Genomic DNA, 57671 nt, shown 5'->3' with positions numbered 1-57671 from the left:
GGCGCGGGTGAAGGCTATGTGATCAATGTCGCGGTAGATTTCCGGCCCGTGCTGCCAATGCCAACAATTGAAGGTTATCTGGCGGTGTTTGGGGATGTGACCAACCAGCTTGGTATCATTGTGCCTTTTGCGCTGCTTATTGCCGCCAGTGCGGTGAATGTGGTGGCCGGTGCCCGTATTGCGGGGGATGAGTTTGATGCGGGGAAAGTTGTGCGGCTTGATGCTGCAGCAACGGCCGTCAGCGCGCTTTTTGGTGGTGTTGTGCAAACTACCCCATACTTTGGCCACGCTACATATAAGCGCATGGGTGCGCGCACTGGCTATGCGCTGGGTGCGACCGCAGTTGTCACGGTTATTGGTTTCCTGGGTATTATCGAGCTTGCGTCACAGCTGATCCCTGAAGCGGTGTTGAAGCCAATCCTTGTGGTTGTCGCGAGCGATATCCTGCGCCTAGCGTTTGCGGGCGGAGACGCGCGGCACGCGCCAGCACTACTGTTTGCAACGGTGCCCGCGATCCTCAACTATGCGCACACAAAAGTGTCAGACTTGTACGGTAGGGTTGTGAACGTGGCGGATGGGCTGCTCACACAAGAGTGGCTCGCGGGTTATATGCTGCTTGGTGCCATGGCACGGGGCTATATTCTCACCAGCCTTATTTGGGGTGCCATGATTGTCTGGATCATTGACCGCAAGATGACCCGCGCGGCATGCGCCGCTTTTGCGGCGGCCTTGTGCACGGAATTTGGTATCATCCATTCGGTCATGCCAACATCAGAGATGTATCTGCCGTGGGCTATTCCAAGCCTTGGCGGTGCGGAGGTGCTGGCGCACCGTCTCGCTGCGGGTTACCTGATTGCGGGTTTGATGCTCTATGCGGCCGGTTTTATCAAAAACGACGAACCGGCGAAAACAAGTTCTTGACCTTATGGTCAGGAACTGGCTTTTAGTCACGAGTTTAACCAATACCGGGACAGATGATGACTTCTGCGACGAGACCTGAGACCTGTGTTAATCAGGGCACCAGCTTCCATGCCGACTGGCTGGACAGTATCCGCGTCAACAAAAGTGCGGTCGAGCGCCGCACGGGCACCATAGGCACCCGCCGGTCTGTCAAAAAAGACGCACAGATCGCATTCATGCTGAAGGCAATCAGTTGCATTGATTTGACAACCCTTGCGGGAGACGACACGGCAGGCCGCGTGAAACGCCTGTGCCAGAAGGCGATGAGCCCGGTAAGGCGCGATATCCTTGATGTGTTCGGAATGGCTGACATGGGGCTTACCACAGGCGCCGTGTGTGTCTATCACGCTATGGTGGCGGAGGCCGCGAAAGTGCTGGAGGGGTCAACGGTGCCAATCGCTGCGGTGTCCACTGGCTTCCCGGCAGGTCTTGCGCCGCTTGAGACCAAGCTTGAGGAAATCCGCCGGTCGGTCGACGCGGGCGCCAAAGAGATCGATATCGTGGTAACACGCTCGAACGTGCTGACCGGCAACTGGGAAGCGCTTTATGAGGAAGTGAAAGCCTTCAAGGCAGCGTGCGGTTCTGCTCACATGAAAACCATCCTGGCGACAGGGGAGCACGGCAGCCTTAACCAGGTCGCGAAAGCCTCCATGGTTGCGATGATGGCAGGCTCAGACTTCATCAAGACATCCACCGGGATGGAAGGCGTGAATGCGACCCTTCCTGTGAGCCTTGTGATGATGCGGCAGATCCGCGACTTTTACGACCGCACCGGTATCAGGGTTGGGTACAAACCTGCCGGCGGCATCAAAACCGCAAAGGATGCTGTGGCGTACCTCACGCTTGTGAAGGAAGAACTTGGCCGGGCATGGCTCGAGCCGGAGCTGTTCCGCTTTGGGGCATCCAGCCTTCTTGGCGATCTTGAGCGGCAGTTAGAATATCATGCCTTTGGCGGCTACTCGGCGGCATATCGCCATCCAATGGGCTAAGGGAGGGCCAGATGACAATCAAAGAAAGTTTTGAGAGCATGGACTATAGCCCTGCACCGGAAAGCCGCAAAAATGTTGATGCCTGGCTTGAAGCTAACGGCCATAGCTTTGGCCTGTTTATTGACGGTGAATGGGTAAAGCCAAAGGGCGCAAAAACATTCGCCACCTACAGTCCTGCAACAGGCGAAAAGCTGGCTGATATTACCGCCGCCGGCCAAGACGAAGTTGACGCGGCGGTTGCTGCTGCGCGCAAAGCGCAGGGGCGTTGGGCGCTTTTGGGCGGGCATGGCCGCGCGCGTTACCTGTACGCGCTGGCACGGTTGGTGCAAAAACACAGTCGTGTGCTTTCGGTGCTCGAGAGCCTTGATAACGGTAAGCCGATCCGCGAAAGCCGGGATATTGATATCCCCTTGGTGGCGCGCCACTTCTATCACCACGCCGGGTGGGCGCAGTTGATGGATGAAGAGTTCCCATCTCATGAGGCGATTGGTGTTGCGGGGCAGGTTATCCCATGGAACTTCCCGCTTCTGATGCTAGCTTGGAAGATTGCGCCGGCTTTGGCCGCGGGTAATACCGTGGTGATGAAACCGGCTGAGTTTACCTCGCTCACTGCGCTTAAGTTTGCAGAGCTTTGCGTGGAAGCGGGCCTCCCTAAAGGTGTGGTGAATATTATTACCGGCGAAGGGGACACCGGCGCCATGCTTGTGAACTCGGACGTCGATAAGGTTGCTTTCACAGGCTCCACAGAGGTTGGGAAAATCATCCGCCGTGCCATTGCGGGCTCAGGCAAAAAGCTGACGCTCGAGCTTGGTGGTAAGTCGCCCTACATCGTGTTTGAGGATGCAGACATTGACGGCGCGATTGAAGGCCTTGTGGACGCTATCTGGTTCAACCAGGGGCAGGTGTGCTGCGCTGGCTCACGTCTTCTTGTACAGGAAGGCATCGCCGATCGTTTCTTTGAAAAGCTGAAGCACCGCATGGCCGCACTCCGGGTTGGCCATAGCCTTGATAAATGCATCGACATTGGCGCCGTGGTTGATCAGGAGCAGAAAGACCGCATTGAGAGCCTTGTTCGCCAAGGCGAAAGTGAAGGGGCAACGATTTGGCAAGCACCCTGCACCATGCCGGGCGAGGGTGTATTTTATCCACCAACGCTAGCAATGGATGTGGGCACTGATAACACCCTCTTTAAGGAAGAAGTGTTTGGCCCGGTGCTGACAGCCATTACCTTCCGCACGCAAGCAGAAGCTGTGGCGCTTGGCAACAACACACGCTATGGCCTCGCGGCAACGGTATGGTCAGAAAACCTGAACCGCGCGCTTGAAGTGGCACCAGCCTTGAAAGCCGGCGTAGTGTGGATCAATGGCACCAATATGTTTGATGCGGCCGTGGGCTTTGGCGGCTACCGGGAAAGCGGGTTCGGCCGGGAAGGCGGCCGCGAAGGCATGCTCGCCTATCTCAAGCCAAAATTTGAAGCGGGTCTTAAAGATTGGGCGCCGATTGATGCACCCAAGGCGGCCAGCATGCCCAAAGCTGGCACCGGCATGCCGGGGTTGGACCGAACCGCAAAGATGTATATCGGCGGTAAACAAGCACGGCCTGACGGCGGTGACAGCAAAGCCGTGGTCGACAAAAAGGGAAACCTCGTCAGCCTTGTGGGCGAGGGGAACTACAAGGATATCCGTAACGCCGTTGAGGCTGCGACCAAGGCCGCCGGTTGGGCTGGCACCACGGCACACCTCAAGGCACAAATCCTTTATTACATTGCTGAGAACCTGAGCTATCGCGCGGACGAGTTTACCGAGCGGCTCATGACCCTCACGGGGGCGACGGAAAAGGCTGCCATGCGTGAGGTTGAGCTTTCGGTTGAACGGCTGTTCTCTGCCGCCGCGATTGCTGACAAGCATGACGGCGCCGTGCACAGCCCGCCAATGCGGGGTGTTGCACTTGCGATGAACGAAGCAATCGGCACGCTTGGCATTATCTGCCCGGACGAAAGCCCACTTCTTGGTTTTGTGACGCTGATGGCCTATGCGGTTGCGGGCGGTAACACGGCGGTGATCGTGCCGTCAGAGCGTTACCCGCTCCTGGCAACTGACTTCTACCAAATCCTTGAAACCTCAGACCTGCCGGGCGGCGTGGTGAATATCGTCACCGGGAAGCGCGACGAGATGGCGATGCCACTCGCGAAGCATTATGGCGTGGATGGTATCTGGTACTTCGGTAGCCGCGAGGGCTCCAAAGCTGTTGAGGAAGCAGCAGCAGATAACATGAAGCGGGCGTGGCTCAACTACGGCAAAGCTTATGATTTCACAAGCTCTGAGCAGATGTCAGCACGTGCCATGATGGGCCGGGCAACGGATGTGAAAAACATCTGGGTGCCATATGGTGACGCGAACGAGGGCGGCAAGTCGTATTAGAGCCTGCATACAGGTAGTAAAAAGCCCCGGGGTTATTCCTGGGGCTTTTTCTTGTCTTATCTGCAAAAATTAGAGCACTTCATCCACAAAAGCGCGGAGAAGTTTCTCGAGGTTTACGGCGGCAATTGCACCATATTCCATGGTTTCATGGTGGGTGAGTTCCGCCTGCATGCCTGCCGCCAGATTGGTGATGGAGCTGATGCCCACAACCTTCATGCCGCCATGTTTGGCCACAAGGCACTCCGGCACGGTAGACATGCCAACCGCGTCCGCGCCCAACACCTTGAACGCGCGGATCTCTGCCGGTGTTTCAAAGTTCGGGCCTTTGGCCATCAGGTACACACCGTCGTGCAGGTCGATGTTCAGGCTGGTGGCGCATTTGTGAAGCTTTTTGGTGAGCTTTTTGTTCCATGCCTCGGTCACATCCGGGAAACGCGGGCCGAAGCGGTCATCGTTCACGCCCACAAGCGGGTTGAAGCCTGAGAAATTGATGTGGTCCGTAATCGCCATCAGGCTGCCCGGCCCAACTTCCACGCGTAGGCTGCCCGCTGCGTTGGTGAGCACCAGGATTTCAACACCCAGCGCCCATAGAACACGTGTTGCAAAACCAACTTTCTCTTCAGAATGCCCTTCATAAGCATGGGCGCGGCCCTGCATGCAAATAACCGCTTTGCCACCAAGCCTGCCAATCAGCATGCGGCCCGCATGGCCTTCCACCGTTGGTTTTGGGAAACCGGGCAGGTCAGCATATGAAAAAACCGTGGCATCTTCGATGGCATCGGCGAGGCTGTTCAGGCCGCTTCCGAGCACCATCGCGAGTGTTGGCATCTCACCGCTGAAACGTTCACGAATAAAACCTGCACAGGTTTGCACGTCCTCAAAGCTCATTACTTTTCCCCTTGGCTTGCCCCGTTCAGCAGGCTTGATCAGACTTCAATCTCGGGCAGAACAAGGCCCTTGTGGTTTTTGATTTCTTCTTTGGTCATGTCCGAAAGTTCATGAGGGAACACAAGCCAGTCGTCAGTTTCATGACAATAGAAATCAGGCACCAGATTGGTGACGTTCCGCTCAGGCTTATAAAATACGGTCGCGATCTTGATCACTTCGGGCGTATTGCGGCGGCATTTGGCCTTGAGGTGGTTGACGATTGCATCAATCGAGCGGCCACTATCGAACACATCGTCAACGATCAGAAGGCTGTCTTCTGCGTTGATGTTGTTGATGATGTATTCAAGGCCGTGAACCTTCACTTCTTTTTGCTGCTGCATACCAATGTAGCTAGAGGTGCGGATGGCGATATGGTCGGTGTGCACACCGTAATAATCCATGATCTCCTGCACAGCGATGCCGGTTGGGGTACCGCCACGCCAAACGCCAACAATAAATTTTGGCCGGAAATCGCTTTTCAGGATTTGAATGCCAAGCTGGAACGAATCGTCCAGGAGTTCCTGTGCGGTTACATATTTTTTGGTAACGCTCATACTTCTTAAGCCCCTTTGGTTCCAAACAGTCGGTCGCCAGCATCGCCAAGGCCGGGCACGATATAGGCTTTTTCATTCAGCCTTTCATCAATCGCGCCGGTAACAACAGGCACGTCCGGGTGCGCTTCAGTGAAGGTTTTGATGCCTTCTGGTGCCGCCAGCAGGCAGACAAATTTGATGTCGACAGCGCCAGCGTCCTTGATTTCCTGAACAGCCCGAACTGCTGAATGACCGGTTGCCAGCATGGGGTCCAGGACCACATTCAACCGGTCTGTCAGATCGTTTGGTACTTTAAAGAAATATTTCGTGGGTTGAAGCGTTTCTTCATCACGCGCGAGGCCAATCTGGCCAACACGCGCGCTAGGCACCAAGTCCAGCATGGGGCCAAGGAGGCCATCGCCCGCCCTCAGTACCGAGATGAAGGTCAGCTTCTTGCCCGCAAGCACAGGCGCTTCTGTGGTGCAGATCGGCGTATCAATCTGGATTTTGCCTAGGGGCAAATCCCTGAGCGCCTCATAGCCTAAAAAGAGGCCAATCTCACGCAGAAGCTTTCTAAACTCCGCTGTACTCGCTTCCTTGCGCCGCATCAGCGTAAGCTTGTGCTGAACCAGAGGATGGTCCACCACCGTAACATTTTGGGTCATTCTTCAGACTCCGTCACCAACCGGAAATGTCCATTTCATAGGGGCATGGGCCGCAAATGTCGACCTAATCTTGACCAAAACGTCAAAAATGGTTGACCCACCGGTCCTGCTCTGGTTCCCTTGCGCCGATCCACAATATAAGGGCATAAATGTAGACGCAATTTTCCGCTCAACTTTATGCTGTCTGGGAGTGACAAATACATGACTAATTCGGTGAAGGCATTTTGCTTGAAAGCGCTGGCCTTGGGGGCGATGGCTGCGTGGGCCACAGTGGGTGCTGTTCAGGCGGCTGAGGTTCAGCCTGTGCTTCTCTATGATATTGGCGGTAAGTTCGATAAATCCTTCAACGAGGCGGCCTATGTGGGGGCTGCACGCTTCAAGGAAGAAACAGGCGCGGATTTCCGCGACTTCGAGCCTTCCAGCGAAACTCAGTATGAGCAAGCGCTCAAGCGTTTTGCCCGCCGTAAAGCAGACCTTATTGTGGCCGTAGGGGTTGGATACTCCGTGGCTGTGCGTAACGTAGCGAGCCAGTATCCGGACGTGAAATTCACGGTGATCGATGCGATCATTGATCTCCCCAACGTGCAGTCCATCACCTTTAAAGAAAACGAAGGTTCCTTCCTTGTGGGCATGATCGCGGCGATGAAAAGCGAATCAGGCACCGTAGGTTTTATCGGTGGTATGGATATTCCGCTCATCCGTCGGTTTGAACAGGGCTACCGCGAAGGCATCGCCTATGTGCGCGATGACATGACGATTATTGAGAACTATGTCGGCACTACCCCGAGCGCATGGAATGACCCTATTAAGGCGTCTGAGATGGCGCGCAGCCAATATGCCAGAGGTGCTGATATTATCTTCTCCGCTGCTGGTCCGTCTGGTCTTGGTGTTATTCAGGCCGCGAAAGACAGCGGCAAGCTCGCGATCGGTGTAGACAGCAACCAGAACCATGTGGCGCCTGGCTCGGTTCTTACCAGCATGCTCAAGCGGGTTGACCTTGCGGTTTATACTGCAATGAAAGAAGTGAGCGAAGGCGCATGGCAGCCCGGTCACCGCGTGATGGGGCTTGAGGCTGGCGGTGTGGATTATGCTGTTGATGAGCATAACCAGAGTTTGATCACTGAAGAGATGAAAACCGCGCTTGAGGCTGCCCGCGCAGCTATTATCAGCGGTGAAATCTCTGTTGGTGATGTCGCTGGCAGCAACTCCGGTCACTAGAGTTTAAGGCAGGCACCTACTCCCATGACCCAGATGTTGGCTATAGAAACCAGAGAGCTTTCTAAACATTTTGGGGATGTGCGCGCGAATGATGGCCTGTCGCTACATGTGGCGAAGGGCACAGTTCACGGCATTGTTGGCGAAAATGGCGCCGGTAAATCGACCCTTCTCAAGATGCTGTTCGGCTTCTATCAGCCAGACAGCGGCGACATTCTGGTAGACGGCAAGCATAGCCATTTCCCGAACCCCATGGCGGCCATGGCCGCGGGTATTGGCATGGTCCACCAGCACTTCATGCTGGTGGAACCTTTTACGGTTTTAGAGAATATCATCCTTGGTGCTGAAGGCGCATCAAACCTGCACATTGCCAAAGCAGCCGCGCGCGAAAAGTTGAAAACGCTTGAAAGTAAGTTCGGCTTTGACCTGCCGTTTGATGAGCCTGTTGAAAATCTCTCCGTTGGTGTGCGCCAGCGGGCTGAGATACTGAAAGCCCTCTACAAAGGTGCGGAAACACTCATCCTTGATGAACCCACTGCGGTGCTGACCCCACAGGAAACCGAACAGCTTTTTGAGCTTATCCGCCAACTTAAAGCACAAGGGAAAACGGTTCTTTTCGTAACCCATAAGCTTCATGAGATCATGGCGATTACAGACGATGTGACCGTGATGCGGGCAGGTAAGATTGTGGCGCTCAAAAAAACAGCGGAGACCTCGGCATCCGAGCTTGCGGAGTTGATGGTTGGGGCAAAAATCGCCCGCGCTGCGAGCCGGACGGAGGTCTCCGGCCACCCGGTTCGTCTGTCGCTTGAGGGTGTTTCGGCGTCGGATGACAGAGGCCACCATGCCTTGAAGGCTGTATCGCTTGAAGTACGCGACGGTGAGGTTCTGGGTATCGCCGGTGTGGCGGGCAATGGGCAGACCGAACTTCTGGAAGTGATCACTGGGCTGCGCGCGGTGAACGAAGGGACAGTGACTTATGGCGATAAAATAATCGCTGACAGCACCACAACCACTGACCCGATAACTCTTCGGCGTATGGGTATGGCACATGTGGCGGAAGATAGGCTGAAAACCGGTGTGGTGGAAAGCATGTCTGCGCGGGAAAACGCAATTCTAGGGTACCAGCGGGAGAGTGATTTTTCTCATCGCGGTCTCTTGAAGCTGAAGGATATCGCGGCCATAGCCGCCAGCTATTTTGAAAGCCAGGACGTGCGGCCGCGCAATCCAAACCTTGCTATCGGGTCATTCTCTGGCGGAAACCAGCAAAAGCTTGTGATCGCACGCGAGATTGCGCGAGACCCGCAGCTTATGGTTATCGGCCAGCCTACGCGGGGTGTCGATATCGGCGCTGTAACCAGGATTCATGACCAGATCACTACACTCAGGAACTCAGGCAAAGCCATTCTGGTGGTTTCGGCCGACCTTGATGAGTTGCTCGCGATTTCTGATCGTATCGCTGTCATGTGCGAGGGTGAGATTGTTGGTACGCTAAAGGTCGAGGATGCGGACGAGCAAACCTTGGGCCTGATGATGGCGGGCGAAAAAAGGATGACCGGCTAATGGCGCGCGCATCCAAATTGCCATTGTGGGCAGAAGCGGGCCTGTTGCCCGCGCTGAACCTGCTCGCGGCGTTCATCGTCTCTGGTCTTGTGATCTGGGGGTTGGGTGAGGATCCCTTCTATGCTCTTTCCTTGATGTGGGAAGGAGCCTTTGGTTTTGAAGAGGCCACGGGTTACACCTTCTATTATGCCACCAATTTTGTCTTCACGGGGCTCGCGGTTTCCGTCGCTTATCACGCGGGGCTTTTCAATATCGGTGGTGAAGGGCAGGCGATGCTCGGTGGCCTCGGCCTGACGCTCGCGGTCTTTATGGTGGGTGGCGACGCACCGATGCTTGCGGCCTTCGCAGGTATCATCGGGGCCGCGCTATTCGGGGCGGCTTGGGCTTTTATCCCGGCATGGTTACAGGCCAAACGGGGCAGCCATATTGTTATCACCACCATCATGTTCAATTTTATCGCGTCGGCGCTTCTCGCCTACCTGCTCGTCGGCCCACTACAGCGCCCGGGCGGCCAGATGCCTGAGAGCGCGGACTTCCCCGAAGGCGCAAGCCTTACCCCCATGCATGAGCTTTTTGGTGCGTTTGGGATAAGCTTTGAAGAAAGCCCGCTGAATGTTTCAGCTCTTATTGCGCTTCTTTGTGTGTTGGCGGTCTGGTTTGCGCTCAACCGCACACGGTTTGGATATGAGTTGCGGGTTGTTGGCAAAAACCACAGTGCCGCGCGTTTTGCAGGTGTGCCGGTGGCGCGCATGACCATTGTTGCGATGATGGTCTCGGGCGCGCTTGCGGGCATGATGGGGCTGAATGAGATATTGGGTGAGCAGCACCGCCTGATCGGTAACTTCACGCTTGGTTACGGTTTTGTGGGGATTGCCGTGGCGTTTATGGGGCGCAACCATCCTGTCGGTATTGTGCTTGCTGCTATCCTTTTTGGGGCCTTGTATCAGGGCGGCGCGGAGTTGGCATTTGAAATGCCGAATATTACCCGTGACTTGATCGTGATGATCCAGGGGTTGGTGATCCTGTTCGCCGGGGCGATGGAACATTTGTTCAGAGACCCGATTGAACGCCTGTTCCTGCGGTTCGAGAGGAAGGCGGCATGATCGAGTTTTTGACCGACCTGACGCTCCTTGTCGATAGCACGCTGCGTACAGCAACCCCGCTGGTGCTGGCCGGTCTCGCTGGTCTTGTAGCTGAGCGCGCGGGCATCGTCGATATTGGCCTTGAGGGTAAAATGCTTGGGGCTGCGTTTGCCGCCGCCGCTGCGGCCGCTGTCACAGGTTCGCCGTGGGCGGGGCTTGTGGCTGGTGTGCTGGCATCCGTTATGCTGGCGCTTATCCATGGATATGTTTCGATCGCGCAGCGCGGTAATCAGATCGTCTCTGGCATGGCGATTAACATCGCGGTTGCGGGCCTCGCGCCCACGCTCGCGAACTTCTGGTTCCATCAGGGTGGTCAGACCCCGCTTCTGGGTGATGAAGCACGCTTCAGTGCGATCAAGTGGCCGTTTGCGGAAAGCCTGCATGACGTGCCGGTCGTTGGCCAGCTATATAGCGAGATCATATCGGGCCACAATCTCATTACCTATATGACGGTCTTCATCATTCCGTTGATTGCATGGATGCTTTACCGCACGCGCTTTGGTTTGCGGCTTCGTGCGGTGGGAGAAAACCCCGAAGCGGTTGACACGGCGGGCATATCTGTCACCAAACTGCGCTATCAGGCGATGCTAATTGCAGGCGTGCTGTGTGGCCTTTCCGGTGTTGTACTATCGACCGGCATGGGCGCAGCGTTCATTCGTGATATGTCTGCAGGCAAAGGCTATCTGGCGCTAGCCGCGATGATTTTCGGCCGTTGGAAGCCAGTGCCAACCTTGCTAGCTTGTTTGCTTTTTGGCTTCGTTGATGCCCTTCAGGGACGCCTGCAGGGGGAAAGCCTGCCCCTGATTGGTGAGGTGCCGGTACAGTTTACCATCATGCTGCCCTATGTGCTCACGGTCATCATCCTTGCCGGTTTTGCGGGCAAGATGGACGCGCCAAAAGCAAGTGGCATACCCTATGAGAAGGATCATTAGGCATGGCGGATGTGAGTAAGCTGATAGATGCAGCGCTTGAAGCGCAGGCGAAAGCCTATGCGCCATATTCCCGCCACCCGGTTGGCGCGGCGCTCCTCACAACCGGTGGTGTGGTAGTTTCGGGCTGCAATGTCGAGAACGCAGCCTATCCGCTCAGCTTTTGTGCGGAAGCCAATGCCATCGGTAACATGGTCATGCAGGGTGCAAACCAGATCAAGCATATCGTGATCGCCGGGCCAGGCACGCATGTATGCACCCCGTGTGGCGGTTGCAGGCAGCAGATACGCGAGTTTGCGGGCCAGGCTGGTGCACCTGTCACAATTGTTGACCACAAAGGCACCGTATTGTTGGAAACCACGAGCGCAGAGCTGTTGCCGCACTCGTTCGGGCCTGAAAACCTTTCTGAATAACCAGAACGCTGAGAAGCAGAGGAAGTGTGATGAGTGAAGCTGGCACCTTTTTGCCGCAAGAAGTGATCCGGACCAAGCGGGACGGTGGCGTCATTGCTGATGCTGATATCAAACGCTTTGTGGCGGGCATCACCGACGGCAGCGTGACTGACGGGCAGGTAGCGGCCCTTGGTATGGCCGTTTTCTTCAATGGCATGACACCGGAAGAGGGGGCCGCGCTCACGCTTGCCATGCGTGACAGTGGTGACGTGATGAAATGGACCGAGCTTGGCTTTGAAGCTGGCGCTCCCATTGTTGATAAACACTCAACAGGCGGCGTGGGCGATAAGGTCAGCTTGATGCTGGCGCCGATTGTTGCTGCGTGCGGCGGCTATGTGCCGATGATCTCGGGTCGGGGCTTGGGCCATACAGGTGGTACGCTCGATAAACTTGAGGCGATACCGGGCTATGATCCATACCCCAGCATCAAAAAGTTTGCGGAAATCGTCAAGACGGTTGGCTGTTCGATTATCGGCCAAACTGGTGATCTGGCCCCTGCTGACAAACGCTTCTACAGCATCCGTGACGTTACCGCGACCGTGGAAAGTATCCCGCTGATCACGGCTTCCATCCTGTCCAAAAAGCTATCTGCCGGGCTCAATGCGCTGGTTATGGATGTGAAGTTTGGCAATGGTGCTTTCATGGATAGTTATGAAAAGGCGGAAGAGCTGGCCCGGAACATTGTGCGGGTTGCCGGTGCGGCGGGGGTGCCAACCACGGCGCTTTTGACCGATATGAACCAGGTCCTTGGCCGCACAGCGGGCAATGCCGTTGAAATTTTTGAGACGATTGAGTTTTTGGTGAACCCGAAAGCGGCTGACCGGCGGCTCGTTGATATCACGCTTGATCTGGCCGCGCATATGCTCAGCCTATCTGGCGCGCAACCGAACTTCGATGTTGCGCGTGACAAGGCCGCCGTCGCCTTGATGCGCGGCGATGCAGCAGCCCTGTTTGAGAAGATGGTGGCCGCACAAGGTGGCCCCGCTGATCTTTTTGAAAAACGGGATAATCACCTGAAGCTCTCGTCAGTTGTGAAACCGGTTCTTGCTGGCAAAGCCGGGCATGTTGCTGCGATGGATACGCGCGCGATTGGCATGGCCGTTGTGGCGCTTGGTGGCGGGCGCACCAACCCGTCGCAGGCGGTTGATCACAGCGTTGGTTTCACGGAAATTTGTCAGATTGGCGATAGCGTGCAGGCGGACCAACCGCTCGCGATGGTGTATGCTCGGTCTGAAGCCGAGGCTGAAGACGCAGTCAACCGGTTCCGGACCGCCGTGACGATATCCGAGGCCGCAGTGAACGCAGGCCCTATCGTCGCGCAAACAATCGGAGAATAGTGATGGCACGGGCCTTTATTTTGGTTCTGGACAGTTTTGGTATTGGCGCCGCTCCTGACGCAGAGAAGTTTGGCGATGTGGGTGCTGATACGCTTGGCCATATCGCAGACTGGTGCGCGGCCGGAAAAACTGCTCCTGAGCGCCCCGTGGCTGGTCCGTTATCACTTCCCAATATGGCGCGCCTCGGCCTTGGTAAAGCGGCAGAGCTCGCGACAGGCGAAGAGCCCAAGGGGCTGGAGCTGACGGGTGATATAACCGGCATGTATGCCGCGTGTGCGGAACGGTCTTTTGGAAAGGACACACCTTCTGGGCACTGGGAGATGGCAGGTGTGCCGGTTGAGTTTGACTGGGGATATTTTGAGCAAAAATACCCTAGCTTCCCGGAAAAACTTCTGGCTGAGCTGGTTGAGCGCTGTGGTTTGCCTGGCGTGATTGGTAACAAGGCTGCGTCTGGCACCGTGATTTTGGAAGAACTGGGGGACGAGCATATCCGCACCGGCAAGCCGATCGTCTATACCTCGGCCGACAGCGTGTTTCAGATCGCGGCGCATGAAGAGCATTTTGGCCTTGACCGGCTTTATGAGGTTTGTGCGGTCGCGCGTGAGCTGGTTGACGAGTATAATATTGGCCGTGTGATTGCGCGTCCTTTTGTTGGAGAGGATGGGCAGTTTGAGCGTACAGGTAACCGTCGTGACCTCGCCACGCCCCCTCACAAACCTACGCTCCTGGAGAAGCTGGAAGACGCGGGCCGGGAGGTTATCTCCGTTGGCAAGATCGCGGATATCTTTGCGCATCGCGGCCTTACGCAGAAGGTGAAAGCAAATGGGCTTGACGGGCTTTTTGACGTGTCGCTCGAGAAGCTTGAAAACGCGCCCGACGGCTCGCTGACATTCGTAAACTTTGTCGACTTCGATCAGTCTTTTGGCCATCGCCGCAATGTGGCGGGATATGCGGCGGCGCTTGAGTATTTCGACGGGCGCCTGCCTGAATTTCTGCGCGGTATGAAAGATGATGATGTTGTTATCCTGACTGCTGACCACGGCTGCGACCCTACCTGGCCGGGCAGCGACCATACGCGCGAGCACGTGCCCTTCGTGGCTTATGGGCCAAAGTTGCGGCCCGGTAGCCGAGGTGTTCGCAAAAGCTTTGCTGACATCGGGCAGAGTGTGGCGCAGCACCTGGGCATTGCCGCGCTCGAAGACGGCGAAAACGCATTCTAGAAACTCATACTGAATAGATGAATAAGGGGAGCAAGGGGTATGTTGCGCAAACTGTTTTGTGGGCTGATGCTGGTGGCGGGCCTTTCCGTCTCCGTCAGTGCTTATGGACCAACGGGGCACCGGGTCATTGCTGAACTGGCCTCGCGTCATCTGACGCCCGAGGCTGAGGCTGCCGTGAAGTCCTTGCTCGGCAACGAGTTTATGGCGGAAGCGGCAAACTGGCCTGACGAAATGCGTTCAAACCCAGATGCTTTCTGGCGGCGGGAATCCCAGACCTATCACTATATCAACCTGCCGGACGGCGTGACCTATGAAGAGAGCGTGAAAAACCCGGCGGGTGATGCGCTCACGGCGCTTGCGATGTATAGTGAAAAGGTGAAGGACGAGAGTCTATCCCTTGAAGAACGCCAGCTCGCACTTCGTTTCATCATTCACATTGTGGGCGATTTGCACCAGCCCCTTCATGCTGGCCGTGCGGAAGACTGGGGCGGAAACCGCATTGACGTTGTGTGGTTCGAGGAGATGAGCAACCTTCACAAAGTGTGGGATGAAGACCTGATCGACTACAAGCTGCTCTCCTTCAGTGAGTGGGTGCGGTTCCTTGAGCCAAAAATTACGCCTGAGCAGATTACAGAGTGGCAGGGCGCAGAGCCCATCGATTGGGTGCGGGAGCTGATTGCCATGCGCGCGGATATCTATAATGTGGGCAATGCTATCTTCAGCTACGACTATGTTTACAAATACACGCCGGTGATCAAATCACAGCTCTCCAAGGGCGGCATTCGTCTGGCGGGGTATCTGAACCAGTTGTTCGCTAAAGCAGAATAATTGAGGAATAAATTCCCGCACGAATACTAAACGATTCGCATATCGGTGTGAATGGAGGGTGCAATGAGCGCCCTCTTTGTTGTTTTTGGGCCACAGTTTTGGATGAAAGCGAAAGCGCTGAAATCCTTGAAAAGTGGCGGCGCTGTGCCATTTCCGTCACTTATTCAATGTTTGCGACTGCCATAAATCGCAGCCTTCCAATGAATCTTGACACTTTCGTCAAAAAACTGAAAAAAACGCGGCATAAAAGTCATGCGACGCAGCGTTTGTGCCGAGCTGCAGCCCGACTTGACCTTTCAGTCAGGATTTGGTTGTTTCTATCGGCATGTTCTGTGTGTGAGACTTTTTTTAAAACAGCGAATTAGTCGTTCAGTGCCGGGATCGAAGGGGGCCCTTCCAGTAGATACATCGGCACGTTAATGGAGCTTAGGGAATGAAACGCCAAATGAGAGCTGCTCTTTGCAGTAGCGTTGCACTGGCCGCAATGGCGGTAAGTGTGCCTGTAATCGCGCAGGAAATTACATCCTCGATCCGTGGTACGGTCGTTGATGCCTCCGGGAACCCACTTTCCGGGATCGAAGTAACTGTTGTACACGTTCCATCCGGGTCGCGCGGTACATACACTACCAACAACTCAGGTGCGTTTCTTGCGCGCGGCCTGCGCCCAGGTGGCCCATACAACGTAACTGTGGCCGCATCCGGCAACTACCAAGGCCAGTCGTTTGAAGGTTTGAACCTCAATGTAAGCGAGCCACTTCCGCTGACTATTCCTCTGGTGGCATCGGGTGCCAGCGTTGAAGAGATTGAAGTTGTTGCGAACCGTATCGCAGCGATCCGCTCCGGTGGTTCTTCTTCATATGGCGCTGAGATGATTGACAAGATGCCGTCGATCGGTCGCGACCTTAAAGACACCATGCGTGCAAACCCATTCGTTTCCATCGACAGCGGCAGCAATGATGCGCTCTCAATCGGTGGTGCAAACAACCGTTTCAACAGCTTGACTGTTGACGGTATCCGCCAGGATGATGATTTCGGTCTGAACGGTAACGGTTACCCAACTCAGCGTTCCCCAATCTCTGTGGATGCGGTTGAACAGGTTAGCGTTTCTCCAGCGCCGTTTAACGTAGAGTTCAACAAATTCACAGGCGGTCAGATCAACGTTGTAACCAAATCCGGTACCAACGAATTCCACGGCACTGCCTTCTATCAGTACCGTGACGACAGCCTTGCAGGCGACAAGTCTGTAACAGCTGACGGTGAAGACCGTGATGTTGACCTCGGCGTGTTCGAAAACAAATTCTGGGGCGCGACCCTCGGCGGGCCAATCATTAAAGACAAGCTCTTCTTCTTTGGTTCTTACGAGAAGTATAAAGGTTCCACTCCCGATACAACCACTTACAGCATTCTCGAAGCTGACATTGACCGGGTTGATCAGATTGCTTCGTCACAATACGGCATTGACAACATGCACGGCGGCGATAACGCAATCACCGAAGCAGACGAGAAGATTTTCTTCAAGCTCGACTGGAACATCAACGATAACCACCGTGCGTTTGCTTCTTACCAGTATACTGACGGTAACCAGCTTTCTCAGACCGACCATGGCGGCAACCGTTTTGGCTACTTGTCACACCACTATAACCGTTCTGAAAAGCTGCAAGCTTATAACTTCCAGGTCTTCTCTGACTGGTCAGACAATTTCTCAACCGAACTTAAACTTGGTTACAAGAAAAACGAAACCGGCCAGATTGGTTTGGCGCTTGACCAAGGCATTGGTGAAGTTCAGGTGCGCACAAGCGGTGGCACCATCTACATGGGTATCGATGACAGCCGCCACTCAAACGCGCTGAACAACAAAACATGGCAGGCTAAACTGAAAGCTGACTATGTAAGCGGCGATCACACGATCACAGCCGGTTATGAGTATGATGCGGTTGACGTGTTTAACCTGTTTATTCAGCGTACACGTGGTATCTGGCAGTTTAACAGCATCGACGAGTTCGAAGCTGGCACACCTGCAACCTTCTCCTACCAGAACGCTGCGACAAACAACGCAGATGACGGTGCAGCTTCCTTTAAGCTTGCGACACACACGCTCTACCTACAAGATCGTTGGGACATGAGCGACAAGCTGACCCTTACGGGTGGTGTGCGTTTTGACTTCTGGAAAACCAATGACGCACCAGCGCTCAACCAGAACTTCGTTGACCGCAACGGTTTTGCCAACACAGCGACGCTTGACGGCAAGAGCATCATCCAGCCACGTTTTGCGTTCACTTATGATCTCGACGACAAAACAACACTCCGTGGTGGCTTCGGTCGTTTCGCCGGTGGTGACCCGCTTGTGTGGGTTTCAAACGCTTACTCGCTTGATGGTGTGACGACGCTGACGTACTTCACCAATGACGGTGACCTGATCGCTAACCCTGATTTCACTCAAGTTCCGCAGTTTGCACGTGACGGTCTCGGCGGTAACCCAGACGGTGGTGATGTTGCGGCAATCGACCCTGACTTCAAGATTCCGTCAACCTGGAAGTTCAACCTCGCGGTTGATCGCTACCTTGACCTTGGCGTACTTGGTGATGACTGGCACGTAACTCTTGAAGCGCTGTGGGCACGTTCACAAAACGCGGCTGACTGGAAAGAGCTGCGTCGTACCGTGGTTAACACTGCCGTGGATGGCTCGCCAATTTACAGCTCTACTCAGGGTTACGACATTCTGCTTACCAACGGCATCGAAGCGAAGTCTGAAACTTATGCTTTCTCCTTCGATAAGTCATGGGACAACGGTGTGTCGATCTTCGGTTCATACGCGTTCAACGACTCTGAAGTGGCGAACGAAGGTACAAGCTCGACAGCATCGTCGAACTATAACTATGCGGCTCACCTCGACCGTAACAACCGTCTGCGCGGTACATCCGTGTTTGAAACACGCCATCAGGTTAAACTTGGCCTGACCTACCAGAAAGCATTCTGGGGCGATAACTTCACCACTGTTGGTCTCTACTACCAAGGTCGTAGCGGCAAGCCATACTCCCTCGCGATGGACGAATATCTCCAGTTCGGTGGTTCAGGTTCTATCGATAGCGGCGACGGTCACCTGCTCTATGTACCAGCAGCAGGTGAAGCTGCACTGGCGGGTTCTGCGGCTGCGGCGACAGCGAAAGTTGTGTTCGCAAACGCAGGCGTACGTGATGCCTTCAACCAACTGGTTGACGACTTTGACCTGGAGCGTGGTAAGTCTGTAGCGCTGCAAAGCGAGCGTGGCCCATGGATCAACGATCTTGACCTGCGTATCGCACAGGAAGTTGGTGTTGGCTTTGGTAAAGTTGAGCTGTTCATGAACATGGAAAACGTTCTGAACTTCCTCAACAGCGCTTGGGGCGAAGCTTACGACTCTCAGTTCGGTCAGCAAGCTCTGGTGGATACCGTCGTTAACCCGACGACTGGTCAGATTGGTTACACCAACGTTGACAGTGCACCGTTCTACCGCTTCCAGAGTGCAAGCTCTGTTTGGGTTCTGCAAATTGGTGCGAAATACAAGTTCTAATCCTGAACTTGTAACCCCATACATGACGCCCGGGGGATTCTCCCGGGCGTTTTCTTTAGAGCCACATGTGCATAGACCTTTGTGTAGAAGTGTGGTTAAAGGTGGCCTCAGGGGGACCTATGACGGACAAAACAAAACAAGAAACCGGCCATAAAGCCGGCATCCGCCGAGAAAATGTAGCGAAGATACTGGTGGCGGCGGAAACAGTGTTTGCAGAGAAGGGCTTTAAGGGAGCAAGCGTTGGCTTGATCGCCGAACGGGCTGGTGTGCCTAAACCCAATGTCTACTATTACTTCGGCGCAAAAGAAGACCTTTACCGCCGGGTGATCGAGGGTGTGTGTTCTATCTGGTTGCATGCCGCAGATACATTCGACGAAACCGAAGACCCGGCGCAAGCGCTGCGCACCTATGTTGCTTCCAAGATGGATCTTGCCCGTTCGCGGCCGCATGGTTCCCGTTTGTGGGCCATCGAGATGGCATCCGGCGCACCGTTTTTGCAGGATTATCTTGTCGGCACGGTAAAGCCGTGGCTTGAAAGCCGTGAGCGCGTGCTGGAGCGTTGGATCGCCGAAGGCAAACTTGCGCCGGTGAAATCACGCTACTTGTTTTACATGATCTGGGCCACAACACAGCATTATGCAGATTTTGCGGCGCAGATTGATGTGATGAACGAGGGCGAGCCCTTGAATGATGCTCAGTTTGAGGAAGCCAAAGCCACAGTGATTGACCTTGTCCTTAAAAGTGTCGGGCTCAATTTAGCTGAAGCTGCTGCTTAAGAGATGCTAGTTTGACGCTTCACTGTTGATCGCTTTAACGAGTTGCTGTGCCGCTTCAAGCTGAAACGCTTTGGGCGGCATTGTGCCGTTTGGGGACGGTACTGGGCTCAAAAAACCATCCTCGAAAAGAAAATCAGCCCGCCGATCGTCCTCAATAACTGCGAAGCCGTTCGGGAAGGCATAACTACAGTTGCTGAGCAGTGTGGGGGTGTCGGTCGCCCGCTCTTGCTCTGCTCCCAATTCAGCGAGAATGAAGTCAGCAATGCCGAGCTGGCTTCCGGGGAGCGGCAGGTTTGATCCACCCATCACACCAAAAGGCACAATCATCTGCTCATCAGTAAGCGCGCTGGCGTGTCCCACCGTGCCGTGTTCAAAAACAGATTCGCCGTGGTCAGAGGTCACAACAACGAGCATATCCCGACCAGTTTCCCTCACAGCTTCCAGAAGCTTGCCAATCTCGGCGTCTGTGGCACGTACGGCGTTGCGGTAACTTTCCGGCGTACCGCCAACAAGGCCCGGCAGGGGGTCATTGTCACCATAAGGAAAATGGGCACCATTATAGTAAGCCAGGTGAAAGAAGGGCCGCTCCCCGGCTTTGCTAAGCATATCTATAGTTGTTTCGGTTACGAAACTATCTCGCTCTGCTGCCGTGCCGCTGCTGGCGATAGTTCTTTTCGCGGGGCTGAACAGAAGCGACGAAAGGTCGTACCAGTCAAGCGACAGGGCTTCAGCGCTTGAAAGTTTATAGCCCGCGCCCTCAAGCCAACTCATCAGGCCTGTGGGCGCCGCTGCGCGCCGCGCGGCCTCGTAGGCCGTGGGCAGTTTGCCCGTGAACATGCTGTACATGCTGAAGTGGGTGCAATTCGATGCGGCATAGTGATCAAGCGATAGCATGCCATAGCCCGCGAGCGCGGCGATATTTGGTGCGACGCCTGGGTCGGCTTTGATATCGGCCGCTCTTATGCTGTCCGCAATCACCATTAGAATGTTGCGCGGGCGGGTGACATTAAGATCGCGCGTTATCCGTTCGGGGGAGGCAACATCCGCGCGTGATAGGGCAAAAGGATTTAAGGGGCGGTCACCAAGAAAGGGGTGGAGCAACTTCTCTGCCCTGTAGGGATGCATGGCGGTGAAAAAGGGCAGCTTGCGCCGTGTTTCCATCACGTGAGTGTCGGCCTCGAAGTATAGGAGCGCGTAGGCCAGTTGGGATACGGTTGCGCCGATAATGGCCAAGGCTAGCGTTGGCCTGAGCGGTAGCCTCAGCGCTTTGCGTGGGCGTGCTCTCGCGAGTAGGAAACTGAACGCAATCAACGCGATCGGAGCAAGTACGGCGGTGAACGACAGGCCAATGTTCTGCCGCCACCCACTCTCGAACATCAGGCTAAGGGTGAAGCCGTTCAGGTGCAGGCCGGTTAGCTGCTGCACCAGTATCTCGGTTGCGAGAATGGCGGTGATTATGCTGAACAGGAATGATCCCGCCACAGGGTGTAACCTGCGGGCCGCCTCAAGCGCAAACAAAGTTGCGCTGGTAAGAAAAAGCCAATGCCCAAGCGCAAGTATGAGGTTGAGTGTCATGGAAAATGCTGGCGCGAGCGCAAACGAGATCAGCATTGTGGTAATGCCGATCTCAAACAGGCTTTGTCTGTCTTTTATTGGTGCCATAGGCCTCAAGTCGCTCAAAAGAAACGACTTTATGCTGGCAGAGAACGCGCCGGATTACCAGCGCGCATTGTGTTTATATGCCGTGAATTATTCCCTGGTGAGGTCCTCTGGTAGCTTTCTCCCACCCATATAGAAGAGATACCCTTTCACGAGGGCGATCATGGTGCCGATGGTGAGCGCGGTACGCAGCCCATCGACCCCTGTGCGCGCGAGTTCAAAATCGCTGATCGCACCCACAAGTACAGGGCCAAGGCCCATACCAATCAGGTTCAGAACAAAAAAGAGGATCGCAGACGACATGGCACGCATACGTGGGCTAACGAGCCGGTGCGTGACCGCGATGGCTGGCGCCAGATAGAAGGTGGATAGTATCACCACCACAAAATATGTGCCAAGCATGACGGCCCTGCTATCGGTATGATAGGTGACGAGCGCAAGCGGGATGGCACACACAGCGGATAGGCCAGGCAACCATAGGTACCACCGGGGGTCTTTTGCGCCAAACTTGTCGGTCAGGTATCCGCCAAGGAAGGTGCCAATCATGCCGCCGCCGCCAGCGAGTAACCCTAGAATGATACCTATATTCGAGAGCGAGATACCATGGTAGCGGATCATGAAACCGGGCATGAAGTTGCTGGTGCCGTAGCTGACGAATGCAGACATGGCACAGCCGAAAGCAATATAGGGAAATGACTTCAGCCCGAGCATGCTCTTGAAGGTATCTTTCATCGTGGGCTGAGCGGCGTCAGAGCCGGTGTCATATAGGCCGCGAGGCGGTTCTTTTACGGTGAAGCGCAGCAATAGAGCCAGCAGGATACCGGGAATGCCGACGATGAAAAAAGTCGTACGCCAGCCGTACATTTCGCCAAGAATACCACCTGAGGAATAGCCAATCATCACCCCCAGATATAACCCGGCAGAATAGATCGCGAGCGCTGTGGCGCGGCGTTTGGGTTCATACATATCCGAGATCATGGAATGTGCGGGCGGGCTGCCACCAGCTTCACCGACACCGACCCCCATACGAGCAAGCAAGAGCTGGAAGAAGTTCTGTGCCATACCGGAAAGCGCCGTCATGCCGCTCCAGACAGTCAGCGCGATGGCGATGATATTGCGCCGGTTGTGGCGGTCGGCCAGTCGGGCGATAGGGATACCCAGCGCAGTATAGAAGATCGCGAACGAGAAGCCAGATAGCAGCCCGAGTTGTGTATCGCTTAAATTAAGCTCTGCTTTCAGAAGTGGTTGCAGGATGACCAGGATTTGCCGGTCAATAAAGTTGAATGCGTATACAATTGTCAGGACCAGAAGCGTATATATCTTGGCATTTCTGGACATCTCGCTGACAAGCGGTACCCCTTTGGTGTCTTTCATCTATCTCCCCTCGGGTTTGGATACCACTTGCATACGATGCATCTGGACCTTGGTATCCGCTCGCGCTTCCCCTCGCGCGCTATATGAGCTTAGGGCAGATATCCGTAGCGGCAAGGTAATACACGACGAGTTGAGGCAAATAAAAAAAGCGCCCGCAACATGTGCGGGCGCCCGTTCTCTGGTGCAGGTTATCAGCAGTTACTGGCTTTGTACCTGCTCAAGCATTACCTCAACAGCTTTCTTGAGCTGCGGGTCACGGCCCGCCGCACTGTCTTCCGGCAGCTTTTTCACGCGGTAATCCGGCTCCAACTGCTGGTTTTCCAGATAGTTGCCGTCAGCATCGATCTGGCCAACCTGCGGGATACCAAACACGATATCGCCTGAATGCAGCCATTCCCACCACACTGCAGTCATGGTGCCAGGCACAGGCATGCCAACCAATTCTCCAATGCCAAGTACCTTGTAGGTGTAAGGGAAGGCGTGGGCATCTGAATAGTTGCCTTCACCCATCACAACGATGGAAGGTTTGGTCCATTGATCAAGTGGGTCGCCCGCAAACACACGGTCACCGCGCACTTTCATTTGCAGATATTGTTTGCCAGCCAGAAGTTTCGCGAGGTCGTTATGTAGCCAGCCGCCACCGTTCCAGCGTGTATCAACCACCACGGCTTCTTTTTCAAAGTTGCGCCCAAGGAGGTCTGAGTAGACATCGCGGTAGCTTGCGTCATTCATGGCACGAACATGTACATACCCGACACGGCCACCTGAGATTTCCTCCACATAGGCACGGCGGGCCTTCACCCAGCGCTCATATAGGAGATTGCCTTCATCGCGGCGGCTGATGGGTTTTGTCACCTCATCAAAACGGGTACCATCGTCCATCTCAACGGTTAGGCGAACCCGCTTGCCAGCCTTGTGGTTCAGGAGGGCCGCATAGTTCACGTCCCGGCCAAGCTCGACACCGTCAATCGCCACCAGCGACATGCCGGCTTTGATCTTGCTATCGGCTTTCACGAGCGGGCTGCGGTCGATCACTTCAACGATTTTGAGGCCACCTGACGTGTCGCTCATATCGAAAATCAAGCCAAGTGCGGCGGTGTCATCACCACCCTTCACATTGCCCCGATAGTAAGCGCCGGTGTGGGAAGCATTCAGCTCACCCAGCATCTCTTCCATCAAGCGTGCGAAATCGCGGTTGTTGCCGATGCTCTCAAGCTTCGGTGCGTATTCAGCCTTGATACGGTCCCAATCCACACCGTGCATATTGGGATTATAGAACTTATGCCGTACCTGGCGCCAGATATGCTCAAAGAAATAGGCGCGCTCTGCATCCGCATCAAGAACCATGGAAGCCGTTAGCTTCACCGGCTTGCGGCTCGCGCTATCGTCCTTGAGTTCAAGTTTCGAGATGCTGCCATCCGCGAGCACAAAGGCAGTTTTTTCGTCATCTGAAAGCACGAAGGAAGCGTTTCTGGCGTCCATCTTCAGGAGAAGCTTGGTGCTATGCTCTTTCAACTCCTGAACCCAGAGGTTATAGCCGCCCTCAAAGCGCGCGAGATAATAAAGTTTGTCGGCTTCTTTGGTGAGGGCCATGTCGGCGAGGTCACTTGAATGCTCGGTTAGGCGAACCGTGCGGTCCTGCATACCGTCCCATTCAATTTCGGTTTTCTTGCCCTCTTCTTTTTTGTCGCCCTTGTCGGCGGCGTTATCCTTTTCACCTTCGGCTTTCTCAGCCTCTTCCTCTTTCTTCTTTTTCTCCTTCTCCTTCTCCTTCTCCTTCTCCTTCTCCTTCTCCTTCTCAAGCTCTTTCATGAGCTCATAGTCCTCTTTGGACATGGAGAATTTGTCGTAAGCATCCTGTGTGAGGAAGGCGGCCATCACGTCAAACTCTCGACCCCAGCTGCCGTGGTCACGCTGGCCATATCTGGAGCTGCCCCATATCACAGCACCGCCATTTGCATGCCATTTGGGGAAGCTGTCCTGATAGCCGGAGAGGCTGATGTCGCGCGGCGGGGCAGATCCATCCGCAGGCACAACCGCTATGTTGGTGATGAAAATTCGCTTGCGGGCAATGAAGTCGACAGTCAACCAGTTGCTGTCAGGTGACCACGCGAAGGTGATGTCGCCGTCTGAATAGGAATAGTTATACTCAGCCCCAAGCACCTCAACCACTTCACCTGTTTCCAGCGTCAGTACCTTCAGCACGTCACGGCTTGAAAGGAAGGCGACCTTCTTGCCGTCAGGTGAGTATTTGGGCTGGAAGGCTTCATCGTCTGTGTCGAAAATTACTTTCTCGTCGATCAGCGTGCTGGCGAAGAAATATTTCTCTTTCTCGTCATGGATGCTGGCTTCCACCAGTTTCCATTTGCCGTCACGCTCTGCCGCAAAAACAATTTTCTTGCCGTCAGGCGCAAAATCGACGCTGCGTTCCTGCGCCGGTGTGTTTGTTACCCGCTTTGTTGTCTTGAACTCAGTAGAGGTCACAAAAACCTCACCGCGTGCCACGAAGGCAACCTCTTTGCCGTTTGGTGATACCGCAAACTCGCTCACATCATCGGTGACCGAGATCACCTCACCATCACGGCCGTGACCGTCGGTATTGATCTTGATATCAAGCTTGGTGAGGCGGCTTCTGCTTTTGGCGGTGTAGATCGAGCCATGGTGAACAAAAGCGAGTGTTCCGTTTTCTGACCGCGTGAGGCTGCGAACAGGGTGTTCCTTGAAGCTGGTTTGCTGCTCGCGCTCCCCATTCTCGAGGTTCAGCTGCCATACGTTGAACGTGCTATCGCCTTCATCTGAGGTATAGAAAACCGTATTACCACGACCCCACACAGGATTGTGGTCGCCGCCTAAATAGGTGGTGAGCTGTGTGTGTTTGCCGCTCTTTGCGTCATACATCCAGATATCGCGCGCGAAGGCCGAGGTGTCATGTTTCCGCAGGTCGCTCTCAAGCGCTTTCTCTTCGCGGTACAGAAGCTTGTCGCCCTTGTCGTTCCAACGCGCTTCAGATGCCGGGGTGGTCAGAACCATTTCCGGCGTGCCACCAGTGAGGCGCACATTATAAAGCTCGGACAGTGAACCGCGCGGGAACTGGCTGCTTTCAGCACTGTCCATGCGGGTGGAGCTGAAGGTCACGGCGCTATCGTCCGCAGTAAAGTCATGCGGCACATCGTGCGCGCTATGGAAGGTGAGGCGGGTGGCCTCGCCGCCAGATGCAGACATTACATAAACGTCCGTTCCGCCGCTGCGGTCGCTTGCGAAGGCGATTTTCTTGCCGTCATGGGACCAGACCGGATGGCCTTCCCAGGCCGCATTTACGGTGAGCGGTACCGCATCGCCGCCTTGGGCTGAAACCTTGTACAGGTCACCCTTGTAGGTGAAAACGATGGTATTGGCATCTGGTGATATGGCGGCCTCACCGAACCAGTCGCTATTGGCTTCCGCCATGGCGGCGGTGCTTGCGCAGCCCATCAGGGCAGCAAGGGTTGCTGTCGTCAGTATTTTTTTCATGGATTATCCCCCTCAAGTTTCAGGCGAAACTTTAACAAGTTTTGCCCTGTGGTCTAGTACTTATGATGTAATATTACCCTTGGAAGACAATAGGCCGCACCCGGAGGGTGCGGCCTATTATAACGTTTTTTCAGGTCGGTTTAGTGCGCGGCAGCGTAAGCTTCAACCGTGCGCCAAACCCGCAGGATATTACCAGAGAGGATTTTCTTGATGTCCTCTTCTGAATAACCGCGTTTCACGAGGCCCGCTACAAGCGTCGGGTACGATGCAACATCCTTAAGGCCGGTTGGCAGGCTATCGCCCACACCGTCATAGTCTGAGCCAATGCCCACATAATCAACACCCGCCAGCTTCACCACATGGTCGATATGATCAAGCACATCATCGGTGGTGGCATATGGGTATGGGTTGGTTTTGCGGTATTCGGTTTCATACTGGTCTTTAAGGTCAGTTGAATCCTCAAGGCCATTGTCCGCTAGATACTTCAGATATTCCTCATCCATGGTTGGGCCATATTTATTGGCTTCTTCAGTGAGGAAGGCGGAGCCATAGTTGATCATGATCACGCCGCCTTTGTTGGCAAGCGCCTTGATCATGTCGTCAGACATATTGCGCTCAAACCCCGGAGTGAAGTGGCGCGCTGACGAGTGCGACGCAATTGGTGGCACAGCCGCCAGCTCCATTACCTGCCAGAAGGCGTCGTCTGATACGTGGCTGATATCAACCATGATGCCCAGTTCGTTCATACGCTGCACGACGCTTTGGCCAAAGTCAGACAGGCCGTTCCACTGGCGGTTCACATCGTAGGAAGAGTCGGAGATGTCATTTGATTTTGAGTGTGCAAGCGTGATGTAGCGAATGCCGCGCTCATAAAAATAATCAAGGTTTTCAAGGTCAGCCATAACAGGTGAGCCGTTTTCCATGCCAAGCGGCAGGGCGATAACACCGTCTGCAAACGCTTGCTCAACATCCGCTACGGTTTTCGCGATACGGAACTTGGTTGGCGCTTCCGCGACCATGCGTTCAACAATCGCGATCATGTCTTCTGCGTGGGTTTTGGCCTTCTCGGTGCCATCGTATTGCGCGGGTGTGTAGATCGACATGAAAGGGGCATTAAGGCCACCTGCGACAGCGCGGTTATAGTCAAAGTCGCCCTTCGCTGTTGTGCCGCTCACGTCTTCCCATTCCGCATCAAGGCGGTATGGCACGTCGATGTGCGTATCAATGATGATGGTGTCCTGGGCGATACGGTTGGCGTCGCCGGTCGTGTCCTGTGGTGCCTCGCTTGAACAGGCGGCAAGCGCAAGCAAGGATACTGCTGCGAATAAATGTTTCACGATATTGCTCCCTGATGTGACATGTGATGAATATTTTATTCTTTTACTATGCCTATTGTGGCTACCGCATATTTATGTCCGCAGCAAGACCCACATCCAGAAATGCGGGTCAGGTGCTCTTTTTACATTAATGCGCTGGAAAGCTGGAATGTGATGAAGGCGGCGAGGTAGGCGAGGCCAAACAGATAGCCCACCATCACAAGCGGCCATTTCCAGCCGCCGGTTTCGCGCCGCGCGACCGCGATGGTGGAAAGGCACTGCGGCGCAAACACATACCACGCGAGGAAAGACAGGGCTGTTGGCAGGCTCCATGCGCCGTTCAGCATGCCCACAAGGCCTTCCGCGACAGCGTCTTCGCTACCGGACAGGGAGTAGACCGTACCAAGGGCGGCGACCGCCACTTCACGCGCGGCCATGCCGGGCACAAGCGCGGCTGAGATTTCCCAGTTGAAGCCAATAGGGGCGAAAATCACTTCAAGCCAGCCGCCGATGATACCCACAAGGCTATAGGTGACAGCGGGTTCCGTTGCACCCTCAGGTGCGCCGGGGAAGCTCGCGAGCGCCCACAGCACCACGGTGACAGTGAGGATGATGGTGCCAGCGCGGCGCAGGAAGACGCGGCAACGTTCATAAAGCCCAACCAGAACAAAGCGCCAGTGCGGCGGCTGATATTTGGGCAGTTCAAGCATGAAGGTCTGATTTTCGCCTTTGGTAATGGTGCGTTTCATCACAGCCGCGACGATGAGCGCAAACACGATGCCTGCCATATAAAGCGTGAACATCACGAGGCCCTGCAGGCCCACAGTACCGCCCCACACATCAGTGTTTGGGATAAAGGCTGCGATGATAAGCGTGTAAACAGGCAAGCGCGCGGAACAGGTCATCAGCGGCGCGATCAGGATGGTTGTCAGCCTGTCTTTCTGGTCTGAGATCGTGCGGGCCGCCATGATGCCCGGGATGGCGCAGGCGAAAGACGACAGAAGCGGAATGAAGGCGCGACCGTTAAGCCCCACAGATGCCATCAGCCGGTCCATCAAGAAAGCAGCCCGTGCCATATAGCCGGAGCTTTCGAGCACGAGAATAAACGCGAACAGGATGATAATCTGCGGGAAGAAGACAATCACCGCCCCTACGCCAGCGAGAATACCGTCGTTGATAAAACTCAACAGCCAGTTATCAGGCAGTGCGCCTGCGGCAAGGCCTTGTAGGACAGCGATGCTGTCCTCGATCCAGCCCATGGGGGCTTCTGCCCACGCGAAAACCGCCTGAAACATGAGGAAGAGGATACCAAAAAGCACGACGGGGCCGATGATCGGATTGAGGAGGATATTGTCCAGCACGCGGGTGGTGCGGTGGCCAATGCCTTCGCTCAGTGTAACGTCTTTTGCAATTTTGCGGGCCGCGCGCTGGCGGTCACGGGTGCTGGCGCCAAAGTCCATGGCTTTATTCGTCAGATCACCCGTCGTGCCGAGGATTTTGTCCTTGAGGCTCTCAAGCCCCTTGCGGCGCACCGCCACAGTTTCAACCACAGGCAGACCGATTTTTTTGGATAGAGCATCCGCATCAATGCTGATCTGCTCGCGTGCCGCGAGGTCCGTCATATTAAGCGCAACCACCGTCGGCAGCCCAATGGCTTTAAGTTCCAGCACGAAGCGCAAGTGTTGCTCAAGGTTGGTGGCGTCCACCACGCAGATAAGCGCGTCCGGTTTGCCTTCCGCCTCATAGGTGCCCATGATCACATCGCGGGTCACGGCCTCGTCAGGGCTTCTTGGGGTCAGGCTATAGGTGCCAGGCAGATCAATCAGTTCAATACTGTTGTTGCCCAGAAGGGGGCCCGCGCGGCGCTCAACCGTGGCGCCCGGATAGTTGGCAACCTTCTGCCTCAGACCTGTTAGAGCGTTAAAAAGGGCCGACTTACCACAGTTGGGGTTGCCGACAACCGCTACCAGTTTTGCTTTTGTCATGCCAGATGCACCTTGACGATATGAGCATCCTTGCGGCGCAGGGCTACGGTCATTTTGCCGACACGAACCGCTATCGGGTCACGGCCAAACGGGCTCTGGTGCAGTATTTCTATCTCAAGGTCTTCGGCAAACCCCATTTCACGCAACCGGTCCACCATATCCTGATGATGGCAGTGGGACGCCGCAGCATCAAATGATGCAATACGGCCTCGTGCGCCGGGGCGCATCTCGCCAAGGCTTGAGGTGCCGTTTGCGGCAACTGGGGTTTGATTGTTCATTGTTGGCTCGCCTGTGGTAACGCTTTTACATTCTGGTCTACAACTTGAGAATGCTTCTCAATCTTGCTTGCTGCATAGCATGGAAGGCAGGGGCGGGCAAGCGCGAACGAATTGCTTTGGCATGGCTCTTTGTCGCAGTAGAGTGCTGGATGGAGGACAAGAAATGCAAAACACCTATCCCGCCAGCTGGTATGCCGCATCCGCGCCCTTGCATGAGGCAGAGCCGACGCTTGATGCACACGTGGAAACGGACGTGTGTGTTATCGGTGGTGGTTTCACCGGGCTTTCTGCGGCACTCACGCTTGCGGAGGCAGGGCGGACGGTTACTTTGCTTGAAGCGCGGCAGGTGGGATGGGGTGCGTCTGGCCGGAACGGCGGCCAGCTTATCCGTGGTTTTGTCGGGCAGGAAAGGCTCGCGAAATATTGGGGCCCATCGCGCGCGAAAGATGTGCGTGCGCTCACATGGGCGGGGCACGACCTTATCCGTCGCCGTCTGGATGAGTATGCTATCGACTGTGACCTCACCCCCGGCTGGCTAGAGGTTGCACCAACACCGCGTCAGCTTGCAGGGCTTTATCATAGTTATAACGAGATGGAATCTGATTGCCCTGACCGTGGCTGGCACTTCCTTGGTGCGGCGGAGCTTGCGGACACCATCGGCAGCGATGTGTATCAGGGTGGGCTGCTCAGCATGTCAGACGGCCATTTGCACCCGCTTAAACTATGTCTGGGCCTTCATGAAGCATGCAAGAATCTTGGGGTGCAGGTTTTTGAGCATAGCCCCGTTCATAAGATAGATGAGGGCGCAGAGGTGCGTGTGCACGCAGGCACTGGCAGTGTGCGCGCCAAGCATGTTGTGATGGCCGCCAATGCACACCACAGTTTGCTCAGGCGCAAGCTTGGCGGTTACGCTTTCCCGGCGGGTAGCTTTCTGATCGCGACAGAACCGCTGAGCGGTGAGGTTCTGGATCGCCTGAACCCGCACCGCTATGCGATTTGCGATACGAAAAAGGTTTGTGACTATTTCCGTATGTCGGCGGACGGTCGTGTGCTTTTTGGTGGGCGGGTTAACTTCTCGGGCCGAAAACCGAAATCAGTGAAGGATAAATTGATGCCGCGCCTTCTCAAGGTGTGGCCGGAGCTTGAGGGCATCAAGGTTACGCATGAATGGGGCGGCAAGCTGGGTGTCTCGCTCGGCGAAGTGCCGCTTGTGGGGCGGATCGGTGAAAATATCTGGTACAGCTTCGGCTACACCGGGCACGGCGTAAACATGGGCAACCTGATGGGGCAGATACTGGGTGAGGCCATCACCGGCCACATGGGGCGGTTTGAACTTTTTGCTGCTGTACCAAAATGGCGATTGCCAATAGGCGCCTGGCTTGGGAGGCAGGCGGTCTCTAGCGCGATACTATACTATTGGCTTAAAGACCGCCTGTAGGGAGTTGGACTGGCTGATGGCTGGCTTAGCCCAGCATGGCACGCAGCATCCACTGGGCTTTCTCGTGCACCGTTAGTCGGTCGGTCAGCAGGCCAGCGGTTACTTCGTCGTTCGCGTCACCCGCGAGGCCAATAATCGGGCGGATGCGGTTTGCAATCTGCGCATGAGCTGCAACGAGCGCCTTCACCATCGCTTCCGCTGATGCGTTTTCATCACCATCATCAATATCGCCAAGGCTTGCGTAAGCCTGAAGGCTCGCGGGGGCTTTCTGGCCAAGGGTGCGGATACGCTCAGCGATCTCATCAATCGCGGGCGCAAGTTCAAGATACTGTGCTTCCGTTAGCGTATGCACGGCCTGAAACATCGGGCCGGTTACGTTCCAGTGCACATTCTGGGTCAGCACATAAAGCTGAACACTTTCTGCCAGCACTGGTTTCAGGGCATTGGCGATCTGGTTCTGGTCAGTCGTTTTAAATTCTGTTGTCATGGTTGTGGTCCTCCTTGTCTGTTGAAGAAAATATAGGACGGGCCCAGATATTTCTCCAACAGATTAAAGTGTCTCCTGTAATCGATCTGATCGATTACTTCGTATCACCCTGAGTTTCTTGCCGCCACACGGCCCAAGAATAAACCGCCGGGACAAGGGTGGCGATAACAATCATGCACATCATTGTTTTCAATGCGATGTCAGCGGGCGCGAGCAGGGCTGCAACGATGCTGGTCATACCTGCAGCCACAAAGAGCTTGCCTGCAAGCCGGTGGGTCTTTTGCCACACCACGTCGCTCGACAGGGTCCAGGGTGTGCGGAACCCAACAAAAAAGCTGGAGCGCAGCTTCGAGAGATAATTCCCCACAACCGCAAGCAAGAGACCAAGGGCGACCGTGATGGCGGTAGCATTCATGACGTGGATGCCGTGAGCCTCGAATATGATACCAGCCTGCACCGCAGAGAGGAGGACCACTGTGGCGGTCACTGTGGCAGAAATGGCTTTGGCGGAATTCTCGATATTGGCTTTTCTCGGCTCAATAAAAGAAAGCATGGAGAAGAGGAAGATGATGACAACCTGCATCACCGGCATAAAACCAAGGGCCATCAGTGGGCTTGCGGTACCGTCTACCTCACCTTCCATGTTCCAGTGCACCGGGATCTCGGTCACATCCCCAAGGGTCATGTAGCCAATAACGCTCGCGACAAGCGTTGCGGCAGTAACGCCCCATGCCAGCTTAAACTTACTCAGGTTTGCCATTGGCTGCCTCCTCATCGTTTTGGTGTTTCCCTTCCGGGGCCAATAAGCCCACCACCAGCGAAAGCAGGTCTTCCACCACGCTGGTGTTGAGGCTGTAGGTAATGGTGGTTCCGTCGCGTTCCGTCACCACAAGGTCGGCGGCTTTCAGCACATTGAAATGCCCTGAAAGGGTTGATTTCGCTACTGAAAGCCGGTCGGCGATATCCCCCGCTGTCATGTCTCGGGACTTTAACATCGTTAGTATTTGCCGCCGGACGGGAGAGGATAGAGCGTTAAACACGTCTGACATTTTCGCTCCTTTTTCGTTTATTCGCTAAATACCGAAATAGTGACGAAGCGACATAATGTCAAGAGGGACAGTTAAACAAGTTTGAGGGAAATGGCACCAATGGCGATGAGAAGCACGGCGATCATCTTTTTGCCGGGGATATCTTCCTTCAGCCAAAGCGCGCCGATGAGGGTGGCAAACACGATGCTGGTTTCACGTAGGGCGGCGATCTCACCAATATCGCCGAGGCTGAGCGCATAAAGCGCAAGCGCATAACCGCTTTGTGCCAGAAGGGCGATCGGCAGGCTGACGCGCCACGTGCTGAGGCTGTCTTTCAGGAAGCTGCGCCCATGAATGAGGGTCAGGTACGCGGCAAATATGGGGGAGAAGGTGAGTGCGCCCCATATGATGAAGATCATCGGCTCATCAACGCTTTTGACAGCAAAGCCGTCCACCAGGGTATAGGTGGCGATCATCACGCCAGAGATAACCGCCGCGATGAAGGCTTTGGCGCTGCCTGCTCGCGCGCTGATGGTAAGGAAAATGCCGCCCACAAGTGTGAGGATAGCCAAAAACTCAGGTAGGCTCAGCGTGCCGGAGAGGAAGAGGAGGCTGAAAACCCCGACGAGGAGCGGCCCAAGCCCGCGGGCGATCGGGTAGATGAAGGTGAGGTCACCCAACTCAAGCGCGCGAGCGAGCGCAAGCTGGTAGACAATATGCGCGGTAACAGACGCAAAAATAAAGGCCCACATTACCCCATGCGGCAGCGGGAAAAACGGCACGAACGGGATATAAAGCAAGCTGCCGAAAATCGACATGAAGGCAATGGTGCCAAGCTTGTTTTCCGTACGTTTTGTCGCAGCGTTCCAGCTTGCGTGCAACAGCGCGGAGGTGAGGATCAACAGCGTGGCAAGGGTATCTGTGTCTGTCATGCCCTTGTCCTCCCGCTCCGCCTCATTATTTCAGCCTTGCACACGCCTCTTGGATACGCTCGCACGCTGTTGTCAGTGCTTCCGTTGACGTTGCGTATGACATGCGGAAGTGTGGGCTAAGGCCAAATGCCTCCCCATGCACGGCAGCAAGGCCGTAGTCTTCAAGGATGTATGTAACAAAGTCTTCATCCGTCATGATCTTCCGGCCGCTTGGGGAGGTTTTGCCAATGCACCCGGCGATAGACGGATACACATAAAACGCCCCTTCGGGTGTTGGGCAACTGATGCCCTCGGCTTTATTCAGCATGCCAACCACCAAATCGCGGCGGGCTTGGAACACGGCGGCGCGTTCGGCCAGATAGTCCTGTGGGCCGAGAAGGGCAGCTACTGTCGCTGCCTGACTGATGGAGCAGGGGTTGGATGTACTTTGTGACTGCACCTTCGCCATGGCTTTGATGAGCTTCGCGTCACCGGCCGCATAGCCAATACGCCAGCCTGTCATGGCGAAAGCTTTGGCCACGCCGTTCATGGTCAGCGTGCGGTGCGCAATTTCCGGCACCACGGTGGCAATGGTTTTAAACTCAAAGCCCTCATAGCAGATATGCTCATAGATATCGTCCGCGAACACCCAAACATGCTCATGCCGCTTGAGCACCTCGCCGAGCGCCTTGATCTCGCTTTCGGTATAGGCGGCGCCAGATGGGTTGGAGGGCGAGTTGAAAATCAACCACTTGGTTTTGGGCGTGATGGCAGCTTCGAGCGCCTCCGGCGTCATCTTGAAATTGGTGTCGATGGAGGTTGGCACAAACACAGGCGTGCCGCCCGCAAGTAGCGTGATGTCAGGATAGCTGACCCAGTAAGGGGTTGGGATCACCACCTCATCACCGGGGTTCAGTGTCGCGACCATGGCGTTATAGATGGTGTGTTTGCCGCCCGAGTTTACGCTTATCTGGTTGGTCTCGAAGGAGAGGCCGTTCTCGCGCTTGAATTTCTCCACGATCGCGGCCTTGCAAGCGGGCGTGCCGTCCACGGCGGTATATTTGGTCTGTCCGTCCCAGATCGCCTTGATGGCGGCTTCCTTGATGTGGTCTGGCGTATCGAAGTCAGGCTCGCCAGCGCCAAGGCCAATAACATCCTTGCCTGCGGCTTTCAGTTCTGCGGCTTTGGTTGAAACGGCGATGGTGGGTGACGGTTTGATGCGGTCGAGCGAGGCAGACAAGAAAGACATTGGAAGAATCCTAAAGCTGGCCAGAAAATTGGCGCCAGAATAACACCGCTTTGCGGCGCTTCAACGCTTTCGTTCGCAACTTTCGTGATATTTACCTGTGGCATGCGCAAGAAAATTTTACGCGAGGGTGGGTGGTTTGCTTTAGCGGTTGTCCGGCAAGGGAAGTGGCATACCGGACAGGCTTGCGTCAATCGCCTGCCCGGTATGCCAGGGGAGGGATGAGCGCGGTTGCCGGGAAGGTGGCAAATCACGCTCAAATGCCATTTGCATGGCTGATACGAAGTGGTGAAGGTCAGCACCATGGTTCGTATCATCGGTCAGGGCGTGAGCAGGGAAGGTTGCTCAGGGCCCTTGGTATTGGGATGAAGAGACAGGGAAGGTTGTCTCAGTCATCCTTTCGCCCGCGAGTATGGCAGGCAGCGCATCAGGTCGTGAAGGTCAGCACTTGCTGATGCGCTAGGGAAGCGACCCATTTATGCCCTGAGGTGGGAAGGTACCTCGTGATGGGCGGGCCGCATCTCAGCTCCTAGAAGCTGGCAGACAACATGCCGACAACCGCCCCCTTGCCGATGCCAGAAACGTTGGTGTCCACGTAGCTTACCGAGAGTGAGAATTGCTCAAAGTCGTATGATATTCCTGTGCTCCAGTCCCATTTGCCGTCGCCAAAGGCGCCGTCTTCATAGGCGAGGTGACCCGCGATGGAGAAAGGGGTATCTCCAAGCGGCATGCTTGCATCTACATAGGTGTAGATATTGTCTGTGCCGCCAACATTGTCCTGATCCCAGACATAGGCTGCGCCCACTGTCCAGTCCACGGTGCCAAGGGTGCCGCCAACAGAGCTGTAAATTTCAAGGTAATAAGTGTCGCTTGAGCCGGGGTAGGTATAAGCGAGCAAACCGATATCAAAGGCGAGGCCGTCAAACTCTGTTGCATAGCCTGCGTAGATATCGAGCTCAAACTCTGAACCCGCATAGCTCTCGATGGAAGAGCCCCATGTGCCAATATAAAAGCCGCTTTCGTGCGCTACATCAAAGCCGCCCTGAATTGCCGGGTCGTGATCGGATAGCGAAAGGCCGCGGAAACGATACTCGCTAACAATCGCCGCATTGGCGGACAGGGTAAAAGGGCTTGAGCTTTCTTCCTGCGCGGATGCAGAAGTTGAAAGCGCTGGTGCAAGTGCGCCGAGAGAGATTGCGCCTGCAGCGCAGACGGATTTAAGCCGGCTCTTAAACAGGGTTGATGTGGGCATGGTCTTCCTCCAGATGATATATTTGTTCTGTCTTGTTATGCCCCCTTATCAGCAAGCCCTGTGCCAGATTCAAAATTCCAATTAACACATTGATTTATATTGATATATTTTTTGACGGTGCTCCTGGGAGTGGTGTTGAGTGACTAATAAATAGTCAGTGATTAAATTATAATCACATCATCTGTGCACATTTTATAATCGTGACTTGAAAACAAACCGTGAACAGGGCAGGGTGCTGGCAAGGTCATATTAAAGTGGCCATCAAGGCCGGGGTGACTACATTGTGACCCCGGCGAGAATTGCGTGACAATGAGGCGACCATGATTCCAAACGATGCCACCGTTCCTTTTGTGCCCCACAGGCCAAGCCGCCCGGAGAAATCCGAAGGCGGTATCGCTTTTGAGCTGGTGTCTGAGTTCACACCGTCAGGTGACCAGCCCACGGCGATCAAGGAAATTGTGGAGGGCATCAAGGCGAAGGAGCAGGATCAGGTGCTGTTGGGGGTTACTGGTTCAGGTAAAACCTATACCATGGCCAAGGTGATTGAGGCGACCCAGCGCCCGGCCCTTATCCTCGCGCCCAACAAAACGCTCGCCGCCCAGCTGTATGGGGAGTTCAAAAGCTTCTTCCCCAACAATGCGGTCGAATATTTCGTCTCATACTATGACTATTACCAGCCGGAAGCCTATGTGCCGCGCACGGATACGTTTGTTGAGAAGGAAGCCACGATCAATGAGCAGATCGACCGCATGCGCCACTCTGCCACCCGCGCGGTGCTGGAACGGGACGATGTGATCATCGTTGCCTCGGTCTCTTGCATCTATGGTATCGGTAGTGTGGAAACCTATACGGCCATGACCTTCATGCTGCAGCAGGGCATGAGCGTTGACCAGCGCGAGCTTTTGCGCCGCCTTGTGGCGATGCAATACACCAGAAACGACGCAGCCTTCCAGCGCGGCACCTTCCGGGTACGCGGCGACGTGATCGATATCTTCCCCAGCCACTATGAAGACCGGGCGTGGCGCCTGATGATGTTTGGTGACGAGGTTGAAGAGATCGTCGAGTTTGACCCGCTGACGGGCGAAAAAATCCGTGTGCTGGAGCAGGTGAAAGTTTACGCCAACAGCCACTATGTAACACCGCGGCCAACGCTTGATCAGGCCGTCAAGCACATCAAGCTGGAGCTGGAGCAGCGCCTGAAATGGTATGAGGAACGCGGCCGTATTCTGGAAAGCCAGCGCCTTGAGCAGCGCACACGCTTTGACCTTGAGATGATGGAAGCCACCGGCTCCTGCGCGGGCATTGAGAACTATAGCCGGTATTTGACCGGCCGCAGACCCGGCGACCCGCCGCCCACGCTTTTTGAATATATCCCCGAGAACGCCATCCTGTTCGTGGATGAGAGCCACGTGAGTGTGAGCCAGATTGGCGGCATGAGCCGGGGGGACGCCAAGCGGAAGTCCACACTGGCGGACTATGGTTTCCGGCTGCCAAGCTGCCTTGATAACCGCCCGCTCAAGTTCGAGGAATGGGACGCCATGCGCCCGCAAACGCTTTATGTTTCCGCCACACCGGGGGATTGGGAGATGGAGCGAACCGGCGGTGTGTTCACCGAGCAGGTCATTCGCCCCACAGGCCTAATCGACCCCGAGATTGATATCCGCCCCGTGGATACGCAAGTGGACGACCTGATGCACGAAGCCCGCAAACTGGCGGACAAGGGCATGCGGGTGCTTGTGACCACACTTACCAAACGCATGGCGGAAGATCTCACTGAATATCTGCACGAAAACGGCGTGAAGGTGCGCTATATGCACTCGGATATCGACACGCTTGAGCGCATCGAGATTATCCGCGACCTGCGCCTGGGCGCCTTTGATGTGCTGGTGGGCATTAACCTGCTGCGCGAGGGGCTTGATATCCCTGAATGTGGCCTGGTCGCGATTTTGGATGCTGACAAGGAAGGTTTCCTGCGCTCTGAACGTTCCCTCATTCAAACCATTGGCCGCGCGGCGCGTAACGCCGAAGGCCGCGTTATCCTTTATGCGGACAAAATCACCGGTTCCATGCAAACCGCGATTGATGAAACCAACCGGAGGCGCGCCAAGCAGGTGGCCTATAATGAAGCGCACGGCATCACGCCAACCACGGTGAAGAAAAACGTGGGCGACCTGATGGCCCATGTCGCCGCGGGTGATTATGTCACCGTTGATATCGGGGATGACGCCGAGCATCTCGTGGGCTCCAACCTCAAGAAACACCTTGAGGTGCTGCAAGGCAAAATGCGTGAAGCAGCGGAGAATCTCGAGTTTGAAGAGGCCGCGCGGCTCCGGGATGAAATCCGCAAGCTGGAAGCAGGGGAGCTTGGCATCGAGGATAAGCGCCTCAAGCCCAAGGGCCGCGCCACCGGTGGCCGCCCCGGCACGCGCACCAAAAAAGCCAAATCCCACAACAAGATGTATTAGGGGGCTGCCATGACCCGCGAGGAATTTGACGCATACTGCGAGACGCTGAAGGCCACCACGCATGTTATCCAGTGGGGTGGGGCCAGTGTGTGGAAAGTGGGCGGCAAGATATTTGCCATCTGCTCCAACTGGGGCCCGGACGATAAAGAAACCGATGATACGGCGGCGCCCGCGCGCATATCCTTCAAATGCACTGACCTCAGCTACCAGATACTGTGTGAGCTTGAGGGCATCGTGCCCGCGCCTTATCTCGCGCGCGCCAAATGGGTGCAGCTCCAACGCGCCGATGCGCTCTCCAAGGATGACCTCAAAAGCTATATCGCGGACGCGCACGGCATTATCGCCGCCAAGCTCACGAAAAAGATGCAGACAGAGCTCGGGCTCTTGTAGCCCGTCAAGCCGCCTTTGGCAGGAAAAAACAACAGGCTGTCAGGTCTTGCGATGCTCTGCCATGGTATGAGGCGGTGTGTTTGTTGAGGAGGCCAGCCGGTGCAGTTTATCAACCCAAATAATTTCACCGCGTCCCGCGCGTGGGGTGCCCTCGATATCGCGGATATTGAAGGCGCATCCGTGCGCCTGCACTGGACGGACGCGCCCTATAAGTGGCACGTGAACGATGGCGACGAGGTGTTTGTGGTGCTGGACGGGCTGGTTGATATGCACACGCGCGACGCGGATGGCACTGAGCATATCACGCGGATGGCGGCGGGGCATATCTATCATGCGCAAATGGGTGACGCCCATGTGGCGCACCCCATCGGGCCCGCCCGCGTGCTGGTGATTGAGAAAAAAGGCAGCGTTTAATCCAGCCCGTTCACGCTGCTGCGGCGCTCAAGGATCATATTGTTGCGCCACACACCGTGCAGCTTGCCCACGCGCTCACGCACGCCCACCACACGGAAGCCACAGCTTTTATGGATGGCTTGCGAGCCAAAATTGTCTTCAAAAATGCCTGCCTGCAAGGTCCAGAAGCCCAGCTCTTCCGAGCGTTTGATGAGCGCATTCAGGAGCAGTTTGCCAAGGCCCATGCCGCGCGCGTTCTCGCCCACATAAACGCTCACTTCCGCCACACCCCGGTAGGCACAGCGGTCAGACACCGGCCATAATATGGCCCAGCCCAGCACGGTGCCGTCGTCTGACGTGGCAACCAGTTGGGTGTTGGGGATGCTCTTGTCTTCCCAGTAAGCCTGCTCTTTGGGTTCGGTTTCAAAGGTGGCGAGGCCGGTTTTGATGCCTTCCCTATAGATGCGGTCCACCGCTGCCCAGTCGGCTTGCTGATAGTTTCTGATTTTGGTCATGAATATGGTCCCGAAAAGCGCACTCGGAGCCCAGACGATGCCAGCAAAAATATCTGTGCTGCAAGCTGAAATCGTTCAAGTGTTCAGGAAAGTTTGCTGTCCCGGTCCCGCCTGCGGCTATCGGTGCGGGTGAGGATGCGCTGGATAAAGCCGGGCAGGTGCGGCGTTGCCTTGCGGATGCGCGCATTCACCTTCGGGAAGCGCCCGCGGGTGCGGCGAATGAACCTGAGCATAAGCGGGTTGAAGGCCGCAACGCCAAGACCAAGGGCGATGAGAATAACCCCGGTGGGCAGGGGGAGCGGCAGGGTGAGCGCCCCCAGAACCAGAAGGATGATGCTAAGCGGTAATGCGATCCAGCGCAGGATGAATTTCAGTCGTTTATTGGTCATACGCCGCTCACATACAACAGGTTGCCCGGCGCCAGTATCCGGCCAAAGCCCCGTGGCTATACACTCAAGAATGTCACATATTTATGAAACTTGGCTTTACAATAGGCAATTGTCGCTCAGTATGGCTAAACTCACACAGTTTTATCATCTTGGGGAGGAACGATATGAACATGAATATGTCAATGATGGGGCCGATCCTCGTGCAGGTCGCGCTCACGCTTGTTGTGCTTCTTTATATGGCGTCCCGCCGCTTGCCAGCGCTTGCAAAGGCACGTGCAACACCGGAGCAGCTGAAAGACCGCGCCACATACGACAACCTGCCGCCTGCGGCTTGCTATCCGTCTGAAAACTTCAAAAACCTGTTTGAAGCGCCTGTTCTCTTTTTTGTGATGAGCTTCATAACCCTTGTAACCGGCCTCGGCGGGGACATGATGGTAACCATGGCGTGGATTTTTGTAGGCACGAGGGTTGTGCATAGCTTTATCCACTGTACATATAACAACGTCACGCACCGCTTCCTTGCGTTCATTCTTGGCGTGCTGGTGCTTATATCAATGCTTGTTGTTCTCATGATGAGATTTTGGATGGCGTAATGGCTGATTTTACCGACCACATCACAGACAAACACGCGGCGTTCATTGAGGAACAGCCGATGTTTTTCACCGCCACAGCGTGCGCCACAGGGCGCATCAACCTGAGCCCCAAGGGCATGGACAGCTTCCGTGTGCTTGGGCCCAACCTGTGCGGTTATCTGGATGTGACCGGAAGCGGCAACGAGACGGCCGCGCATATCAAAAACGATGGCCGTCTCACCATCATGTTCAACAGCTTTACCCGCAATGCTCTTATCCTGCGGCTTTACGGCAAGGGCCGCGTGGTGCGCCCGCATCATGACGGCTATGACGAGCTTGCGGCCAAGTTCCCGGTGCTGCCCGGTGCGCGGCAGATCATCCTGCTGGACGTTGAAAGCGTGCAAACCAGTTGTGGTTATGGCGTGCCGGAGATGGAGCTGACAGCCGAGCGCCAGACGCTCAAGAAATGGGCTGAGAAAAAAGGCGATGCCATCACCGACTATCAGCACACCAACAACACCACCTCAATCGACGGCTTTGCTTCCGGCCTGATGGACTGAGGCACACTGCCATGACCCAGGTATTTGAGGACCATAACCGCCTTGTGGTATTGCGCTCGGGCCTTAGCCAGCCTGATGGCGCGCTTCTGCGTTCTGTGCTTGAAAGCCACGGCATTCACGCGTTCCTCTCGGGCGAGCATGTAGCGGGCATGAATGAGGGCCTGTGGGCCAACCTTATGGTGCGTGCGGCAGATTATGAGGACGCCCAGAAAGCCATTTCAAACCTTGCGATGATGCCGTCAAAGGCTTTCCCGGTGCGGCATGACGCAGACGGGGAAGAGCTTGCCTGCCTCAGGTGCGGGTCAGGCCGGGTGCATGCTTTTGAGGGGCGGGTGCCAACAAGCCTGCCGTTTGTAAAGGTGATGGCTGAGCGCGGGCAGGGCTGGTATCACTGCCTGCAGTGCGGCAGTTATTATAATGACCGCAGGCCAAGGTTCTCCAGTCTCTCAATCGCCTTGATGTGGGGCGGCACGCTTGCGCTTGCCACCCTCATCGGTATCTGGATCATCAACTGGATCAAGTGGTTATAGGCTCTTCGAGATTGGCAGCGTGCGAATGCGCTTGCCGCTTGCCGCAAATATCGCGTTTGTCAGCGCCGGAATGAGCGGCGGCAATGCCACCTCGCCGGTGCCTCTTGGCAGATCGTCCCCAAAATCCATTACGCGCACGTTGATTTCAGCCGGGGCTTCATTGATGCGCATCTTCCTGTAGCTGTCGAAGTTGTTGGTGACAGGTACGCCAGCCTCAAAATGCAGGTCGCCATATTTGGCAGCGCAGAGGCCGTCATTGATGCCGCCTTCCACTTGTGCGCGGATACCAAGCGGGTTTACGGCCAAACCGCAATCAATCACGCTTGTAACCTTGTGCACGCGGTAGTCACTCTCGCCCACCATTTCTACATCAACCACATGCGCGCATGTGCCGGAGAAGGTGTGATAGATGGCGATACCCTGGCCCCAGCCCTTCGGCATCTTGCGGCCATATTTTGCGTCCTTTGCCACTTGTTTCAGCATATCCCGGAAACGTGAAAACTCGAGGATAGGATAAGGCCATGATTCAAGCTTCAAGGCTTCTTTCTGGCTGTATAGCTCCAGGAGGAAATCAAGCGGCTTCCGTCCGGCTTCATGCGCTACTTCGTCAAGGAAACCCTGAATAACCCATGCGGCCGTATTGTGCTGTGGTCCGCGCCATGCGCCGCGGCTCACGTTATTTTCAATGAAACCCCATTCACCGCGATAGTTGTCAATAAGCGCGATGGGGGGTTCCTTCGCAGCGTTCCTGAGCCAGCCGTCCGCCCCGATCTTCACATGCCAGCCGGTGAGCTTGCCATCCTTATCAAGGGAGGCCCGCATGCGGTAAGCACCGGAAGGGTTTGGATAGTCCTGCTCGATCTCATCCTCGCGGGACCAGGTCACTTTCACAGGCGCCTTCGCTTCGCGAGAGAGGATGCAGGCCTCCATAATAAAGTCCGGCGTGTATTTCCGGCCAAAGCCTGTACCGCAGCGGTAAACGTTGGTTTTGACCGCGTTGGTTGGCAAGCCGGTGGCGTCGATAACCGCGTTCGCGGACTGAGTGATCGATTGGTGGCTAAGCCATATTTCAGCCTTGTCTTCCGTCACCTGCGCGATGCAGCCATGCGGTTCAATGCAGGTGTGCGCCCAGTGCGGGTGATAATAGGTGGCTTCAACAACCTTGTCGGCATTCGCCATGGCGGCATCAACATCGCCGCCTTCCATGCGGCTGTTCTCTGCTGCCGTGCCGTTTTCAATGAAATCGAGCATGCGCTCTTTCATCTGCTCAGAGCCGTCGTTTTGGGAGATGCTGCCGTCCCATACCGCCTTAACGGCGTCTGCGGCCTTGCGGGCCTGCCAGTATGTATCCGCCACCACCCCAACACCAGCGGCAATATTGCGTGACCGTTTGAGGTCTTCGGGCATGCGTTTCATCTCAACAACATGGCGTACACCCGGCATGGCCAGGATCTGATCCCGGTTATAGGAAACGAGGGAGCCATTGAGATGTGGGCAGCGCCTGATGGCTGCATGCAGCATGCCGTCAACCTCGGCATCGATACCAAAAAGCGGCTCGCCGGTGACAATCGCGCGGGCATGCACGTTGGGCTGGTCCTGACCAATGCGCTTAAAGTCTTTGCGGTTTTTTGGTTTCGCTTGAGACGGGAACAATGTGGAATCAGACCCGCGGGTGAGGGCCACAAGGTCTTTGTACGCAATCTCGCGCTTGCCTTTCTTGTCAATCACCATGCCGTTCGCAGTGGAAAGGCGGTGTGAGGGCACATGCCACTTGGAGGACGCGGCATAGATAAAGAGGTCGCGTGCATAAGCGGCTGTCTGCCTAAGCGGCCCCCACATGGTCATGACAGAGAGGCTACCGCCTGCGCCTTGCGGCATGGGGCCTTCCGAGAACTTGCCGTCACGGCCCGTTAGCGCCTGCATGGACATCATCTCGATGTTTGCGGTTGTAAGGTCGAGGTCAAGCTCATCCGCAATAATCTGCGCGGCCGCGGTGATCGTACCCTGTCCCATATCAGGGATTGGCACACAGATGAAAATCTGCCCGTCTTCCGTGAAACGAAGGCAGGGTGAAACATTGCCGCTGTTGTCCACGTCTGTGGCCAAAACGGTTGGGTTGACTGAAATGCTGATCACAAGTGCGGCTGCACCTGCGCTTGATTTCAGGAATCCGCGCCGGGAAAGATCGTTCATCTGTCTTCCCCTTATGCGGTTTGCATTTTTTGTGCAGCGAGTTTGATCGCCTTGCGGATACGGTAGTAGGTGCCGCACCGGCAAAGATTGGTGATGCCTTCATTGATGTCGTCATCTGTGGGGTTGGGCACATCCTTGAGGAATGCTACCGTCGCCATGATCTGGCCGGCTTGGCAATAACCGCACTGCGGTACGTCTTCCTCGATCCAGGCTTCCTGTACCGGGTGAAGATCTTCACCGTTCGCGAGACCTTCGATCGTGGTGATCACTGCACCGTCAAGCGCCGCCATCGGGATCGAACAGCTGCGCACCGCGTCGCCGTCCACATGCACGGTGCAGGCACCACACTGGCCGATGCCGCAGCCGAATTTGGTACCCTTAAGGCCTGCTTCCTCACGCAAATGCCACAGAAGCGGCATGTCCTCATCGCCGTCAAAGCTGCGCGCTGTGCCATTGATTGAAAAATTTACTGTAGCCACAATTCTTCTCCCCGCCGAGTGTTGTTCCGGGGAGAGTTTACGTGATGTTGTAACAATTGTCGCGGCAGCTGGTCGCAACCGCGAAGCGTTTTATCGCAATTTTTTATACCAAAAGGCTTAGTTTAGTAGCTCAGCGCCTCAAATACGCGGTTGGCATTGCCGCCCCATACACCGTTCAGCTTATGGAGAATTTGGCACGCAGGTGTCATGCCGGTCTCGGCACTTTCCCATAGCGAGTTGAGGAAACCTTGCTCGGTCTCTCCCATGGAGGAGAGCTTCGCCCGGTTCTTGAGGCCCCTGTCTGCGATGGTGAGTACTTCTTTCGCGAGCGCGGAGAAATCACGCCCGTGAATTTCCGTCATCAGCCCCATTTTGGGCACGTCATCGCGCATCTGTGCCACATCATCGGCTGACCAGCTCTTGATCAGGTCCAGCGCGCCTTGTTGTGCTTCAGTGTCATAGAGAAGCCCAACCCAGAAAGCGGGTAGCGCACAAAGGCGAGACCATGGACCACCGTCTGCCCCGCGCATCTCAAGGAATGTTTTGAGCCGCACTTCGGGGAAGAGGGTCGTCATATGGTCTTTCCAGTCTTCCATGGTGGGCAGCTCGCCCGGCAGGGCTGGCAGTTTGCCTGCCATGAAGTCACGGAAACTCTGGCCGGAAGCATCGATATATTTATTGCCGCGACGGACAAAATACATCGGCACATCCAGCACATGGTCGGCCCAGCGCTCAAAGCTCATGCTCTCATCAAACACGAAAGGCAGGGTACCGCAGCGGTCCGGGTCCGTGTCTGTCCACACATGGCTCCGCAGGCTCTTGAAGCCGTTCGGGCGCCCTTCCTTAAGGGGAGAGTTGGCGAACAGCGCTGTGGCGAGTGGTTGCAGCGCGAGGCCGATGCGGAACTTCTCCACCATGTCGGCTTCAGATGCGAAATCCAGGTTCACTTGTACGGTGCAGGTGCGCAGCATCATATCAAGCCCCATGCTGCCGCGTTTTGGCATGTAGGAGCGCATGATGTCATAGCGCGCTTTTGGCATCACCGGCACATCCTCGCGCTTGAGCGTGGGGTGGAAGCCAAGGCCCAGAAAACCGATATCGAGCGTCTCGCCAATCTCGCGTGCTTCACGGAGGTGGGTGGAGGTTTCGTCACAGGTCTGGTGGATGCTTTCAAGCGGTGCACCGGAAAGCTCAAACTGGCCACCGGGCTCCAGCGTGATGGAAGCGCCGTTTTTAGTGGCGGCGATCAGATGGCCGTTTTCCTCAACCGGGTTCCAACCAAGTTTGACGAACGCCTGAAGCACATCGCGAATGCCGGGTTTGCCGTCACCGCCTTCATAGGAAAGCGGGCCAAAGCCGTCCCGGTGGAAGATAAATTTTTCATGCTCTGAGCCAATGCGCCATGTGGTGCGATCGGGCTTGCTGCCTGATTGAAGAAATTCGACAAGCTGCGCCTTGCTTTCAACAAGCCGCGCGTCTGATGTAGCGCTTGGGCTGGACATATATGTTGGGTCCCTGAACCTTATACCTTGAAGCTAAAGAGGTAAGGCGTTCATAAGGACCATTCAAGATATGTAAAGCCTGCTCACGCGATGGTGAGAGGGCCGGAGTATATTATGATGCGCCTAGTGACGGTACGGAACGTTGATTGCACAAGGGTTTTCAGACAGGTCCATGCCGTAAATATGCAGTGTGTGAGAAATTCTTTCCGTCGGGTTAAATAATCTATGGATACCGCATGGATTAGGGTCAACAGACGCCACAGCCCCGGTTTTTGCGTTGATGATACCTGTGCTTTTGGCAAGGGCGGGTTCATCGCATGCCGCGAATGTTTCGCAGCCGATCTCACCGTCCAGCACACCGACACAGCCCCAGGCATTGTGCCCATGCACCGGTGTGCAGGCGCCGGGCAGCCACTTGAGCGCCAGCACGCTGAAGCGCCCTTCGGGGTGTGTGTATAGAAGCTTGCGGGCATAACCGCGCTCATTCACCTCGGCGTCCAACAGGTTGCCAAGTTTGATGTAGGGCAGCGCAATGCGCATCAGGCTTTCGGCCGCTGATTTACGAAGGCCCGCGCCCACATTGTGGGTCAGGATATCCACCTCATTAATCAACCGCATCAGGCTTGGTGAGCTTGCGAGAGCCGTATTTCCATCCATTGGCATATAAGAAGGTTCCACAATCTAGTCTCTGGTGAATATGTGGAACATCATACCAAATGTTGATTGAGAATTGTTTGCGAAGTTGTGTTTTGAATGACGTTTTTTTGGATTGAAATATCAATATGTGACGCTGATGTGGTAAAATTTTATAACAATAATAATATCGTTATTTTATAATCGCTAAATAATCTCTATTCGTTGGAATTTAGGTTTACCAGTCACCAAGGGCGGATTGCCACAGACTTATAGCAGCCATGGCGGCAGTGTCAGCCCTGAGCACACGCGGCCCCAGCGCCACGACGGTCGTGTTTTCATGGGCGCGGATCATGCGGCGTTCATCGTCATCAAAACCACCTTCGGGCCCGATCAGGATCGCCCATTTGCCGGGGCCTGATTTGCTCGCTGCTTTTTCGAGCGCTTCATGCGCGCTGTTGCCTGAAAGGTCTTCATCGCAGAACATGATGCGGCGGTCTGTGGGCCAACTGGCTAAAAGCTTTTCAAGTTTGATCGGCTCGTCTGATGTGGGCACGTTCAGGCGCTCGCACTGTTCTGCCGCCTCGATCGCGTTCGCGCGCAAGCGGTCGGTTTTCACCCGGTCCACAATCGTGCGGTGGGTGTAAACCGGTATCAGGTGGCTTACGCCAAGCTCGGTGGCTTTCTGCGCCATGAAGTCAAGCCGGGCTTTTTTAATGGGCGCAAACACCAGCCACAGGTCGGGCTCTGCTGTCTGCTCCCGCGTTTTTTGGTTCACCTTCAGCGTGACGGCTTTTTTCTTCACCTCAATCACTTCTGCGGCCCACTCACCGTCCTGCCCGTTAAACAGCAGCGCTTCGGTGCCCACGCTTGCCCGCATCACATTGGCCAGATAATGGCTTTGCTCGGCCCCGAGCGTCAGCAAACCGCTGCCGGGCAGGCTGTCAGTGATAAAAAGCCGGTGCTGGATTTTTTTTGCCATGGCGCGCGCTTCCTGTGGGGTGGCTATAAAGTTTTTGTCAGGTAGCGCACTGTCTTGCCATTCGCAAGCGTTGCGGTGCCTACATGCTCAAAGCCCAGTTTGGCGTGAAAGGCGTCTGAGCCGGGGTTGGGCGGGTCTGCGTTCACCTCACAGGCCACGACGGTATGGCCGCGGGCTCGGGCATGCTCAAACATGTCTTCATATAATGCGCGGGCGAGCCCCTGGCCGCGCGCATCCTTACCCGTGATGATACGGTCGATATAAGCGAAACGCGGGTACCGGTCCTTGAACCAGATGAAGTTGGGGCTTGTGTAGGCCGCAGTTTCTTCAAAACACAGGAGGAAAGCTTTGGCTGGTGCCACACCGCGCGCGTAAAAGGCACCGCCTATCATGCTTTCAAGCGTGCCAAGCTCAAGCCGTGAGGTCTCTTTCTCATGTGCATTATTAAGCGCAAGCACGGGGTCGAGGTCGAGTGTGCTGAGGTCTGAAATGGTGTTTGGCACTGCATGCTCCCTTGATTGAAGGGCAGCTTATAAGCTCACGCAGGCTTCCACAATAGCGCGTGCGTCCACACCATCAGGTAGGCTACCGTATGCGCCGTGGCGGCCGCTGCCATCAAGGCGGGTTGCCATATAGGCGCTTGATACCGCCTCGCCCGCACGTTCCATCAACAGGCGGCTTGCGGCCAGTGTGGCGATGCGTTCCGTTAACCATCGCCCCTGCGCTTCCGGTATCGCGCCCGTGCTTAAAAGCCCATAAAGCTCCTTGAAGGCGGTGTCATACACAGGCGCCTGGCCCATGCCGCCCTGTAGCCATTTGATGCCTTCTTCAAACGCGTCACGCTCCCGTGCGGCAACACGTATCAGGTCAAGGCACATCACGCTGCCGGAGCCCTCCCAGATAGAATTGACCGGCAGCTCGCGGTAAAGCCGCGCCATCACGCCGTCTTCCACATAGCCGTTGCCGCCGTGGATCTCCATGGCTTCATAAGCCAGCGTTGGCCCGCGTTTGGTAACCCAATATTTGGTCACGGGTGTCATCAGGCGCGCGTAGGCTGCGTCAGCCTCATGTGTGTCTATGCGCTCATAGGCGCCCGCAAGCCGGAGGGAGAGATGCGTTGCCGCCGCCACTTCAAGGCTCATATCAGCGAGAAGGGCGGTCATCATCGGCTGGTCAATCAGCTTGCGCTGAAACACAGTGCGGTGGGACGCGTGGTGTACCGCACGACTAAGCGCCTGTCGCATCAGCCCGGCGGAGCCAAGCGCACAGTCAAGCCGTGTATAGTTCGCCATGGTCATGATGTTGGCGATGCCGCGCCCCTCATCACCGATCAGCACGCCTTCAGCCTCAACAAACTCTACTTCCGATGAGGCGTTCGATTTATTGCCCAGCTTGTTTTTAAGCCGCTGGAAGCGAAGGCCGTTCACACGGCCGTCACTGCGAAAGCGCGGCACAAAAAAGACAGAGAGCTTCTCATCTGTTTGCGCGAGCACAAGGAAAGCATCACACATCGGCGCAGACATAAACCATTTATGCCCGGTGATGAGGTATCGCTCACCCGCGCCAGACGCCGCTATCGGGGTGGCGATGGTTGTGTTGGCGCGTACGTCTGTGCCGCCCTGTTTTTCCGTCATGCCCATGCCGACGGTGATGCCGGTTTTCTCAGCAACCGGTTTGAAGCTTGGGTCATAACTTGGCGCGAGCAGCTTGTCCTTCAGGCTTTCAAACAGGTCCGGCTGGTTCTGGAGTGCGGGGATCGCCGCATGGGTCATGGTGATGGGGCAGATATGGCCTGCTTCCACCTGGCTCATCATATAATGTTTGGCCGCGCGCACCGGGCCGACGCCCGCACCCTTAAAGCGGTCATCTGTCGCGAGGCCATCAAACGCACCGCAGTGGATCCGCGCTTCTTTTGAGAGCGCCATAAACTGGTGGTAGCTCGGGTGAAATTCCACAATATCACGGCGGAAGCCCTGATTGTCATGGCTCATCAGCTCCGGCAGGTATTTGTTGGCCTGGTGACCAGCGTGGAACAGGGTGTCTGTGCCAAGAGTTGCGCCAAAGTCTGACAGCTCGCCCTTAGCCCAGCCCGCGTCCTCTGCCTCAAGCGCGGCCACAAGGGGCAGGTCGCTCTCATAGAGGTTTACCCCGTCATATACAGGTGGCTGGTTAAAAACGTCGTGCGTTTCAAAGGCGGACGGCATGGCTATACTCCCCATTCTTTGTTCTTATTCAACTTAGGGCTATGGGCTGTGAAAGCCAGTCTTCAACCGCCTCAGGTATCGCTTGGCATGATGGCGCGGTAATCGTCGGAACGCAGCACTTTCACCACCGTGCGGATATCGTTCTCATCAGCCTTAAGGGCGCGGGCAACTTCGGCACCAAGGCTCAGGCTGGCTTCCAGCGTTTCTGGTACTGTGTGCGTTGCGCCAAGGGCTTTCAGCGCCTTGGCGGCGGTGGGGTTATGGGTGCGAACATAGGTGGGCAGGTGCGCACATTCACGCCGTGCGCTTAATATCATGCGCTCCGCCGCTTTGGGGTCATCCAGCGTGATAACAAGAAGGGCGGCCCGGTCTGCCCCCACGGCGCGTAAAATCTCAGGCCGGGCGGCGTCGCCATAAATAGCCGTGAAGCCAGCATCGCGTGCTTTTTTCACATTGGCGGGGTCAAGGTCCACGGCCGTGAAGGGGATTTCGAGGTCAGAGAGGATACGGGCGATGGTTTCGCCCACCCGGCCAAAACCGGCGATGATCACCTGCTTTGGGCCTTCCTTGATCTCATCTGGCGTTGGCAGCATGCCGGCCCGGTCATGGGTCAGGCGGCGGGCAAGGCGGGCACCAGCCATAAAGAGAAGCGGGGTGAGCGCCATTGAAAGCGCGATCACCGCAGTGAGAATTTCCACCAGCGCGGGCTCAAGCAGCTTTTCGCCGAGTGCATAGGTGAACAGCACAAAACCAAACTCACCCGCCTGCGCGAGCAGGGCGCCGGCCTTGATGCCCTCAGGTAGCGTCAGGCCCATCAGCCGCACAAGGCCCGCGATGGTAACACCCTTGATCACCAGCATAACAACAAGCACAGCGGCGATCAGCCCCACCTGGCTGACAAGCGTGCCAAAGTCGATGCCCATGCCCACAGCCATGAAAAAGAGGCCGAGCAGAAGCCCGCGGAAAGGCATGATGTCCACTTCCACCTGATGACGAAACTCGCTTTCGGCCATCAAAAGCCCGGCGATAAAAGCGCCCATGGCCATGGAGAGGCCCACACTTTCCATCAACCAGCCGAACCCAAGCACAAGAAGAAGCGCGAAGCCCGTGAAAACCTCGGGTGTTTTATTGGCCGCCACCAGCCGGAACAGCGGGTTGATGGCAAGCCTGCCAGCGATGATCACACTGGTGAGAATGGCGAGCGTTTCAAGGATCGCAAGCCCGAAGGATGCCCCAACCGTTACGTCGCCCTCAGCGAGCAGCGGCACGAGCGCGAGCAGGGGCACCACGGCAAGGTCTTGCAGCAGCAGGATCGAAAACCCCGCCCGGCCCCACTGTGCCCCAAGCTGGTTTTTGGATGCCATAAGCTGGATGCCAAAAGCGGTGGAGGAGAGCGCGAGCCCAAGCCCCACAATGGCCGCCGGGCCGGGCGCGATATCGAAGGTATAAGCCGCGAGCACCGAGAGTATGAGCCCGGTGAGGATAAGCTGCGCGCTGCCAAGGCCAAACACCTGCCGCCGCATCACCCACAGACGGGCGGGTTTCAGCTCGATCCCGATCAGGAACAGAAGGAACACCACGCCAAATTCGCCGAGATGGGCGATCTGGGTCGGGTTATCAATAAGCGCGAGGCCCCACGGCCCGATGATCATGCCGCCCACCAGATACCCAAGGATAGCCCCGAAGCCAAGGCGGGAGAATATGGTGGCGGCGATCACAGCAACCGCCATAAGCGCAAGGATTTCAACAAGCATGGCATCCTGATGCATGGCGGTTAAAACCCTTTTTCCTTTAGTGAGTTAGCACGTCACATCATAGTAGTGCGTGCCCGGGCGCAGGTAAACAGGGATATTTAGATTGAGGGTGACGGGCGCGGCTTAAGCCACATTCTGGCGGGCTTTATGGTCAGACGGGTTCTGCCCGGTCCAGCGTTTGAACGCGCGGGAGAAGCTGCTGGCTTCCGAGAAGCCCACCAGATAGGCGGTTTCATTCACCGATACCTGCTGCCCGTCAAGATAATGCAGCGCCATGGTGTGGCGCAGTTCGTCAAGGATGGCTTCAAAACTGACCCCCTCGGCGCGCAGCTTGCGGTAAAGCGTTTGGCGGCTCATGTTCAGTTTGGCGGCGATATCATCCATGCTCACTTCACCAGTGTGCAGAAGCGGCAGCAGCATATTCTCCACCCGGCCACGGATGCTCGAGGCACCCTCAAGCTTTTTCATCAGGGCGTCTGCCATCTTGCTTAACACACCAAACATATACCGGTTTGTGGGCTGGATTTCGACGCTGAGCCATGTGGGGTCAATGCGGATGGCATTGCGGTCCATGCCGTAATGCACAGGCACACGGTAGGTGCGGTCATAGGCGTCTGCATGAGCGGGGCGGGCATGGGTAACGTGAATTTCCTTCGCGAACGGTGCGTCGCCAAAATGACGGCGGTAGTCACACACAAAACGCGCGAAGGTGCTTTCGCTCAGTTCCGGGAATTCGTTGGGCTCTGGCCGGTTGTCTTCAATCCATACGCCGCTGTCCAGTTGGGCGAGGGTGAAGCGCGGTTTATCGGTCCCGCTTTCCACATCAATCACCAGCCGGGCATAGCGGCTCATTTGCATGAACGCTTCGCCCATGGTGGCGGCAGAATGGCATATCAGCCCCACGACCGAGTGTTTCTCGATCGGTTCACTGGCACCAAACTCGATAGCGAGGGCAGGGTCACCACTCATGTCCTTCGCGGCGCGCATCAGCGCGCGGTAGCTATCCATGGGCACGCGGTTGTCCGGGTTTACGAGCAGGGGCGCGGCAATGCCCGCCTTCTGGAGCAGTGCTTCCCGGTCAAGCCCGCGCCCTACCGCGAACATGAGGAGCGAGTGTGCGAGCCCCGCCGATACAGTACCAATCATTATATTCCCTCGCTTTATATAGGCGCCTCTTGTGTACGCCATTCGGTGGCCGCTGCCCTGATACCAGAAGCCAGATTTTTGGTGCTTGCGGTCATGGTAAGCCATCCCGCCCGCCAGATATATCGAAAGGATATAAGAAGTGCTGGCCCAACCAGCAATAACGCGAGGAAATAAAATGACAGATTATGCTTCCCCCCAACCAGCGGCGGCACGGCCAAGACGCGCGCGAAACTGGCTTTCCCTTTCTGCCAAAACATGGTTTGCGGTCACGGCCATCGGCCAGTGGTTTTTTGTGGTTTATATCCTCGGCTTTTATGTGCCGCGGGTGAGCGCCAATGGCCCAAAAGGCCTTGAAGGCACCCACCTGCCCAATGGATATATCGAAGGCGACACAATCGGCAATATCGCCATTGTGATGCATATCCTTGTGGCGGCTTTTATCATTGCCGCAGGGCAGTTGCAGCTTATCCCCGCGATCCGGCAGAGGATGCCAAAACTGCACCGCTGGTCTGGCCGGTTTTATATGGGGGCGTCGGTCCTTGTGGTGCTGGCGGGGTTATATCTTTCATGGGCGCGGGAAGCCGCGATCGGCACCAATTTGCAAAGCCTGGGCACAAGCACGGGCGGCGTGCTGGTGCTTATTTTTGTGCCGCTCGCACTTTATGCCGCCATAAAGCGGGACTTTGCCGCCCACAGGCGCTGGGCGCTCCGGCTCTTTATGGTGGTGAGCGCGGTTTGGTACTTCCGTCTCATCATCTTCGGCTGGTTGATGACCACCGGCGGAGCGTTCATGGATACAAAAACCTTCACCGGGCCGTTCCTTCTGGTGGCATCCTACGCGCAGTTTGCGCTGCCGCTTCTGGTGCTTCAGCTCTATTTCTGGGCGGAAAAGCCAAAAAACAAGGCGCATAAAACCTGGGTGGCGGGGGTGATTTTCGCCTGCACGGGCATGATGGCTATCGGCGTGTTTGCGGTGACCATGGGGTTCTGGATACCGCGCGTATTCACCTGAGCTATAAGCTCATCCAAATCTGTAGAAATGGGGCCGCTTGGCCCCATTTTTTCAACCCCTTACCCGGCCCTGCGGCTCGCGGCGGTTAATATACCCGCGCCGATCAGGAAACCACCGCCCAGCCGGTCTACAGCCGCCCGGAAACCGGGGTGGGCAAAGCGCTCTCTCAGGCTGCCTGCGGTCATGGCCCACATCACGGTGTTCAGCCCCGCAAGGCCAATGAAGGTGGCCTCAAGGAGCGCAAACTGCGGCAGAAGCGCCGCGCTCGGGTCAATAAACTGTGGCAAAAAGGCGGTGAAAAACACAACCCCCTTGGGGTTAAGCGCCGTGACGATAAAACAGCGCCAGAACACATGCCTGTCTTGCCCCAGTGATCTGGAAACTTCGGGCAACTCGTCGCCCGCTTTGGCGTTTCGCCACATCTTGATACCAAGCCAGATGAGGTAAGCGGCGCCCGCGTATTTCACCACGGCAAACAGCGTGGCACTGGCGGCCAAAATGGCGCCCGCGCCCAGAAGTGATACGGTCATGGCGGTAAAGTCACCCGCCATCACCCCGCCGGTTGAGGCCGGGATGCTGCGCTTGCCTTGGCTGAGCGCAAAGCTCACCACCATCATCACTGTGGGGCCGGGCATGGCCACCAGAATGGCGCTTGTCACCGCAAAAGATAACCAAAGTTCAAATGACATCAGGGGCCTCGCGTGCTTATTGCCTTCTTTGTGCCATCAAGCCATGTTTGGCTGCGCGGCGCAAGTAACATGGCTGACCAACTAATACTGATTGAGGGGGAGCAAAAGATGGCAACAGACGTACCCATGAGCTGCACCTGCGGCAAGGTGAAAGGCATGATCCGGGGCCTGTCGCCTGCTTCCACAAACCATGTGCGCTGCCCCTGTGTGGGGTGCCAGTCGTACGCCCACTATCTGGGCCGGGCAGATGATATGCTGGACGAGGGCGGATACTCCAACATCTTCCAGATGAACCCGCGCAATTTCGAAATTCATGAGGGGCATGAGCATCTGGCCGCCGTGCGCATCACCAAAACCGGCCCGCTCAGGTGGTATACGGATTGCTGCAAAACCCCGCTTGGCAATACCTTCCCGCGTGGCGGCATGCCTTTCCTTGGCGTGCTGCCCATCTGCACCGGCTTTAAGGGGACATCCCCTGAGGTGGTTGAAATGGTCGGCCCCGTGCGCGCCGTGGGGTATGAGAAACCGCCGGTTCCGTTTGGCTCAAAGCTGCGCACAACCCTTATGATCATGCGGCTTTTCACCAAAATGATGATCTGGCGCATCCGTGAGGGCAAAAGCTGGAAACCGTTTTTTGACGAGCATAGCCTGCGCCCGATCAAAAAACCCATCACGCTTACGGACGTGGAACGCGAGGCCCTTGAAGCCAAGGTGATTTAACCAGTCGTCACTCCCGGCGAGCCGCCATGGCGGCGAGGGAAGGGAGTCCAGTCTGATTGGCGCCGGAGTATGATTCCAAGTCTCATGGATTCCCGCCTTCGCGGGAATGACAGGCTGTGTATTTCGTTAGCACCTTTCTCATGCTCAAAGTCGTTGACTGGATTCCTGCCTTCGCGGGAATGACGCAAAACGGATGGCATTTTCTTGACATCCGCACGCCCTCACCGTACGCCCAAATCCATGTTCTGGAATTCATCAAAAGATGTGGTGCAAACCGCTGATGCGGTGGAAGGCAGCTTTGTCTATCGGCAGGCGCCAAAAGCGTGGCGGCCATACCTGAAGCTCGCCCGGCTTGACCGGCCCGTGGGGGCATGGCTTCTTCTTTGGCCGTGCTGGTGGTCGCTTATGCTCGCGGCGGATGATGGTTTTGCGCTCACGCACGTTTATCTGCTCGCGCTTTTTGCCATTGGTGCGCTCGCCATGCGCGGCGCGGGCTGCACCTATAATGACATTGTTGACCGGGATTTTGACGGTGCGGTTGAGCGCACCAAATCACGGCCCATTCCGGCGGGCGAAGTGAGCCTGAAGGGCGCGTGGGTGTTCCTCATCTTCCAGTGCTTTATCGGCCTTGCGGTTTTGTTGCAGCTTGGGGAATTTGCCATCATGGTGGGGCTTGGTTCACTGGTGATGGTGGCCATATACCCCTTTATGAAGCGCATCACCGGCTGGCCGCAGGCGTGGCTGGGCCTAACCTTCAACTGGGGCGCCCTGATGGGCTGGGCCACACTGAAGGGCGAGCTTTCCGCCGCCCCGCTGGTGTTATACTTCGGTGCGCTGTTCTGGACGCTGGGGTACGACACCATCTATGCGCACCAGGATAAGGAAGATGACGCGCTTATCGGCGTGAAGTCCACAGCCCTGACATTGGGGGAGAAAACCAAGCCTGCGCTCGTGATATTTTACAGTCTTTTTATAATTGGGCTTGTTGGTGCCGGAATCCTTGCAAAGCTGGGATTTTTCTATTACATCGGCATCGCGTTTGCGGGGCTTCACCTCGCCGCACAGGTTCGGCGCACCAACACTGATGATGCTGCCATCTGTTTGGAAGTTTTCCGCTCGAACATCGCGTTTGGCTGGATTGTGTTTATAGCCCTTATTCTTGGGCAACTGGTCCAGTAGCCTCCCCGGCGTCCAACCCCGCTTTGTTTGTGCGATTTTTGAGTAAGCCGCAGGCGAAAGCCAATAGCTTAAAGCGGCACATTTTAAGGACGCATATCCATGGATATCAAAAAAATCTCCGTTGGCGAAAACGCCCCGTGGGACGTGAATGTCATCATCGAAGTGCCTGCTGGCACCGAGCCTGTGAAATATGAGCTGGATAAAGAATCCGGTGCCCTGTTTGTAGACCGCATTATGCACACCAGCATGCGCTACCCTTGCAACTATGGTTTCATCCCGCACACGCTGGCGGATGATGGTGACCCGGTTGATGTTCTCTTGGCGAACCGTACCCCGATCATGCCGGGTGCTGTTGTGCGCTGCCGTCCGCTTGGCGTCCTGATCATGGAAGATGAAGCCGGCATGGACGAGAAGCTCCTGATGGTACCGGTCGACAAGCTGCACCCCTTCTACAAGGAAGTGAAAAGCTACGACGAGCTGCCGAAAATCTTCCTCGACCAGATCGCGCATTTCTTCCAGCACTATAAAGATCTGGAGAGCGGCAAATGGGTCAAAATCAAAGGCTGGGAAGGCCCTGAAAAAGCGGCTCAGCTTATTGAAGAAGGCATCAAGGCAGAAGCTGCTGCAAGCTAAGCGCTCGCCTTACAGTGTTATGGAAAGCCCGGCTGTTTGGCCGGGCTTTTTGTTTGCTTAACGCTCTTCTCCTATAGCCAGCGCGCGTAGGTAAAGCGGTGCCATAGGCTTTCCATCGGCCCCTGTTTGAAGCGCTTGAACCAAAGCGTGCTGAGGATGATTTGCGTGGCCCATACAGCCAGCACCACAAAGGCGGTTTGCCAGCGCTCAAGCTGACCAAAAAGCCCAAGGCCGTGGCCGTAGAATATGCCCGTGCACATCACGGTCTGGAACAGATAGTTCGAGAGCGCCGCCTTTCCCACATTGGTGAGTGCTGTGAAGCCAAACCGGAAGCGCGTGGCGGTGAGAAGCACGGCAATGCTGGCCATATATCCCATGGCGACAAAAAGCGAGCCCCAATAGTTCCACTGGCTGCCCGCAAACATGGAGTAGGGGAAAGCCCAGTTTGCTGCTTCATTGTTCAAATATCCCATGGTGACAAGGGCGAAGCCGATGGGGAAGCTGATGGCCGCGATGGTGGCGTAAGCCTTTGTGCTCAACGCGCCGCGCAGGAAGCCCGCGCGGTAGAGCGCGAGGCCAATGAGCATTACCCCTGTAACGCGCCAAACGCCCCAGTTCACAAACACATCTGTATGGAAATACCAGCTATGCTCCGCCCTTAGGGGCTGCTGCGAAAGCCAGCCGCCCTGAAAGGCGTCCACCTCATGCTGCAAATGTTCCATGGGCGGCAGCCACATGTAG

52 protein-coding genes (2 of these 52 cut by a window edge) are annotated in these 57671 nt (G+C 55.9%); 24 read left to right on the top strand and 28 right to left on the bottom strand.

The genetic code is table 11. From position 1 onward, the window contains the following. The 3 genes in view from ACN0XZ_RS11110 to ACN0XZ_RS11100 are tightly spaced (at most 56 nt apart) and all read left to right on the top strand, a layout consistent with a single transcriptional unit that may run on beyond the window. A protein-coding gene (locus ACN0XZ_RS11110; RefSeq protein WP_417457830.1) for a hypothetical protein crosses the window boundary here: on the top strand, positions 1-921 show its 3' portion. Its footprint begins 699 nt before the window's first position; 921 of the gene's 1620 nt are visible here — the last part of the coding sequence; its start codon lies beyond the left edge, outside the window; its stop codon occupies positions 919-921. A 56-nt stretch (positions 922-977) separates the two neighbouring features. Further along, positions 978-1949 carry a deoxyribose-phosphate aldolase gene (gene deoC, locus ACN0XZ_RS11105; RefSeq protein WP_417457829.1) on the top strand — a complete coding sequence of 324 codons (972 nt, stop codon included), beginning with the start codon at positions 978-980 and terminating at the stop codon, positions 1947-1949. Positions 1950-1960: 11 nt separating this feature from the next. After that, entirely contained in the window at positions 1961-4369 is a 2409-nt protein-coding gene (locus ACN0XZ_RS11100; RefSeq protein WP_417457828.1) for an aldehyde dehydrogenase family protein, read from the top strand. A gap of 69 nt (positions 4370-4438) precedes the next feature. Here the strand turns inward: ACN0XZ_RS11100 and ACN0XZ_RS11095 are convergent, their stop codons facing one another. Genes ACN0XZ_RS11095 through upp form a run of 3 tightly spaced genes read right to left on the bottom strand, consistent with a single transcriptional unit; the run spans position 4439 to position 6494 of the window. After that, positions 4439-5257 carry a purine-nucleoside phosphorylase gene (locus ACN0XZ_RS11095; RefSeq protein WP_417457827.1) on the bottom strand — a complete coding sequence of 273 codons (819 nt, stop codon included), beginning with the start codon at positions 5255-5257 and terminating at the stop codon, positions 4439-4441. Between the two features lie 38 nt (positions 5258-5295). Continuing rightward, the gene (locus ACN0XZ_RS11090) at positions 5296-5850 is read right to left on the bottom strand and encodes a phosphoribosyltransferase (RefSeq protein ID WP_417457826.1); all 555 of its coding nucleotides are present in this window, start codon (positions 5848-5850) and stop codon (positions 5296-5298) included. Between the two features lie 5 nt (positions 5851-5855). Further along, positions 5856-6494, bottom strand: coding sequence for a uracil phosphoribosyltransferase (gene upp / locus ACN0XZ_RS11085; protein ID WP_417457825.1), 639 nt, complete (start codon positions 6492-6494; stop codon positions 5856-5858). Positions 6495-6695: 201 nt separating this feature from the next. Between upp and ACN0XZ_RS11080 the strand changes: the two genes are divergently transcribed. The 10 genes from ACN0XZ_RS11080 (at position 6696) to ACN0XZ_RS11035 (ending at position 19506) form a co-directional block, all read left to right on the top strand. Beyond that, positions 6696-7712, top strand: a complete 1017-nt coding sequence (locus tag ACN0XZ_RS11080) for a BMP family lipoprotein (RefSeq protein ID WP_417457824.1) — start codon at positions 6696-6698, stop codon at positions 7710-7712. Positions 7713-7736: 24 nt separating this feature from the next. Then, on the top strand, positions 7737-9272 hold the full coding sequence (locus ACN0XZ_RS11075) for an ABC transporter ATP-binding protein (protein ID WP_417457823.1): 1536 nt from the start codon (positions 7737-7739) through the stop codon (positions 9270-9272). Next, a complete protein-coding gene (locus ACN0XZ_RS11070) occupies positions 9272-10375 on the top strand; it encodes an ABC transporter permease (protein WP_417457822.1) in 1104 nt (367 codons plus the stop codon). Before ACN0XZ_RS11075 ends, ACN0XZ_RS11070 begins: the two co-directional genes overlap by 1 nt. After that, complete coding sequence (locus ACN0XZ_RS11065) at positions 10372-11346, top strand: ABC transporter permease (RefSeq protein WP_417457821.1); 975 nt, start codon at positions 10372-10374, stop codon at positions 11344-11346. Before ACN0XZ_RS11070 ends, ACN0XZ_RS11065 begins: the two co-directional genes overlap by 4 nt. Before the next feature lie 2 nt (positions 11347-11348). Continuing rightward, positions 11349-11756 carry a cytidine deaminase gene (locus tag ACN0XZ_RS11060; RefSeq protein WP_417457820.1) on the top strand — a complete coding sequence of 136 codons (408 nt, stop codon included), beginning with the start codon at positions 11349-11351 and terminating at the stop codon, positions 11754-11756. 29 nt (positions 11757-11785) lie between these two features. Beyond that, on the top strand, positions 11786-13132 hold the full coding sequence (gene deoA / locus ACN0XZ_RS11055; RefSeq protein ID WP_417457819.1) for a thymidine phosphorylase: 1347 nt from the start codon (positions 11786-11788) through the stop codon (positions 13130-13132). 2 nt (positions 13133-13134) lie between these two features. Further along, positions 13135-14352 (top strand): phosphopentomutase, encoded by a 1218-nt coding sequence (locus tag ACN0XZ_RS11050; RefSeq protein WP_417457818.1) that lies wholly within the window; start codon positions 13135-13137, stop codon positions 14350-14352. Positions 14353-14391: 39 nt separating this feature from the next. Then, positions 14392-15180 carry a S1/P1 nuclease gene (locus ACN0XZ_RS11045; RefSeq protein ID WP_417457817.1) on the top strand — a complete coding sequence of 263 codons (789 nt, stop codon included), beginning with the start codon at positions 14392-14394 and terminating at the stop codon, positions 15178-15180. A gap of 433 nt (positions 15181-15613) precedes the next feature. Continuing rightward, positions 15614-18730, top strand: coding sequence for a TonB-dependent receptor (locus tag ACN0XZ_RS11040; protein ID WP_417457816.1), 3117 nt, complete (start codon positions 15614-15616; stop codon positions 18728-18730). 119 nt (positions 18731-18849) lie between these two features. Next, positions 18850-19506 (top strand): TetR/AcrR family transcriptional regulator, encoded by a 657-nt coding sequence (locus ACN0XZ_RS11035; RefSeq protein ID WP_417457815.1) that lies wholly within the window; start codon positions 18850-18852, stop codon positions 19504-19506. A 6-nt stretch (positions 19507-19512) separates the two neighbouring features. On the opposite strand, the gene ACN0XZ_RS11030 is transcribed toward ACN0XZ_RS11035, so the two are convergent. From ACN0XZ_RS11030 to ACN0XZ_RS11005, 6 genes are all read right to left on the bottom strand, one after another. Beyond that, positions 19513-21168 carry a sulfatase-like hydrolase/transferase gene (locus ACN0XZ_RS11030; RefSeq protein ID WP_417457813.1) on the bottom strand — a complete coding sequence of 552 codons (1656 nt, stop codon included), beginning with the start codon at positions 21166-21168 and terminating at the stop codon, positions 19513-19515. 87 nt (positions 21169-21255) lie between these two features. Further along, positions 21256-22539 carry a spinster family MFS transporter gene (locus tag ACN0XZ_RS11025; protein ID WP_417457812.1) on the bottom strand — a complete coding sequence of 428 codons (1284 nt, stop codon included), beginning with the start codon at positions 22537-22539 and terminating at the stop codon, positions 21256-21258. Positions 22540-22737: 198 nt separating this feature from the next. Further along, on the bottom strand, positions 22738-26049 hold the full coding sequence (locus ACN0XZ_RS11020) for a S41 family peptidase (RefSeq protein ID WP_417457811.1): 3312 nt from the start codon (positions 26047-26049) through the stop codon (positions 22738-22740). Positions 26050-26189: 140 nt separating this feature from the next. After that, complete coding sequence (locus ACN0XZ_RS11015; RefSeq protein ID WP_417457810.1) at positions 26190-27386, bottom strand: dipeptidase; 1197 nt, start codon at positions 27384-27386, stop codon at positions 26190-26192. 122 nt (positions 27387-27508) lie between these two features. Then, on the bottom strand, positions 27509-29350 hold the full coding sequence (gene feoB / locus ACN0XZ_RS11010; protein ID WP_417457809.1) for a ferrous iron transporter B: 1842 nt from the start codon (positions 29348-29350) through the stop codon (positions 27509-27511). After that, a complete protein-coding gene (locus ACN0XZ_RS11005; RefSeq protein ID WP_417457808.1) occupies positions 29347-29628 on the bottom strand; it encodes a FeoA family protein in 282 nt (93 codons plus the stop codon). Before ACN0XZ_RS11005 ends, feoB begins: the two co-directional genes overlap by 4 nt. Positions 29629-29791: 163 nt before the next feature. Between ACN0XZ_RS11005 and ACN0XZ_RS11000 the strand changes: the two genes are divergently transcribed. Beyond that, entirely contained in the window at positions 29792-31066 is a 1275-nt protein-coding gene (locus ACN0XZ_RS11000) for an NAD(P)/FAD-dependent oxidoreductase (RefSeq protein ID WP_417457807.1), read from the top strand. 25 nt (positions 31067-31091) lie between these two features. Here ACN0XZ_RS11000 and ACN0XZ_RS10995 read toward each other — a convergent pair whose 3' ends face one another. From ACN0XZ_RS10995 to ACN0XZ_RS10970, 6 genes are all read right to left on the bottom strand, one after another. After that, positions 31092-31553, bottom strand: a complete 462-nt coding sequence (locus tag ACN0XZ_RS10995) for a Dps family protein (RefSeq protein WP_417457806.1) — start codon at positions 31551-31553, stop codon at positions 31092-31094. 94 nt (positions 31554-31647) lie between these two features. Further along, the gene (locus ACN0XZ_RS10990; protein ID WP_417457805.1) at positions 31648-32313 is read right to left on the bottom strand and encodes an SdpI family protein; all 666 of its coding nucleotides are present in this window, start codon (positions 32311-32313) and stop codon (positions 31648-31650) included. Beyond that, positions 32297-32602 carry an autorepressor SdpR family transcription factor gene (locus ACN0XZ_RS10985; protein ID WP_417457804.1) on the bottom strand — a complete coding sequence of 102 codons (306 nt, stop codon included), beginning with the start codon at positions 32600-32602 and terminating at the stop codon, positions 32297-32299. The genes ACN0XZ_RS10990 and ACN0XZ_RS10985 overlap by 17 nt, the downstream gene beginning before the upstream one ends. Positions 32603-32673: 71 nt before the next feature. Then, a complete protein-coding gene (locus tag ACN0XZ_RS10980) occupies positions 32674-33513 on the bottom strand; it encodes an EamA family transporter (protein ID WP_417457803.1) in 840 nt (279 codons plus the stop codon). Between the two features lie 25 nt (positions 33514-33538). Beyond that, positions 33539-34741, bottom strand: a complete 1203-nt coding sequence (locus ACN0XZ_RS10975; RefSeq protein ID WP_417457802.1) for a pyridoxal phosphate-dependent aminotransferase — start codon at positions 34739-34741, stop codon at positions 33539-33541. A gap of 526 nt (positions 34742-35267) precedes the next feature. Continuing rightward, complete coding sequence (locus tag ACN0XZ_RS10970) at positions 35268-35990, bottom strand: TorF family putative porin (RefSeq protein WP_417457801.1); 723 nt, start codon at positions 35988-35990, stop codon at positions 35268-35270. Between the two features lie 320 nt (positions 35991-36310). On the opposite strand from ACN0XZ_RS10970, the gene uvrB reads away from it, so the two are divergent. The 3 genes from uvrB to ACN0XZ_RS10955 all read left to right on the top strand — a co-directional run bounded on the left by uvrB (position 36311) and on the right by ACN0XZ_RS10955 (position 39259). Further along, entirely contained in the window at positions 36311-38455 is a 2145-nt protein-coding gene (gene uvrB / locus ACN0XZ_RS10965) for an excinuclease ABC subunit UvrB (RefSeq protein ID WP_417457800.1), read from the top strand. Positions 38456-38464: 9 nt separating this feature from the next. Next, positions 38465-38845: an MmcQ/YjbR family DNA-binding protein gene (locus ACN0XZ_RS10960; RefSeq protein WP_417457799.1), complete on the top strand. Its 381-nt coding sequence runs from the start codon at positions 38465-38467 to the stop codon at positions 38843-38845. A gap of 99 nt (positions 38846-38944) precedes the next feature. Continuing rightward, positions 38945-39259, top strand: coding sequence for a cupin (locus tag ACN0XZ_RS10955; RefSeq protein WP_417457798.1), 315 nt, complete (start codon positions 38945-38947; stop codon positions 39257-39259). Here the strand turns inward: ACN0XZ_RS10955 and ACN0XZ_RS10950 are convergent. Both ACN0XZ_RS10950 and ACN0XZ_RS10945 read right to left on the bottom strand, forming a co-directional pair. After that, positions 39256-39753, bottom strand: a complete 498-nt coding sequence (locus tag ACN0XZ_RS10950) for a GNAT family N-acetyltransferase (RefSeq protein WP_417457797.1) — start codon at positions 39751-39753, stop codon at positions 39256-39258. The two genes, ACN0XZ_RS10955 and ACN0XZ_RS10950, sit on opposite strands and share 4 nt — an antisense overlap. A gap of 83 nt (positions 39754-39836) precedes the next feature. Then, complete coding sequence (locus ACN0XZ_RS10945) at positions 39837-40142, bottom strand: hypothetical protein (RefSeq protein WP_417457796.1); 306 nt, start codon at positions 40140-40142, stop codon at positions 39837-39839. A 164-nt stretch (positions 40143-40306) separates the two neighbouring features. Here ACN0XZ_RS10945 and ACN0XZ_RS10940 point away from each other — a divergent pair, with 164 nt between their 5' ends. From ACN0XZ_RS10940 to ACN0XZ_RS10930, 3 genes are read left to right on the top strand one after another with little or no spacing between them, the layout of a single operon-like run. Further along, on the top strand, positions 40307-40735 hold the full coding sequence (locus ACN0XZ_RS10940) for an MAPEG family protein (RefSeq protein ID WP_417457795.1): 429 nt from the start codon (positions 40307-40309) through the stop codon (positions 40733-40735). Further along, positions 40735-41274 carry a pyridoxamine 5'-phosphate oxidase family protein gene (locus ACN0XZ_RS10935; protein ID WP_417457794.1) on the top strand — a complete coding sequence of 180 codons (540 nt, stop codon included), beginning with the start codon at positions 40735-40737 and terminating at the stop codon, positions 41272-41274. The genes ACN0XZ_RS10940 and ACN0XZ_RS10935 overlap by 1 nt, the downstream gene beginning before the upstream one ends. A gap of 11 nt (positions 41275-41285) precedes the next feature. Further along, positions 41286-41804 (top strand): putative signal transducing protein, encoded by a 519-nt coding sequence (locus ACN0XZ_RS10930; protein ID WP_417457793.1) that lies wholly within the window; start codon positions 41286-41288, stop codon positions 41802-41804. Here ACN0XZ_RS10930 and ACN0XZ_RS10925 read toward each other — a convergent pair. The 9 genes from ACN0XZ_RS10925 to ACN0XZ_RS10885 form a co-directional block, all read right to left on the bottom strand. Further along, on the bottom strand, positions 41799-43997 hold the full coding sequence (locus ACN0XZ_RS10925; protein WP_417457792.1) for a molybdopterin cofactor-binding domain-containing protein: 2199 nt from the start codon (positions 43995-43997) through the stop codon (positions 41799-41801). The genes ACN0XZ_RS10930 and ACN0XZ_RS10925 overlap by 6 nt on opposite strands. A gap of 11 nt (positions 43998-44008) precedes the next feature. After that, positions 44009-44476 (bottom strand): (2Fe-2S)-binding protein, encoded by a 468-nt coding sequence (locus tag ACN0XZ_RS10920; RefSeq protein WP_417457791.1) that lies wholly within the window; start codon positions 44474-44476, stop codon positions 44009-44011. 122 nt (positions 44477-44598) lie between these two features. Then, positions 44599-45978 carry a glutamate--cysteine ligase gene (locus tag ACN0XZ_RS10915; protein WP_417457790.1) on the bottom strand — a complete coding sequence of 460 codons (1380 nt, stop codon included), beginning with the start codon at positions 45976-45978 and terminating at the stop codon, positions 44599-44601. A 123-nt stretch (positions 45979-46101) separates the two neighbouring features. Then, positions 46102-46641 (bottom strand): hypothetical protein, encoded by a 540-nt coding sequence (locus tag ACN0XZ_RS10910; protein ID WP_417457789.1) that lies wholly within the window; start codon positions 46639-46641, stop codon positions 46102-46104. Positions 46642-46849: 208 nt separating this feature from the next. Continuing rightward, a complete protein-coding gene (locus ACN0XZ_RS10905) occupies positions 46850-47593 on the bottom strand; it encodes a 16S rRNA (uracil(1498)-N(3))-methyltransferase (protein ID WP_417457788.1) in 744 nt (247 codons plus the stop codon). A gap of 23 nt (positions 47594-47616) precedes the next feature. Then, complete coding sequence (locus ACN0XZ_RS10900) at positions 47617-48096, bottom strand: GNAT family N-acetyltransferase (RefSeq protein WP_417457787.1); 480 nt, start codon at positions 48094-48096, stop codon at positions 47617-47619. 27 nt (positions 48097-48123) lie between these two features. Then, positions 48124-49797: an acyl-CoA dehydrogenase family protein gene (locus ACN0XZ_RS10895; RefSeq protein WP_417457786.1), complete on the bottom strand. Its 1674-nt coding sequence runs from the start codon at positions 49795-49797 to the stop codon at positions 48124-48126. Between the two features lie 71 nt (positions 49798-49868). Continuing rightward, a complete protein-coding gene (locus tag ACN0XZ_RS10890) occupies positions 49869-51551 on the bottom strand; it encodes a monovalent cation:proton antiporter-2 (CPA2) family protein (RefSeq protein WP_417457785.1) in 1683 nt (560 codons plus the stop codon). A 123-nt stretch (positions 51552-51674) separates the two neighbouring features. Next, on the bottom strand, positions 51675-52697 hold the full coding sequence (locus ACN0XZ_RS10885; protein WP_417457784.1) for an AraC family transcriptional regulator: 1023 nt from the start codon (positions 52695-52697) through the stop codon (positions 51675-51677). A 175-nt stretch (positions 52698-52872) separates the two neighbouring features. Between ACN0XZ_RS10885 and ACN0XZ_RS10880 the strand changes: the two genes are divergently transcribed. Next, the gene (locus ACN0XZ_RS10880; protein WP_417457783.1) at positions 52873-53709 is read left to right on the top strand and encodes a DUF2306 domain-containing protein; all 837 of its coding nucleotides are present in this window, start codon (positions 52873-52875) and stop codon (positions 53707-53709) included. Positions 53710-53768: 59 nt separating this feature from the next. Here ACN0XZ_RS10880 and ACN0XZ_RS10875 read toward each other — a convergent pair whose 3' ends face one another. Continuing rightward, positions 53769-54398 carry a LysE family translocator gene (locus tag ACN0XZ_RS10875; RefSeq protein WP_417457782.1) on the bottom strand — a complete coding sequence of 210 codons (630 nt, stop codon included), beginning with the start codon at positions 54396-54398 and terminating at the stop codon, positions 53769-53771. Between the two features lie 69 nt (positions 54399-54467). Here ACN0XZ_RS10875 and ACN0XZ_RS10870 point away from each other — a divergent pair, with 69 nt between their 5' ends. The 3 genes from ACN0XZ_RS10870 to ppa all read left to right on the top strand — a co-directional run bounded on the left by ACN0XZ_RS10870 (position 54468) and on the right by ppa (position 56930). Beyond that, entirely contained in the window at positions 54468-55118 is a 651-nt protein-coding gene (locus ACN0XZ_RS10870; RefSeq protein WP_417457781.1) for a DUF6151 family protein, read from the top strand. Positions 55119-55322: 204 nt separating this feature from the next. Further along, on the top strand, positions 55323-56297 hold the full coding sequence (gene ubiA, locus ACN0XZ_RS10865) for a 4-hydroxybenzoate octaprenyltransferase (protein ID WP_417457780.1): 975 nt from the start codon (positions 55323-55325) through the stop codon (positions 56295-56297). Between the two features lie 99 nt (positions 56298-56396). Beyond that, a complete protein-coding gene (ppa, locus tag ACN0XZ_RS10860) occupies positions 56397-56930 on the top strand; it encodes an inorganic diphosphatase (protein ID WP_417457779.1) in 534 nt (177 codons plus the stop codon). A 71-nt stretch (positions 56931-57001) separates the two neighbouring features. Here the strand turns inward: ppa and ACN0XZ_RS10855 are convergent, their stop codons facing one another. Next, on the bottom strand, positions 57002-57671 hold the 3' portion of the coding sequence (locus ACN0XZ_RS10855; protein WP_417457778.1) for a DUF418 domain-containing protein. 527 nt of this gene lie beyond the right edge of the window; only the last 670 of its 1197 coding nucleotides appear in the window; the start codon falls outside the window, past its right edge; it ends in the stop codon at positions 57002-57004.

The organism is Kordiimonas sp. (genome assembly GCF_048264555.1).
Lineage (GTDB): Bacteria > Pseudomonadota > Alphaproteobacteria > Sphingomonadales > Kordiimonadaceae > Kordiimonas.
The sequence above is the reverse complement of the archived record's forward strand: the minus strand, read 5'-3'. Positions and strand labels throughout refer to the sequence as shown.

Excerpts from the sequence above, each read along its gene's own strand:
- deoC (WP_417457829.1), top strand. The coding sequence starts at position 978 with ATGACTTCTGCGACGAGACCTGAGACCTGTGTTAATCAGGGCACCAGC.
- ACN0XZ_RS11100 (WP_417457828.1), top strand. The coding sequence starts at position 1,961 with ATGACAATCAAAGAAAGTTTTGAGAGCATGGACTATAGCCCTGCACCG.
- ACN0XZ_RS11095 (WP_417457827.1), bottom strand. The coding sequence starts at position 5,257 with ATGAGCTTTGAGGACGTGCAAACCTGTGCAGGTTTTATTCGTGAACGT.
- ACN0XZ_RS11090 (WP_417457826.1), bottom strand. The coding sequence starts at position 5,850 with ATGAGCGTTACCAAAAAATATGTAACCGCACAGGAACTCCTGGACGAT.
- upp (WP_417457825.1), bottom strand. The coding sequence starts at position 6,494 with ATGACCCAAAATGTTACGGTGGTGGACCATCCTCTGGTTCAGCACAAG.
- ACN0XZ_RS11080 (WP_417457824.1), top strand. The coding sequence starts at position 6,696 with ATGACTAATTCGGTGAAGGCATTTTGCTTGAAAGCGCTGGCCTTGGGG.
- ACN0XZ_RS11075 (WP_417457823.1), top strand. The coding sequence starts at position 7,737 with ATGACCCAGATGTTGGCTATAGAAACCAGAGAGCTTTCTAAACATTTT.
- ACN0XZ_RS11070 (WP_417457822.1), top strand. The coding sequence starts at position 9,272 with ATGGCGCGCGCATCCAAATTGCCATTGTGGGCAGAAGCGGGCCTGTTG.
- ACN0XZ_RS11065 (WP_417457821.1), top strand. The coding sequence starts at position 10,372 with ATGATCGAGTTTTTGACCGACCTGACGCTCCTTGTCGATAGCACGCTG.
- ACN0XZ_RS11060 (WP_417457820.1), top strand. The coding sequence starts at position 11,349 with ATGGCGGATGTGAGTAAGCTGATAGATGCAGCGCTTGAAGCGCAGGCG.
- deoA (WP_417457819.1), top strand. The coding sequence starts at position 11,786 with ATGAGTGAAGCTGGCACCTTTTTGCCGCAAGAAGTGATCCGGACCAAG.
- ACN0XZ_RS11050 (WP_417457818.1), top strand. The coding sequence starts at position 13,135 with ATGGCACGGGCCTTTATTTTGGTTCTGGACAGTTTTGGTATTGGCGCC.
- ACN0XZ_RS11045 (WP_417457817.1), top strand. The coding sequence starts at position 14,392 with ATGTTGCGCAAACTGTTTTGTGGGCTGATGCTGGTGGCGGGCCTTTCC.
- ACN0XZ_RS11040 (WP_417457816.1), top strand. The coding sequence starts at position 15,614 with ATGAAACGCCAAATGAGAGCTGCTCTTTGCAGTAGCGTTGCACTGGCC.
- ACN0XZ_RS11035 (WP_417457815.1), top strand. The coding sequence starts at position 18,850 with ATGACGGACAAAACAAAACAAGAAACCGGCCATAAAGCCGGCATCCGC.
- ACN0XZ_RS11030 (WP_417457813.1), bottom strand. The coding sequence starts at position 21,168 with ATGGCACCAATAAAAGACAGACAAAGCCTGTTTGAGATCGGCATTACC.
- ACN0XZ_RS11025 (WP_417457812.1), bottom strand. The coding sequence starts at position 22,539 with ATGAAAGACACCAAAGGGGTACCGCTTGTCAGCGAGATGTCCAGAAAT.
- ACN0XZ_RS11020 (WP_417457811.1), bottom strand. The coding sequence starts at position 26,049 with ATGAAAAAAATACTGACGACAGCAACCCTTGCTGCCCTGATGGGCTGC.
- feoB (WP_417457809.1), bottom strand. The coding sequence starts at position 29,350 with ATGACAAAAGCAAAACTGGTAGCGGTTGTCGGCAACCCCAACTGTGGT.
- ACN0XZ_RS11005 (WP_417457808.1), bottom strand. The coding sequence starts at position 29,628 with ATGAACAATCAAACCCCAGTTGCCGCAAACGGCACCTCAAGCCTTGGC.
- ACN0XZ_RS11000 (WP_417457807.1), top strand. The coding sequence starts at position 29,792 with ATGCAAAACACCTATCCCGCCAGCTGGTATGCCGCATCCGCGCCCTTG.
- ACN0XZ_RS10995 (WP_417457806.1), bottom strand. The coding sequence starts at position 31,553 with ATGACAACAGAATTTAAAACGACTGACCAGAACCAGATCGCCAATGCC.
- ACN0XZ_RS10990 (WP_417457805.1), bottom strand. The coding sequence starts at position 32,313 with ATGGCAAACCTGAGTAAGTTTAAGCTGGCATGGGGCGTTACTGCCGCA.
- ACN0XZ_RS10985 (WP_417457804.1), bottom strand. The coding sequence starts at position 32,602 with ATGTCAGACGTGTTTAACGCTCTATCCTCTCCCGTCCGGCGGCAAATA.
- ACN0XZ_RS10980 (WP_417457803.1), bottom strand. The coding sequence starts at position 33,513 with ATGACAGACACAGATACCCTTGCCACGCTGTTGATCCTCACCTCCGCG.
- ACN0XZ_RS10975 (WP_417457802.1), bottom strand. The coding sequence starts at position 34,741 with ATGTCTTTCTTGTCTGCCTCGCTCGACCGCATCAAACCGTCACCCACC.
- ACN0XZ_RS10970 (WP_417457801.1), bottom strand. The coding sequence starts at position 35,990 with ATGCCCACATCAACCCTGTTTAAGAGCCGGCTTAAATCCGTCTGCGCT.
- uvrB (WP_417457800.1), top strand. The coding sequence starts at position 36,311 with ATGATTCCAAACGATGCCACCGTTCCTTTTGTGCCCCACAGGCCAAGC.
- ACN0XZ_RS10960 (WP_417457799.1), top strand. The coding sequence starts at position 38,465 with ATGACCCGCGAGGAATTTGACGCATACTGCGAGACGCTGAAGGCCACC.
- ACN0XZ_RS10950 (WP_417457797.1), bottom strand. The coding sequence starts at position 39,753 with ATGACCAAAATCAGAAACTATCAGCAAGCCGACTGGGCAGCGGTGGAC.
- ACN0XZ_RS10945 (WP_417457796.1), bottom strand. The coding sequence starts at position 40,142 with ATGACCAATAAACGACTGAAATTCATCCTGCGCTGGATCGCATTACCG.
- ACN0XZ_RS10940 (WP_417457795.1), top strand. The coding sequence starts at position 40,307 with ATGAACATGAATATGTCAATGATGGGGCCGATCCTCGTGCAGGTCGCG.
- ACN0XZ_RS10935 (WP_417457794.1), top strand. The coding sequence starts at position 40,735 with ATGGCTGATTTTACCGACCACATCACAGACAAACACGCGGCGTTCATT.
- ACN0XZ_RS10930 (WP_417457793.1), top strand. The coding sequence starts at position 41,286 with ATGACCCAGGTATTTGAGGACCATAACCGCCTTGTGGTATTGCGCTCG.
- ACN0XZ_RS10925 (WP_417457792.1), bottom strand. The coding sequence starts at position 43,997 with ATGAACGATCTTTCCCGGCGCGGATTCCTGAAATCAAGCGCAGGTGCA.
- ACN0XZ_RS10915 (WP_417457790.1), bottom strand. The coding sequence starts at position 45,978 with ATGTCCAGCCCAAGCGCTACATCAGACGCGCGGCTTGTTGAAAGCAAG.
- ACN0XZ_RS10910 (WP_417457789.1), bottom strand. The coding sequence starts at position 46,641 with ATGCCAATGGATGGAAATACGGCTCTCGCAAGCTCACCAAGCCTGATG.
- ACN0XZ_RS10905 (WP_417457788.1), bottom strand. The coding sequence starts at position 47,593 with ATGGCAAAAAAAATCCAGCACCGGCTTTTTATCACTGACAGCCTGCCC.
- ACN0XZ_RS10895 (WP_417457786.1), bottom strand. The coding sequence starts at position 49,797 with ATGCCGTCCGCCTTTGAAACGCACGACGTTTTTAACCAGCCACCTGTA.
- ACN0XZ_RS10890 (WP_417457785.1), bottom strand. The coding sequence starts at position 51,551 with ATGCTTGTTGAAATCCTTGCGCTTATGGCGGTTGCTGTGATCGCCGCC.
- ACN0XZ_RS10885 (WP_417457784.1), bottom strand. The coding sequence starts at position 52,697 with ATGATTGGTACTGTATCGGCGGGGCTCGCACACTCGCTCCTCATGTTC.
- ACN0XZ_RS10880 (WP_417457783.1), top strand. The coding sequence starts at position 52,873 with ATGACAGATTATGCTTCCCCCCAACCAGCGGCGGCACGGCCAAGACGC.
- ACN0XZ_RS10875 (WP_417457782.1), bottom strand. The coding sequence starts at position 54,398 with ATGTCATTTGAACTTTGGTTATCTTTTGCGGTGACAAGCGCCATTCTG.
- ACN0XZ_RS10870 (WP_417457781.1), top strand. The coding sequence starts at position 54,468 with ATGGCTGACCAACTAATACTGATTGAGGGGGAGCAAAAGATGGCAACA.
- ppa (WP_417457779.1), top strand. The coding sequence starts at position 56,397 with ATGGATATCAAAAAAATCTCCGTTGGCGAAAACGCCCCGTGGGACGTG.